The following is a 57,671-nucleotide window of genomic DNA, read 5'->3' on the forward strand; positions in this document are numbered from 1 at the left end:
GGCCCAGGCGGGACCGGAGTTGGTCGACGAGCGGGGACAAGTACGAGCGGCCCCGATCGCCCGACTGGCCAGGGAGAGCGCCCTGCTCGACAGAACGGAGAACGTCCAGCGCCTGGACGCCCTCGACGTCTCCTACCGTCAACTCGGCGGCAGATACGCGGAGTTCGCCGACCTCCTGGCGGCCCGCCGTGAGCGCCTGCTCGACGAGGCGCGCGGCGACATCGAGGACTTCGCGCTGCTGGCCGAGTCCTGGGAGGCGCTCGTGGAGGCCGCCCGGCACACCCCGGTGCAGACGGAGCGGCCGGCGTGAGCGCGACGCAGGTTCAGGAATCCGCCGCCCTCCGTGCCGCGCTCGTGGCGGCCACCGAGGACCGGATCGTCTTCGACCTCGGCGGAATCGCGGAGCGCTACGAGACGCTCCGCCGTGAACTGCCCGATGTGCTCGTCCGGTTCGCGCTCAAGGCCTGTCCGGTCGACGAGGTGATCGCGTGCCTGGCGCGGCTGGGCGCCGGCGCCGACGGGGCGAGCCCGCGCGAACTGGAACAGGCGCTGCGGGCGGGCGTGCCGGTCGAGCGCGTGCACTACGGCAACACCGTCAAGTCCGACCGTGACATCGCCGAAGCCCACCGCCTCGGCGTCGACACCTTCGCGACCGACAGCGTCGAGGACGTGGCGGCGATCGCCCAGCACGCCCCGGGAGCACGGGTGTTCTGCCGTCTGGCGACCACCGGGGAGGGCGCGCTGTGGGGCCTGACCGGCAAGTTCGGCTGCTCGCCCGACGACGCGGTGCGCGTGCTGGAGACGGCACGCGAGGCGGGGCTCACACCGGCGGGCCTGTCCGTCCACGTGGGCTCGCAGCAGATGACGGCGGACGCCTGGCACAACGCCCTCGAAGACCTGGCCGACGTCGTCGCCGTCCTGGGCCGAGGCGGGATCATCCTGGACCACATCAACCTCGGCGGCGGCCTCCCGGCGCTCGGCTACCAGGACCGGTACGGCACACCGCTCGACCCGCCGATCGACAAGATCTTCGCCGTGATCCGCGAGGGCATGCGCCACCTCAGGGAAGTCCACGGCGAGCACCTCCGGTTCGTCATGGAACCGGGACGCCATCTCGTCGCCGACCACGGAGCCATCCGGGCCCGGGTGACCCGGCTGGCCGAGCGGCGCGGACCGGACGGCGCACCCCAGTACTGGCTCTACCTCAGCTGCGGGAAGTTCAACGGCCTGTACGAGATGGACGCCGTGCAGTACCGGCTGCACTTCCCGACACACCCCGACCCTGACTACGTGCCCGCCGTCGTCGCGGGCCCCACCTGCGACAGCGACGACGCCTACCCGAGCGACCAGGGACTCGTCCGCGTACCCAAGGACCTGGCGTCGGGCGACCCGGTCTGGGTGCTGTCCAGCGGTGCCTACGCCATGAGTTACATGACCCAGGGCTTCAACGGGTTCGACCCGCTGCCGTACTCCGTGACGAACGAGAGGCGCCCATGAGCGACCTCGTACGCATCCGTCCCATCGCCGAGACCGACTGGGAAGCCCTCGTCGAGATGGAGGCCCGCGCCTACGACCAACTCGGGCTGACGGAAGGGCGCGAGGTGCTGCGCTCCCGGGCCGACGCCTCGCCCGACCTGTGCTTCGTGCTGGACGTCGGCGCCCGGCCCGCCGGTTACCTGCTGGCGCTGCCCTACCCGGCCTTCCACTACCCCTCCCTGGAACACACCCAACCGGCGACGGCGGCCTCTGCCTCTTCGCCGGACAACGTCCACCTGCACGACATCGTTATCACCGAGGGACTTCGGGGCAGGGGGCTGGCCCAGCGCCTCCTGCACCACCTCGCCTCGACGGTCCGCTCGCGCGGCTACGAGCGGATCTCGTTGGTCGCCGTCGGCCGCAGCCGTACGTTCTGGTCGGCGCGCGGATTCACGGCGCACCCCCGGGTCCGGCCCACCGGCTACGGCACGGGCGCCGTCTACATGTCCAAGGCGGTGCCGGCCGACCGCGCCGCGACGCCCGAGCCGGCCGACGTCCCGCCGAGCGGTCCGTTCGCCCCGACGAAGCGAGCTGATGCGCGTGTTCCGTGTCCATGACCCCTTCGTGCGCAGCCAGTTGGCCATCGCCGCACTGTTCTGCGCCCTCGGCTTCCAGTACGCCACCTGGGCCTCGCGGATCCCCGCGATCAAGGCGGACCTCGGGCTGACCCCGGCCGAGGTGGGCGTGCTGCTGATGGCGGCCGGAGTCGGCGCGGTGGCGTCCTTCCCGCTGGTCCCGGTGCTCATGAAGCGGCTCGGGTCGGCGCAGTTGGCGCTGCTGTCCACCGTCTGTCTGACCCTCGTACTCCTCGGGCTGGCCGCGGCGCCCAACTACCCGCTCGCGCTGCTGGTCATGGGTGTCGACGGCGTCTTCGTGGGATGTCTGAACGTCGCCATGAACGCGCAGGGCGCTGCCCTGGAGGCGCGGCACGAGCGCAACACCATGGCCCGACTGCACGCGACGTTCAGCGGCGGCTCCCTGCTGGCGGCGCTGGTCGCCTCCGTCATGACCGCCGTGACCTCGTCGGTCGGGGCGCACTTCGGTGTCGCGGCCGTGCTCCTCGTCCTGCTCGGGGTCGCCGCTCGCCCCGGCCTGCTCACCGACGACGCGCCGGCCGCCGAGGAGAAGGAGAAGAAGAGCCGCGGCAAATGGACCCTGCCGCCCCGGGTGGTGGTGTGGATGTGCGTCGCCATGGCGTTCGGCACCGTCACCGAGGGCGCTATGAACGACTGGTCCGCCCTCTACCTGAAGGAAGTGGCCAAGGCGTCCGCGGAGTTGGCGCCTCTGGGCATCGCCGTGGTCTCCGGGATGATGGTGCTCGCCCGTCTCTTCGCGGACGGCTGGCGCAGCCGCTGGGGGGACGGCCGGATCGTCCTGTCCGGCAGCGCGCTGGCCGCCGCCGGCCTGGCCTTCGCCCTGGTGAGCGGGGGAGTGGCGCCCGCCCTCATCGGCTTCGCCTGCGTCGGCCTGGGGGTCGCGGCGGTGACCCCGTGCATCTATGTGGCCGCGGCGAAACAGGGCTCGGAGGCCCTGGCCCTGGTCGCCGCGATGGGTACGACGGGCTTGCTCGCCGGTCCGCCGTTCATCGGCTTCGTGGCGAACGCCAGCAGTCTGGTCGGGGGCCTGGCGGTCGTCGCGGCGGCTGCCGTCGTGGTGGCCCTGTGCAGTACGCAGATCCGCTGGACACCCGTGGTCGCCGAGCGGACCCTGGCCGGCCAGTGACGCACCGGCCGACCTGAGCGCCGACACCGGCCCCGCACCGAAGCCGACGGTGCGGGGCCGGTCGCGTCGAGGCCGGTGACGTAGAAGAGGCGCGTACGACGGTCAGTTCCAGCCGACGACCTTGAAGTCCTTGTTCACGAAGACGTGGTGCGGCCAGTTGACGCTGATGTTGTGGACCTCGTACTCACCGTCACTCAGCTCCACCACACGGTCGTTGACGCCACCGGGGACGACGGCCTGCGCGGCCTTCACCGCCTTGTCCGCGGCCGTTCCGCTGATGATCGTCCCTTCACCCTCGGTGTAGTCCGGGATCCGGCCGACCGACTTGTCGGGCGACGGGGTGCCCTGCTGGAAGGGGATGACCCCGGCCGCTTCGGCCGCCGCCGCCCCACCGTCGCCGTGCGGCTGCACGGTGACCTGTGTCGCCTGGATGGTCGCGCTGTCGACCGTGCCCAGCACGAGGACGCTCTCGTCCACCTTCACGGCCTTCGCGGTGGCGGGCTTGGTGCCCTTCTCGTACTTGGTCGTGGACGTCTCGTCGACCGTCACTTTCACACCGGTCGCGGTCGTCAGCGTGAAGCCCGACGTGGAGGTGGACGCGACGATGCCGGTAGCGCCACCTGCGGCCGGTCCTGCCGCGGGGCCGCCGGACGGCGCCGCACTCGAAGTGTCCGCGGCCGGGAGGGCCGACGAGGTCGACGCGGCGGACGTACCGGCGAATGCGGTCACCGCCAACGCGACCCCGGTGAGCGCCAATGCGATCGCGGCGGCGATCGGCACGCCCCTCTTCTTCGACAGAGACCGCCTGGACGCGTTGGTGGGGTCGTAGTCGTTCATCGTTGAACTCCTCGCGTTGGGACGACGCGACGATCCTGTGGTCCGTACCTACGAGGACGCTGTGCCCGCGATGAAGAACTCCTGACAAAGGCATGTGTTCACGTGGGAGGCGAGGTCGGGGCAGGTGTCTCGATGGTCAGGGACGCCGCGCGGAGGGCGGCCGCCACGCGGTTGATCTGCTCGGACGGTGGGTGGGGGAGGCGGGCCAGGAGGAGGCGGCGCTGTTCCTGCGGGCCGCCATGGACGGGGAGGACACGTACGCCTTGTGGTGCGGCGGCGGCCAGGACCGCGGGGATCGTGGTCAGGCCGCAGCCGGCGGCGACGAGGTGCAGCTTGGCCAGCCAGTCGCGGGCGGTGTGGGCGATCTCGGGGCGCTCGTCCAGGCCGGGCCAGACGCCCATCAGGCGGTCCTCGCCGGAGGACGTGCTGGTGATCCAGCGCTGCCCGCGCAGGTCGGCCACGTCGACGAAGTCGCCACGGGCGAGCGGGTGGGTGGCGGGGACCGCGAGCCGCAGGGCACGCTCGTTGAGGGTCTGGAGCACGAGCGGCGGCGACTCCGTGTCCGGCGGACGGAAGGGCGGGGCCGATCCCAGCAGGGCCAGGTCGAGGCTGCCGGCGCGCAGGGCGCGTACCAGTGCCGGAGTGCTGCCCTCCCGGCTGACGACGTGCAGGCCGGGATCCGTGCGGCGTAGGGCGGCCAGCGCGGTCGGCAGCAGGACGGCACCCGCGCTGGGGAACCAGCCGAGCCGGACCGTCCCCGCCTGACCGGGCAGGCCCGACAGCTCGCGCGCCGTCGCGTCGATCTCGTCGAGCACGACCGTCGCGCGGCGCATGACCACGCGCCCGGCCGCGGTCAGCCGTACCCCGTCCCGGCGCCGTTCCAGCAGCTCGGCCCCCGCCGCCCGTTCGATCGAGGCGATCTGCCGGGACACCGCCGACTGCGTGTAGCCCAGCGAGGCGGCGGCCGCGGTGAAGGTTCCCTGCTCGGCGACGGCGCGGAAGACCCGCAGCGCGGTCAGTGACACATCCGTGAAGTCCATGATGATTACGCATACTAGCCTTGCGTAAGTTTCGTTGGACGCATGGCCGCGCGGTTCCTAGCGTGGACGTATGACCACTTCACGCATCGCCCTTGTCACGGGCGCCAACCAAGGACTGGGCCGGGCCCTCGCCGAAGGACTGGCCGCCCGGATGGGACCGGACGACCTCGTGCTGCTCACCGGCCGCAGCCAGGAGCGCGTAGCTCAGGCCGCCGGGGAGGTGGCCGCGCTGCCCGACAGCCGCAGCCGCGTCGAGGGCCGGGTCCTCGACGTCACCGACACGGAGGCCATCGCCGGCCTCGCCGACGACCTCCGGGCGCGGTACGGCGGGGTCGACATCGTGATCTCCAACGCCGTCGCGCGGCTGCTGCCCGAGGACTCGCAGTCCGCGCGGGCCGACGAGTTCATCGACGTCTCCAACACCGCCACCCACGCGATCCTGCGGTCCTTCGCCCCGATCCTGCGCCCGGGCGGCCGCCTCCTCGTGGTCGCCAGCAGCCTCGGCACCCTCGGCCACCTCGACCCGCGGCTGCACCACCTCTTCGACGGCGCGAGCCTCGAACAGGTCGAGTACGCCGTCGAGTCGTGGCGCAGCGCCATCCACCACAAGACGGCCGAAGAGGCGGGCTGGCCGCGCTGGTTGAACGTGCCCTCCAAGGTCGCCCAGGTCGCCGCCGTCCGCGCGGTGGCCGCTGAGCGCCGCGAGCACGACCTCGCCACCGGGACCCTGATCGCCTCCGTGTGCCCCGGCATGATCGACACCGCCACCTCGCGCCCCTGGTTCAGCGACTTCAGCGGCGCCCAGTCCCCGGCCCAGGCCGCCCGCGCCGTACTCGACCTGGTCTTCGCCGACGGTGTCGATCCCGCGCTCTACGGCGAGTTGGTGCGCTTCGGCAAGGCGTTGCCGTGGCACGACGGCGCGCCGCTGACCGAGCAGGACCGGCTGCTCACGCCGTGAACCCAGGCGAGTCGGCACCCGCACGCCTCGGCACACGGCCCACGGCAAAGAACACACAGCACGGCCATGAACACACAGCACGGCACTGAGCACACAGCTTTGAGCACACAGTTTTGAGTACACAGCAAGGAGTTCGTCCATGAATGCCATCACCACTCCGTTCGGCTTCGCCAGCACGGCCGCCGAGGTCGCCGCGGCAGTCGACCTCACCGGCCGCCGTGCCGTGGTCACCGGTGCCTCGTCGGGGCTTGGTGCGGAGACCGCCCGCGTCCTGGCCACGACCGGTGCGGAAGTCACCCTGGCCGTGCGGGACATCGAGGCCGGCGAGCGCGTAGCCAAGGACATCACCGCCGCGACCGGCAACCAGGACGTGCTCGTCGCGCCGCTGGACCTCACCGATCCGGCGTCCGTGGCCGCCTTCACCGCCGCCTGGCAGGGCCCGCTGCACATCCTGGTGAACAACGCCGGCGTCATGGCCTCCCCCGAGCAGTACACCGAGCAGGGCTGGGAACTGCAGTTCGCCACCAACCACTTGGGACACTTCGCCCTCGCCACCGGCCTGCACGACGCACTGGCCGCCGACGGCTCCGCCCGCGTCGTCGTGGTCAGCTCCACCGGCCACCAGCAGTCGCCGGTCGTGTGGGACGACATCAACTTCGCCTTCCGGCCCTACGACCCGTGGCTCGCCTACGGCCAGTCCAAGACGGCCAATGTGCTCTTCGCGGTGGAGGCGACCCGCCGCTGGGCCGAGGACAACATCACCGCCAACGCCCTGATGCCCGGCGCCATTTACACCAACCTCCAGCGCCACACCGGCGGTCGCGGCAGCGGAAAGGTCCCGGCCGAGCTGATCAAGACCGTCGAACAGGGCGCCGCCACCTCCGTGCTGCTCGCCACCTCGCCCCTGCTCGACGGCGTCGGCGGCCGCTACTTCACCGACTGCAACGAGACCGAGATCGTCGACCGCCGCTCCGGCACCCTGCACGGAGTCGCCCGCTACGCCGTGGACCCGGACAACGCACGGCGCCTGTGGACCCTTTCGCAGGAACTGCTGACCCAGGCCGGGTGAACCTGGCGCAGGTCGTCGGGTGAGCCTGGTCCAGGTCGTCGGGTGAACCTGGCCCAGGTCGAGTGAACCTGGCTCAGGCAGCTGAGCCGTCGCCGAGGGCCAAGTCAATCGCGTGTACGTGGTGTTCGATCGGCCCGTAGGAGACAAGACCGCTGCCGGCCCCGGCCAACTCGCCTGCAGCCGAGGCGAGTTCGTCCCTCGCCCTGCGCAGGATCCGCTCGTGCCCTACCGTGCCGGCCGCCCGGGCGAGGAGGCACCACATCGCCTCCTGCAGCAGGTCGTGCGGTGGCCGGGGAGCCTCGTCGAGCGCCTGGCGTGCCTGTTCGGTGGCGCCGGCTCCCGCCAACAGGAGCGGGCGAAGCCATGGTTGGTAGGGACCGGCGTCGAGTTCGGGGAAGTCGACGCCGGGGCTGGGCAGGCCGTTCCCGCGCATGAACGGGACGAGGGCGACCAGCGCCGGGGCTCCCTGGGCGAGACCGGGCATGCCGCTGTCCGCGGTCTCCGCCAGAACCCGCGTGTACAACGGGCGGGCCGCCGCCCACCCGTCGGTCTCGCAGGTGCGCAGCGCGCGGAACCAGGACGTGAACACCCCGGCCAGCGGCCGTTCATGACGGTGCGCCAGCCGGTCGATCTCCTCGGCCTCCGCGTCCGCCGCGGTGAGTTCACCCAGCGCGGCGAGCGCCTGGAGTCGTACGAGACGCCCGAGCACCTCATGGTTGGGCAGGCCGTGGCCGACGGCCAGGTCGGTCAGTTCACGGCCCAGCGCCTCGCGATCGGTGGCCCCGCCGCAGTGACCGAAGGACTGCATGAAGGCGCCGTTGAGAGCGAACGCGAGCAGCCCGGGGTCGCCGAGCCGGCGGGCCAGACGGACCGCTTCCTCGGCTGCACGCCCGGCCCGCAGCCGCCATGGCTCAGCCAAGTGAGGCTCGCCGTCGGCAGGTTCGATCGCTCGCGGGATCGGCCCGTCGGCGGCGGCATCCCCGCGCGACTCGACCGCGACGACGGACAGCAGTCGGGCCCGGAGCGCCGGGGAGTCGCCGGGATCGAGCGCGGCTGCGGCGCGGGCGGCGCCCCGGGACAGCTCGCCCGCGTCCTCGGGATCGTCGGCGCGCGTCCATACGGCCGGTACGTCGTAGGAGCCGATGATCCGGGCCGCCAACTCCGCGTCGCCGGTTGCCTCGGCCGCCGCGACGACCTCCCGCCGGTGCTCGCGCGCCTCCTCCAGACCGTCGGCGCCGGTCACCGCGAGGTCGCGCAACAGGGCCGCCGTGGCATGCAACCGTGCCCGCGACCGGACCGGCACCGCACGCTCCCACGCGGCGGCCGCGCGCCCCCAGACCCCGTCGACGGCACCGGAGGCCTCCGCCGGGCCGCCTTTGAGGAGCTGCGCCTCGGCCCGAGCCAGTGCGGGGCCCGGTTCGATGTCGAATCTCTCGGCGAGAGTGTGCCGGGCCCGACGCAGCGCCTCCAACGCGTCGCCGCGCCGCCCGGAGCGCTCCAGAGCGGTGGCCAGCAGCACCCAGCCGTCCTCCCGCCAGGGGTGCGCGACGACATGGGCCTCCAGGTCGACGGCCGCCTCGCGGGCGCCGCCGGTCGCCAGCAAGGCGTCCGCCCGCCGCTCGACCGCGTGCAGCCGCAGCGCCTCCAACCGGGCCTGCTCGGCGGCGGCCCACCGGACGCCGGGGAAGTCGGCCAGCACCGGACCCCGCCACAGCCCGAGCGCCTGGTCCCACAACGCGACCGACGCGTGCGGCGCCGCGGCGGCGGCCCGGGCCACCGTGTCCTCGAACCGCCACGCGTCCACCACGTCCCGACCCGCGTGCAGCACATAGCCGGGCCCCTGCGTCACCAGCAGCCGGGACGCCTGCCTCGGGGCGCGTTCCGGTTCCAGGGCGCGGCGGAGTGCGGCGACGAAGGTGCGCACCGCGCCGACGGCACCGACCGGAGCGTTCCCGTCCCTATCCCGGTGCCCGTCCCTGCCCCCGCCCGTATCCGTGTCCGCGTTCTCCCACAGGTCCGCCACCAGCCGGCCGACCGGCACGACACGGTTGCGCGCGATCAGCAGCCGGCCCAGGACCTCCCGGTGCCGTGGCGCGCCGAGCGCGACCGGAACGCCGTCCGCGTCCCAGGCGGCCACCGGCCCCAGCAGTCCGAACCGAACACCGTCCACCGCACGGCCCTCCTGCGGGCCCCGCCGTCCCGGCGTGCCGCTCGTCCACTCATCGATCGCTGATCCGGGGCCCGCACTCTGGACCGCGTCCCCGGTCGTGCCGGACCACCCGGCCGTCACGACCACCCTGCCACGAGCACCAGGAGCCGCTGTGACACCCCTGAGCATCCCCGGTTTCGACGTCCACCGCGTCCCGGTCGACGACGGCGTCGCCCTGCACGCCGCCGTCGGCGGCACCGGCAGCCCGGTCGTGCTGCTGCACGGCTTCCCGCAGACCCACCTCATGTGGCGGCACGTCGCCGGCGACCTGGCGGCGGACCACACGGTCATCTGCCCCGACCTGCGCGGATACGGCGCCAGCGACAAACCCGCCGAGTCCGGACCCGACGTCTACTCCAAGCGCACCATGGCACTGGACGTCGTACGGCTCGCTGCGCGGCTCGGGCACGACCGGTTCGCGCTGGCGGGCCACGACCGCGGCGCCCTCGTCGCCTTCCGGGCCGCGCTGGACCACCCGCGAACCGTGTCCCGAGCGATCTTCCTGGACGTCCTGCCGACGCTCGACATGTGGGACGCCCTGCACGGCGCCTCCGCCGCCGTCGGCTTCCACCTCTACCTGATGGCCCAGGCCCCCGGCCTGCCCGAGCAGATGATCCAGGCCTCCGCCGACGCCTTCTTCGGCCACTTCCTGGACACCTGGGTGAGCGACCCGGCCGCCGTGCCCGCCGACGTCCGCCGCCACTACCTCGACGCGTGCGCCGCGGCCGTACCGTCGATCGTCGCCGACTACCGCGCCTCCGCGGGCATCGACGTGGAGCACGACACCGCCGATCGTGCGGCCGGCAGCCAACTCACCATGCCCGTCACGGTCCTTCAGCAGGACTGGGGCGCCGCCCTGGGCTACGACGCGGCGGGACTGTGGCGAGCCTGGGCACCGGACCTGCACCACCGCACCGTCTCCTGCGGGCACTTCATGGCGGAGGAGGACCCGAAGCTGATCGCGGCGGAGATCAGGGCGTTGGCCGACCGCTGACGGCGAGCGGAGACCTGGGTGTCGGTCGGCGGTGCGGAGCAGCTCCGGCGGGCCGCTCTTCTCTCCATCCCTGTCTATCCCTGATTCCCTGAAGCTCCGATGCCGTGGGCGAAGGCCGTCGTCCAGGCCGCCACGGCTCGGCGGCTCGCCCGCGCCGTGGGGGCCAGGACGTCGAACATGTGCGGTAGGCCGGGTACGAGGTGGAGTTCGACGGAGTTGCCGGCCGCGCTGAGCCGGGAGGCGAACTCCAGCGCCTCGTCCCGTGCCGGGTCGACGGCGGTGACCATGATGTAGGTCGGTGGCAGGTTCCGCAGATCCTTCGCGCGGGCCGGCACGGCGTAGCCGGCTTCCGGATCGTTCTCCTGGAGATAGAACTCCCAACCGGCCGCCGCTCCCTGCCGGTTGAAGAGCTTGGGGTTGGTGATGGTGCGGGCCGACTCGGTCTCCAGGCGGTCGTCGAGGACGGGGTAGCCCAGGTAGACGTACCTGATGTGCGGACCCTCGCGGTCACGCGCGGCGAGCGCCACGGCCGCCGCGAGAGCGGCACCGGCGGAATGCCCGCCCAGCGCCACGCGCGATACGTCGAAGCCCAGGGCCTTCGCTTCGTCGACCACCCAGCGCAGTGTCGCGTAGCAGTCGTCGAACGCGGCGGGGTACGGATTCTCCGGGGCGAGCCGGTAGTCCGGGGCGACGAGGGCGATGCCCAACTCGGCGGACAGCCGTCGGCACGTGGCGTCCTCGGCGTTGGGCCCGCCGATCACGAACCCGCCTCCGTGGATCCAGACCGCCACCGGCAGGGGAGAGGTGCTCTCGGCCGCCGGAGTGTAGATCCGCAGGCTCAGCGAGTGTCCGTCCACCGGGATCGCGCGGTCCTCGACGTTCACCTCGTCATCGGACTTGCCGTCGCCGCTGGCCGCGCTCAGCGCGATGCGGGTCCCCTCCACATCGGCGAACACGTTGTTTTCCGGCAGCGACTCGTACACGGGAAGAAACTCGGCATCCAGGAACACGACCGACTCCTATCTCTCTTGTTCCACTGATCTCCCTTGTCCACTGAACAATACGGATCTCTTGTCCAATGGACAAGCAATGTGAGTCAGGCCTGCTCGGGGGCGGTACGGAGGCGGTAGAGAGGCGCTACGGAGACGGGGCGGCGGCGCTATATTGGCCGCTGGACAAGAGGTCCGGGAGGGAAGCCGGACATCGCAGTCGTGAGGGAAGGCGTGCATGGGCATCAGTCGCGCAGCGGTCGTCGACGCGGCACTCGACGTGCTCGACGAGCAGGGCCTGGACAAGGTCACCATGCGCGCCGTCGCGGACAAGTTGGGCGTGCAGCACAACACCGTCCGCTGGCACGCGGACAACAAGCAGCGGCTGCTCGTCCTCATGTCGGACGCCGTCCTGGGGGGACTGGACGTGGCCGCCCTCCCCACTCAGTGGGAGGACCGCTTCCGCGCCCTCGCCCGCTGGTACCGCAGGGCCCTCCTGGCCCATCGCGACGGCGCGCGCCTGGTCTCGGGGCTCGCGACGACGGAGACCAACACGTACCGGTTGGCCGACACGGTGATCCAGACGCTCCTGGACGCGGGATTCCCACCGCGGACGGCGTCCTGGGCGACCTGGACCGTGTCCTATCTGATCCTGGGCATCACACAGGAGCAGCAGGCGCAGTCCGCCGACGCGACCACGGCCGACCCCGTGCTCGACTTCGATGCCGAGGCGTTTCCGGCACTGCGGAAGGCTTCCGGCCATGTCACGTCCGGCACCTTCGACGAACGCTTCGAGTTCGCACTGGACATGCAAGTGACGGCTCTGCAGGTGGAGTTGACCAAGTCGGACCGTGCCGGCTCCTAGGGCGCGCCCGCGAAGTCCCGTTGGAGAGGGGCACTGTCAGTGGTGCTCCCTAGGCTGTTCACATGACTCCGATGGTGCGTACGCCGCTCGACGGTGAGGTCCACGTTCACTACGGGCAGCTCTACGTCGAGAGCGATCCCGACAGTTTCGGGCCCGGCCTCGCCGAGGCGTTCGCGGGGCAGAGCGTCGGACTGTGCGGCGCGGCGATTCCCGGTGCGCTGTGGCTGTCGACGGGTCTGCACACAGGGCAGGTCGGGTTCACTGTCGAAGTGCACGACGAGGAACCTCCGTTGAGCGAGGTGTGGGAGGACGTAGTGGAGGTCTCCTTCCACCCTGCGTCGGATGAGACCGCCCTCTCCGAGTGGGGTGGAGGGGCTTCCTGGAACCTTGATCTGGAGGAGACCGACTATCGCGTTCGCTACTCCGCCCTCGGCATGGACCAGGCCGGCGACGTGGACACGCGGATGGACGGCGAACCCCAAGTCGACCGCTATCTGCTGCAGTTCTGGCCGTCCGTGCCCGCACCGGACCGAGTGATCCGGCAGACTTCGCAGAGCGCAGCCCACTGGCACGACTACGCCCGACGCCAACCGCCGCCGCCCACCCCTGCCGAACGGGAAGAGGCCGAGCGCGCTGCCCGTCTCACCGAGGAACAGGCCGAACGCGAGCGCCAACTCGCCTACGAACGGTGGGAATGGGGCGGCCGACTCCCCAGCCCCGCTCTGCGCGCCGTCCGCGGCAACGTCAGCGCGTTGCGGGACTTCGACCCCGCCCTCGTGCACGCCATCGACGCAGCAGGACCCGAAACGCAGCGCACGATCGCCCTGTTGGCCGCCCGGCGGGCCTGCACTGCGGCCGGTCTCGCGGACCTCGACTGGGTCGCGTCGGCCCTGACGGCGGTGGCCAGGCAGGAGCCGCTTCCGCCGCCCTTCGACGACACCTCCCGCATGTGGGAGACGCTGAGGAACGACCCCCATGCCCCGTCCCGGACGGTCACCAGGGCCGTCCCACCTGAGCGGCCGTCCTTCCGCCCGCCGGTCGCTCCCGGAGCCTCGCCCGCCCCTGAGCCACAAGTGGCGTCCCGGCATCGCCCGGCGACGGGACCTCTGGCAGCGAGAGCGCAGATGCCTCAACCTCAACCGACGGGGCACACGGAGTTCGCCGTACAGATCACCCTCGGCCCGCCGGATCCTTCGTCGCGGGTGTCGCAACCGCACATGGCGCTCCCCGCCGTGACCGGCGCCGCCGAAGCGGATCCGCTGCAGGCCGCCCTCGACGCCGTATGCGCGGCGGTGGCCGCTTACGGCGCGGAGTACCCGACGCTTCTTGAGGAGGTGTGGTCCCTCTGCGGGGGACGTTCATAGACGTCACGGCGATACGCGCGTGCGGGGGACGGACGTAGCCGCGCCGGTCACGTCGATAGTCTCCGGACATGCGCGCACCCCTCCCGGATCCCCCACAGCCCCCACCTCCTGCCCCGCGCAGAGCCCGAGAACTCGGCCTCGTCATCGGGGACGGTCCCACGGGCGAGCACAACGCCCTCACGGACGTGCCGGGTATCCGCGTCGGGCACACCACGCTGATCCGTCCGCCCCGGGTGCACAGCGGTGTGACGGCGATCGTGCCGGACGGGGTGGGACCGGACCGTCCGCTGCCGGCCGGGGTGTTCGCGGGCAACGGCTACGGGAAGCTGATCGGCGCTACGCAGATCGCCGAACTCGGCGCGCTGGAGACCCCCGTACTGCTCACCTCGACCCTGTCCGCGTTCCGGGTGGCGGACGCGCTGGTGGGCTGGATCCTGGAGCGCCCCGAGGGAGCGGGCGTACGGAGTGTGAATCCGGTGGTGGGGGAGTGCAACGACGGGCTGCTGTCCGACATCCGGTCGCGTCCGGTCCGTGAGGAGCATGTCCGTGCCGCGCTGGAGTCCGCGTCGGGCGGGCCCGTGGCCGAGGGATGTGTCGGCGGGGGCACCGGGTTGACGGCCCTGGGATTCAAGGCCGGTATCGGTACGTCGTCGCGGCGCGTGCCGCTGGCGGACGTGGACGTGACGCTCGGGGTACTGGTGCAGGCCAACTTCGGCGGCACATTGCGGGTGCGGGGCCGTACGGTCACCCCCGCCGATGTCGGCGTTCCGGCAGTGGAGGCCGGTCCGGAGACGGGGTCGTGCATGGTCGTGGTCGCCACCGACGCGCCGCTGGACGCACGGCAGTTGACCCGACTGGCGCGCCGGGCCGTCTACGCGCTGGCCAGGGTCGGCGCCGGGTACGGCCATGGCAGCGGCGACTACGGACTCGCCCTGGGGACCAGCCCCCTGGGCTCGCCCGCCGGGCCCGCCGTGGTGCCCGACGACCGTCTCGACCCGCTCTTCGCCGCCGTCCTCGACGCGGTGGAGGAGTCGGTGCTCAACTCGCTGCTGATGGCCACCACGACCACGGGCCCGGACGGACACACGCGTCACCCGCTGCCCGCGGCACGGCTCTTGGCCCTGCTCGGTTGATCAACGGCCTTAGTTCCATTGGCGATTGCCCCTTCATGAGGGGTCTCTTCCTGCAGTCACCTGAGGCCGCAGTCCTTGCCCGCGGAGTTGCCGGTACCCCTCCTGTCGGGGCAACTCCCCCTGTCTGAGGGGCATGATCCCTGTCCTGCGGGGCGGCGCGGCCGGAAGTGGGTTGCCCGACTCCGGTGCGCACGATCGAGTGTGGCCTGCGCGGCGCGACAGACCGGGCCACCAGCCCTGCCGCAACTCCCCTCACCCGGGGGCCACTTGCCCATGCCCATGGCACAGGAATCGCGTACCAGATGACCAGCACTCGACAGTCAGCCGACGGTTTCGAAGCACCGCCGTTATCCGAGGCCCGATCGACCGTGGGCGGCGGTAGGCACGCGTGAAATCCAGACTTGATCCGCTGACCGTGGCGGCGATGGCGGTCACCGTCGTCTCGATCTCGGCCACCGCGCCCCTGACCGCCGCGGCCACCGCTTCACCGCTCGCCATGGCCTTCTGGCGCAACTGCCTCGGCTTCGCCGTACTGGGACCGTTCCTGCTGCTCCTGCGCCGCCGCGAGGTGGTCCGGGTCGTGCGCGGCGAACGAGGTGTCCTGCGTCGCGAGCAGTGGCGGCCCCTCGTCTTCGGCTTCCTCGCGGCCACCGCGCTGGCGCTGCACTTCGCGGCCTTCATGACGAGCACCCGACTGACCTCGGTCGCCATGTCCACCGCACTGGTCGCCACCCAGCCCGTCTGGCAGGCGCTCATCGCCGCCGGTCAGGGTGTACGGGCGTCCCGCAGGACGTGGACGGGGCTCACGCTCGCGGTGGTCGGAGCGGCCGCGGCCGCCGGCCTCGACATCCGGTCCGGCGGCACCGCACTGGTGGGGGACCTGCTCGCCCTGGCCGGAGCCCTGGCCCAGGCCGGGTACACCGCCCTCAGCGAACGGTCGCGCGCGGATGTGAGCACCCCGCTCTACTCGACGTTCACCTCGCTGGTCTGCGGTCTGGAGCTGCTCCTCGTCTGCTGGTTCGCCGACATCTCGCTGACCGGCTTCGACAGAGCGACCCATCTGTCCCTGTTCGGGCTGCTGATCCTCCCGCAGATCCTGGGGCTGGGCTCGCTGAACTTCGTCCTCGGCAGGGCGTCGGCGACGACGATGAGCGTCCTCCTCCTGCTGGAGACCCCCGTGGCCGCACTCGCCGCATGGTGGCTGATGGGCCAGGACATCAACCCCGCGACCGTGCCCGGACTTCTGCTGATCATCGTCGGTGTCACCGTCGTGGTGACGAGCGGCAGCGGGGAGCATGCCGAGGCTCCGCTGGACGAACTCGACATGGGGATACCGCCGTACCCGGCGCATGCCCCGTACATGCCCCAACTGCCCTCGAACACTGACCGCGTGACGGTCCGTCACAGATCCAGACGAGATCCGCGAGTGGCTTGGGCAAGTCACAGCGGGGGCGAGAGCCCGACGGTCACGCTCACTTATCACGGTGCGGGAGCCTTCGACACCCTGCACATGCGCCGGCCGATACCACCGGACGAGAGACCGAGTATCGACGGTCCGACTCTGATGCTGACGAACCGCGGTCGGCGGAAGTGACGTTGGAGGAGGGGCGGTGGTGGGCGAGATTCGTAGTCGGCTTTACGGGCTCGTCCGCTCTCCCTCGTGCGGTACGGACTCGCGCGATACGGCTCCCTGGGATACGGCGTATCCAGGCACGGAAGGCCAACGCACGGTGAGTACCACCGACTCCTCCTCCGCGACCCAGGAATGGTCCACTCCCCGGCCCCAGACGACATAGTCGCCCTGCTCCTCCAACAGCACGCTACGGCCAGGGAATTCCATACGGAAGCGACCTGAGATGAGAACGAGGAGCGCGGTACGTACCTCGCCCTTCACCCACTGCGCGCGCCGGTCGCCGCGCGGGTGGACGCCCCATTTGATCTCCAGGGCGTGGCTGTGGCGCGGATCGCCGTGGTCCTTGAAGTGCCCGAGCAGCCACCCCTGGTCCAGCGCGGCGTCCTTGCCCGCGTTGCCCACATACACGCCGTCTTCCATGCGCCCGAACGCTAGCAGTCCGCCCCTGTGTCGATCACAGAGTGATCAGCTCTTCCTGGCCAAGGCATCGTGCAGCCGGCTCGCGGCCGCCGTCGCTCCGTCGGTACGGAGCTTGCCGCTCAGCTCCTTCGCACGCGCCCGGGTCTCGGGTGCGAGGGCCGTCTTGACCGCGACGTTCAGGGACTCGTCGGTCAGCGTCGGACCGTCGAGTGCCGCGCCGATGTCCAGGGCTGCCACCTGGCCGGCCCAGTACGGGTTGTCCGCCAGTTGGAGAGGTACCACCACTTGCGGCGCTCCCGCCCGGGCTGCCGTCAGCGTCGTACCCGCGCCGCCGTGATGCACCACGGCGGCCACCCTGCCGAACAGGCTCTGATGGCTGACCTCACCGATGGTGAAGATGTCGTCCCGGTCGTCGGCCAGGTCAAGGTCCGCCCAGCCGCGGGAGACGAGCACGCGGCGCCCTTGTGCGCGGATCGCCTCGACGGCTCTGCGGGCGATGTCCGGCGCCGGGCGCATGCTGCCGAAGCCCACGTAGACCGGGGGCGCGCCCGCGTCCAGGAAGGTCTTCAACTCTGCGGGGAGCGGGCGTTCGTCCGGCAGGCTCCACGCACCCGTCTGGATCACATCGAGGCCCGGGGTCTCCCGCCATGGTCCCAGGACCGGGTCCGCCGCCAGCCAGGGTTGGTCGCTGTAGACGTGGTCGCGGACGTTGTCCACCGGTGGCAGACCGAGCGCCGCCCGGTGGCCGTTGAGCGGCTCGGCGAACTGCGCGTCCACGTTCTGGGCGTCCAGCTCCCACAGCGTCCGGTTGTCCGTCGCCTCGGGCTCCGGCCAACCCGGCCGCGGTGGCGGCGCGTGGTACGGCGAGGGGAGGTTGACCGCCGAGTAGCTCGCGTACACGTAGTGGATGCCCGCGGCCTCGGCCACGGACCGCGCGGCGATCTGCGCCAGGCCGGCCGCCACCAGCGCGTCGCATCCCTCGGCCGCGCTGGGGAAGACGTCGAACTGGGTGCCGACCATCTCGGTGCGGTACCGGGCGAGTTCGGCCGCCGACGGAAGAGTCGTCCCGCGCATCACTTCCCGTACCGGCGGCCCGACCGGCACCAGTTCCATGCCGAGACCTGCCAGGCGTTGAGCGAACTCCTCGTCGGGCGGGGCGCACATCCGCACCTCCACGCCGAGCTCCTTGAGCCGCACCGCGAGTGCCACCAGCGGTTCGACATCGCCACGCGTCCCATATGTGGACAACAACACCCGCATTCGGCATCCTCTTTCGTTCTGTCTTCCCAATCGGGCAGCATACGACGCGTTGTCCAGGGGCACGCTCAAGTGGGCGTCGTCAGAACGGAGTTGGAGGCAGGACGAGCGGACAACGCCGGTTACCGATCGTCGACACAAGCTGAGGGCCACGCAATGCGGAGTTCGTCTGTGCCCGTCCCTGATGTTTCGATCATATTGCCCTGCGCCGGATTCGGAACGCGTTTCAGGGCGCCCTACTCGAAGGAACTGCACTGCCTGGCTCCTGGAGTCACCGTGCTGGACCGCAGTCTGGAAGCCGTTGTCGAACTGGCCAAAAGTGGACTCGACGTACGCGTGGTCGTCGTATTCGGCACACACAAACTGGACACGGTGAACTATCTCGTGCGCTATGCCGAGATATTTCAAATGGTCTTTGTCTACCAGGACCAGTCGTTTGAGCCGGATCTCGACGGTGCCATCCGGATTGCCCTGCCGATGACGCAGGGGCCGGTGGCCCTTGTCCTGCCCGACATCGTTGTCTCCGGCGCGGGCAGTGCGGGCAGCCTACTCGCCGCGGTGCGACACACGGAGGTCTCGGGTTGGAGCGTGGTGGCCGCCGAAGAGCGGGATCCCGAGACGCTTCGGCAGATGGGCGCGCTGGCCGTGGTCGAGGAGGACGGTGTCGCGAGAGTCGGAGCGGCTACTGACAAGCCCGCGGATCCTTCGTCTTTCAACGCGTTCTGGGGCATGGTGGCGGTCACCGAGGAGCAGGCGCACCGGCTGCCCGACGTGGTGAGCAAAGGGGCGGACAGCCCCCTGCCCGGTGCGGTCGCGCTCATGGTGGAGCGAATCGTGAACTACAACACAGTGGCGGGCTGACTCCCCGTGAGGCTCTTTTCGGAACAACACCTCTGTAGTGATCCCTGGAATGTCAAGTGTTGACATGTCCGGAGTCCGTGATCGATGCTTACGGCTGTGTCACGGGGGTTGGAAAGAAATCCGAGTGAGCAAGAAAACGGTGTGACCAAGTAATTGGCCGGAGGTTTCGGGAATCGAATTGTCGAATCACCGGGCCGCTTTCCGTCAGGCGCACCTTTTCCGGACCGTCGACAGACCGGTGATCCCGGTCCGTCGCGCCCGCTGTCACCCAGTCCCGCACCCAGGGAAGGCCAGGTACTGCCGGTGCAGAGCACCCCCCACCCTGTCCCCGCTGTTCCTACTCCACGTACGTCCGCCGGCACGGCCGCGGACGGTGTCGAACGGGCGACCCGTGTCCGACCCGCCTCCTTCGCCCAGCAGCGCCTGTGGTTCCTGGCCCAACTGCCGGGCGCGAACGCCGCGTACAACGAGACGATCGCCTTCTCGCTGACCGGCCCGCTCGACCGTGACCTGCTGGCGCGCTCCTTCGACGCGCTGACCGACCGTCATGAGGTGCTTAGGACACGGCTGGTGGACGGAGAGGGCGAGGTACGTCAGCACATCGACCCGCCGGGTGCGGGATTCGCCCTGACCTTCGAGGACCTCGCCGACACCGCCGACCCCGACGCGGGCGTGGCGGCACGCCAACTCGACGAGGAACAGCGGCCGTTCGATCTGAAGTCCGGCCCGCTCGGGCGAGGCCGCCTCCTCGCCGTGGGCGCCGATTGCCACGTACTCCTGCTGACGTTCCATCACAGCATCTACGACGGCGTCTCGATGAACGTGATGATGGACGAACTCGGCCAGCTCTACCAGGCGTTCTCGACGGACGCCCCGAACCCCCTGCCCCCGCTTGAGGTGCAGTTCGCCGACCACGCGGGCGCCCAGCACCGAGCCGTCCTCGACGGCGCGCTCGCCGCCCAGGAGGACTACTGGCGGCGCACGCTCCAGGACGCGTCACCCGTCCTGGAACTGCCCACCGACCGTCCACGACCTCCGGAACAGCAATACGAGGGCGGACGGGCCGAGTTCGGACTGGACACCGAGGTCACCGCCGGGCTCCGCGGCCTGGCCAGACGGCACGGTGCCACCTCCTTCGTCGCCGTCCTGACCGGCTGGGCCATTCTGCTGTCACGCCTGTCCGGGCAGGAAGACATCGTTGTCGGCAGCCCGTTCGCGAACCGGCGCGGACCGGGAGCGGCCGGCATCATCGGCTTCCTCGTCAACTCCCTGCCCTTGCGCATCGATCTGTCCGGCTCCCTCACCGTCTCCGAGGCGCTCGCCCGCACCCGCGCCGTCGTACGCGAGGCGCTCGCCCACCAGGACCTGCCCTTCGAGCGGATCGTCGAACTGGTCAACCCGCCGCGCAGCGCCTCCCGCACACCGCTGTTCCAGACCATGCTGGCCTGGGTCCCCGAACGGCGGGACCTGCTGCACCTGCCCGGAGTCGAGGCAGAACCATTGCCGATCGCGCACGCCCCGGCCAAGTTCGACCTCGCCGTATCGGCGACCGAGTCCGACGGCCGCATCACCGGATACCTGGACTACGCGACGGCGCTTCTCGACCACGCAACCGCCCGGCGCTGGGCCGGCCATCTGCGGCACCTGCTCACAGACATGGCCCAGCATCCCGAACGGGACATCCGCGCCCTGGAGTTGATGGATCCGCAGGAGCGGCGACAGGTGCTGCTGGACGGCGACGCCACCCAGGTTGTCGACGCCGAGACCGAGCCCGCTCCCCAGCCCGACCCGACGATGGACGCCCTGCGCACGGCGTCGGGACTCGTCGAACTCTTCGAGACCCAGGCCCGCGAGCGCCCCACGCACACCGCGGTCGTCGACCGGGACCGCTCGCTGGACTACGCGGCACTCGACCGCCGAGCCAACCACCTCGCGCACGCCCTCGTCGCCCGGTCCGTCCGCCCCGGTGACGTCGTGGGCCTCCACGCGAAGCGCTCCTGCGACCTGGCCGTCGGCATCCTGGGCATCCTCAAGGCGGGCGCCGCCTATCTCCCGCTCGACCCGGGCCAGCCCCTGGAACGCCTCGCGGGCATGGTCGAGGACGCTGCCTGCCCCCTCGTGCTGAGCGACCACGACAGCGCGGAGCGCGGCTCGGGATGGCTCGACCTGAGCGCCGTAGAAGCCGAGGGAGCAAGCCAGTTGGGCCCGCCGGCAGGCGTCGGCCACGCGCCCGACCGGCTGGCCTACGTGATCTTCACCTCCGGATCGACGGGACGGCCCAAGGGCGTCGCGGTGGAGCACCGCAGTGTCCTCAACCTCTTCGCCACCTGGCACGCCCGGATGGACACGGCCCCCGGCGAGGTCGGCTCAGCCTGGTCCAGCATCGGATTCGACGCCTCGATCCATGAACTGCTGCTGCCCCTGATCACCGGCGGCGAACTGCACATCGTCCCCGAGGAGTTGCGCGGCGACCCTGAGGCCTTGCTGTCGTGGATGCGCGAACACGCGGTGACACAGGCGTTCCTGCCGCCCGCCTACGTCAAGTGGATCGACGAGGACCCGGCGGGACGACTGCGCGGGCTTCAACTGCGCAAGCTGCTCACGGGAGTCGAGTCGCTCACCGAAGCGGCGCTGCACCGTATGACGCAGCAACTCCCGGGCCTGCGGCTCTGCTTCGGCTACGGACCCACCGAAGCGACGCTCTACAGCACCGCCTACTACGACCCCCGCCCGCTGGAGGGGCCCTGCCCCATCGGCCGCCCGCTGCCCGGCACCCGTATGTATCTGCTCGACAGCCGCATGGAGCCCGTTCCGCCCGGTGTGGTGGGGGAGGTGTACCTCGGCGGAGCGTCCCTGGCCCGCGGCTATCTGGGCCGGCCCGATCTCACCAAGGAGCGCTTTCTGTCCGATCCGTTCGTGCCCGGCGAGCGGATCTACCGCACCGGAGACCTCGCCCGACGGCTGCCGGACGGTGAGGCCCACTACCTGGGGCGCGCCGACGACCAGGTCAAACTCCGCGGCTTCCGGATCGAGCCGGCGGAGGTCGAGGCGGCGCTCATGGCCCTGCCCGGCGTCCGCGAAGCGGCGGTCGTCGTCGACCGCGACGCGGCCGGTCAGCCCCGCCTGATCGCCGGCATCGGGCGTGGCACGGCGCCGGCCCGCACCGCCCACGACTGGCGTGCAGCCCTGGCCCGCCGACTGCCCGACTACATGATCCCCGCCGTCTTCCTCGACCTCGACGTCCTCCCGCTCAACCGCAGCGGCAAGCTGGACCGGCCCGAACTGCTGCGCCTGGCGCAGGAGTCGACGTCCAACCAGGTCAACACGGCCAGTCCGCGCGACCATGTCGAACACAGTCTGTACCGGATCTGGCAGCGGATCCTGCTCCACCCGGACATCGGCGTCAGCGACAACTTCTTCGAGATCGGCGGCACTTCACTGTCGGCCATCAAGATGGCCCACGCCGTCACCGAGACGTTCGGCCGCAGGCTCCCCGTGGCCGAGGTGATGACGCGGCCCACCATCGAGGCGCTGGCCGAGCTGCTGCGCGAGGACGGCACCTCCCGCGCACCGGGCAGCCTCATCGAGTTCCGCTCCGGCACGGGCCCGCGCGTGGTCTGCGTCCACCCTGCCGGAGGCACCGCCTTCTGCTACCTGCCCCTGGCCGAACTCCTGCCGGAGCAGGTCGGGTTGTACGGCATCCAGTCCCCGGGAGTGAACCCTGGCGAGGACCTCCTGCCCACGGTGGAGGCCATGGCCGAGGAGTACCTGCGCCTGCTCGGACTCCCGATCGAGGGACCGCCGGAGGCGACACCCCACGACGAGACGCCGCTGGTCCTGACCGGCCTGTCCTACGGCGGTCTCGTCGCCCATGAGATGGGACGCATCCTGGCCCGCGCCGGCCACCGAGCCGTCAGCGTCGTGCTCCTCGACACCCAGGCCACCGACGACGCGTCCGCCCGTGAGGAGATCGGCGCCGTCGACGAGGCCGAGTTCCGCGACAAACTCGTGCGGTTCAACGGGATGTACCCCGGCATCGACGACGCCCAGGTCGACCGCTATTTCCACCTCTACAACCACAACCGCCTCACCGCACGCGAACACCTCCCGGCGGCCTCGCCGGCGCGCCTGGTTCTCGCTCAGGGGGTACCGGGCGGTGTCGACACCCCCTTCCATGCGGAGGTCCGCGAGTTCTGGCGGCGCCGCGCGGAGGGCGACTACCGCGTCGAGACGATGGAGTGCGACCACTGGGAGATCCTGGAGGGCGTCGGCGTGTCCCAGGTCGGTGCACTGCTGAGTGCGGAACTGGCTTACCACGCAGACCAGTTGGCGCTGCCGATACGGGAGGCGTGATGGGCCTCCTACCGACTGGCGGTGACACCCCGGCGGAGCGCCGCCCTGCCGACCCGGCCGCCGTGAGGTCCGCCTCCCTCGCCGACTCCGTACTGGACCAGGCCCGCCGCACCCCCTCCGCCGTCGCCGTCGAGGACGGCAGTCGCCTCCTCGACTACGCGGAACTCGAACGAATCAGCGGCCGAGTGGCCGCGCGGCTCCGGGCTCAGGGAGTGCTCCCCGGGCACGCGGTCGCCGTGTGCCTGCCCCGCTCGTGGCAACTGGTCTGCGTCATGCTCGGCATCCGCCGTGCCGGAGCCACCGTCGTACCCCTCGACCGGCTCAGCCCGCCCGACCGGCAGCGACACATCCTCGACGACTCGGGCGCCGTGGCCGTCGTCTACGGCAGCGAGTTGGGGACCCAACTGCCCGCGCGCATGGCGGTGTTGGATGCCGACCTGCTCTTGAGCGTCGATGCCGAGCCGGCCGACGGGTCCGGCCTGCCCGCCCTGTCACCTGGGCACTTCGGCGACACGGCCACGGGCTTCGTCTTCTACACCTCCGGCAGCACGGGACGGCCCAAGGGCGTCGAGGTCACCGACGAAGGAGTGGTGCGGCTGGCCCGGCCCGGCTACATCGACCTACGGCCCGGCGCCCGCTACGCCTGCTTGTCCAACCCCGCCTTCGACGCCCTCAGTTTCGAGGTGTGGGTACCGCTCCTCACCGGTGGCGTCTGCGTCGTACTCGACGACGCCCAGGTGCACAGCCCGCACCGGCTGGCCGAAGCGCTCCGCGAGCGCCGGGTCGACACGCTCTTCATCACGGTGGCCCTGTTCAACGCCGTCGTCGAGCAGGTGCCGGACTGCTTCGCAGCGGCCGAACAGGTACTCGTCGGCGGTGAACAGCTCAACGCACGGATCATCCGCCGCTGGTACGCGGCCAACCCCACGTCCCGCACGGTCCTGCACAACGTGTACGGGCCGACGGAAGCCACGACCTTCGCCCTGTGCCACCCCATTCCACGGGACTTCGACGGCGACACGATCCCCATCGGCACCCCGCTGGCGGGCACCGGCGTGCTGCTGCGCACCGAGGACGGCCTTACCGCCGAGCCGGGCGAGGTGGCCGAACTGCTGCTGTCCGGACCGGCGTTGGCGCGCGGCTACCGCAACCTCCCGGAACAGACCGCCCGCAGCTTCGTGAGCCTTCCGAACACGGAGGACCGGCAACGGCGTTGGTATCGGACCGGCGACCTCGTACGCCAGGACACCGCGGGCCGGATCAGCTACGTCGGCCGGGCGGACCGTCAGGTCAAGGTGCGCGGCTTCCGGATCGAACCGGGCGAGGTCGAGCGGCAGATCCTCGCCCACCCCGCCGTCCGCCAGGCCCACGTGTGCACCCGCCGCGACGACGCGGGCCGGGGCGAGCTGCTCGCCTTCGTCGTGCTCGGTGACGACGCGCTGGGCCATGACCTCTCCTACGAGGCCTACGACCGTCACCTCGCCGCCGCCCTGCCCTCGTACATGCGCCCCCACCACACCCACCTCGTCACCGAACTGCCGCTGAACGCCAACGGGAAGGTCGACCAGGCCGCACTGCTGCGCGACGCCCGGACCCCGTGGCGCGGCACGCAGACGGACGACGTCACCATCAGCGCCGAGCAGCGGCGGGTGTTGGAGATCGCCGCGGACATCCTCGCCGTCGACGGCCTGCGTCCCGGCGACCGTTGGGCGGCCAGTGGCGGCGACTCGCTGAAGGCCCTGCGCTTCCGCTTCGAGATCCTCGGCCGTTTCGCCGTCGATCTGCCCCAAGACCTGGTTCTGGGCGCCGACTTCGCAGCCATCGCGGACGCCGTCCACACACCGGGCGCGGCCACGAGCGAGCACCCACCCGTGCCGGACCCCGTCGGCGAATCGAGCGCTCCGGCCACCAGCGAGCAGGAGCGCCTCTGGCTGCTGCACCAGCGGGACCCCGAGGACCGTTCCTACGACGTGCCGCTCGCCTTCCGCGTCCAGGGGCGCGTCGATACCGAGGTACTGCAGCGCGCGGGGCGTGCCCTGGTGGAACGGCACGTGGCCCTGCGCACCCGGCTGGTCCCCACCCCGCACGGACTGATCCAGCAGGTCGGCGATCCCTACGACCCCTGGGAACACCTCGAAGCGCGCCCCGGGGAGGAGTGGCAGCACACCGCCGACCGGTTCTTCGGCCACCGCTTCGACCTCGCCGACGCCCGTATGCTGCGGGCGACCTGGGTGGCGCGGGCCGACGGCGGGCTGCTCCTGCTGCACCTGCATCACGTCGCCGTGGACGGCTGGTCCCTCAACCTCCTGCTCCGCGATCTCACCGACGCGTGCACCGCCGAGGGCTCCGCCCGTACGCCCCTGGACTTCGCCCGCTGGCAGCACGCCTGGCACACGAGTCCCGCCTATCAGGACCGTCGCGCGCGGCTGCGCTCCCACTACGGCCGGGACGGCGAACCGTCGCCCGCCCTGGCGGCTCCCGACGTGTCCGGTGCACCGCGGGCGCGGCTGCTGCGTACGTCGCTCGACCTCGTCCGCCGTACCGCGCTGGACCGCAGGGCCGCTGAACTCGGCCTGACCCGCTTCCAGTTGCTGGTGTCCGCGTTCGCCGCGAGCCTGTACGGAGTGACCGGGCAGGACCGTCCGCTGATCGCCACCCCCGTGGCGAACCGGCCCCGGCCCGAGTTCGCGGACACGGTCGGGATGTTCGCCAACACCGTGCTCCTGGACCTGCCGATGGAGCCGCAGGGCTCCCTGGACGCGCAGCTGTCGGTCCATTCCGACGCCGTTCGCACGGTGTTGCAGGACCAGGAGGTGGCCCTCGCCGACATCCTCGCGGACCGCGCCTTCCGCGAGCGGACTCCGCTGTTCGACTATCTCTTCGTGCTGGAGAACACCGATTTCTCGGCACTCCGCCTGGAGGGCTGTGAGGTCCGGCCGGTGTGGCCGGATCCGCTGGGCGCCAAATGCGCTCTCACGCTGTCGGTCGTGGAGCACGAGGGCGGGTTCGACTGCCTCTGGGAGTATCGCGACGACATCGGCGCCGAGCGCGCCGAGGCCGCGGCGCTCCTCTTCCGTCAGGCCCTCGATCACCTGACCGGAGACACCGCCGTCGCTCTGCGCGAACTGGTCGCGAACCACCGCCGTTCCCTGCCCGACCACGGCCAGGGCCCCGCACGGGAACCGGAATTCACCACCGTCGCCGAGGGCTTCGCCCGACAGGCGGCCGACACCCCGCACGCCCCGGCCGTCACGACCGGCGAACTGACCCTCACCTACGCCGAACTCGACGCGCAGGCCTCCGAGTTGGCGGCCGTGCTGAGCGCGCGCCTCCCTGCCGATCCCGCCACCCCGGCTGCCGTGGCGCTCTACCTCCACCCCTCCGCCGAACACATCGTGGCGCTCCTGGCGGCCGCCCGCCTCAACCTCACCGTCGTCCCCCTCGACCCCGCCTACCCGCCGTCCCTCCTGCGGCACGTGCTCGACCAGTCCGATCCGCTGTGCGTGCTGCTGGCACCCGAGGACGAAGACGTCCTCGCCACCATCGCGCCCCCGTCCCTGCCTCGGCACACCCTCACGCTCGCCGCCGCCCCCACGACCGCGCCGTGCGAACCGCCCGCCCACCAGGGCCTGCGCCCGCTCTACACCCTGTTCACGTCCGGCTCCACCGGTACCCCCAAGGGTGTCCAGGTCCCCGACCGGACCCTGTGCAACCTGCTGACCTGGCAGCGCACCGACGGCGGCCTGCGCGGGCCCGCCGTCACACAGCAGTTCTCCATGCTGTCCTTCGACGTCTCCTTCCAGGAGATCTTCACCACCCTCTGCTCCGGTGGCCTGCTGCGCTTGGTGCGACCCGCATGGCGGCACGATGTCCCGGCCCTGCTGCGGGAGTTGGAGACCGGGGGAGCGGAGCGGATCTTCCTGCCGTACGTCGCCCTACAGCTGCTCGCCGAACACGGCGTACGCACCGGGCGGTTCCCGTCCCGGCTGCGCGAAGTCGTCACGGCGGGGGAGCAGTTGGTGTGCACCGACGCGATCCGCCGCTGGTTCGCCGGGCTGCCGAACGCCCGCCTGTTCAACCACTACGGCCCCACCGAGACCCACGTCGCCAGCGGGCTGTGCCTCGACGGCGACCCCGCGGCCTGGCCGCTGCGCCCGGCGATCGGACGCCCGGTGGCGAACGCCGTTCTGCGCGTGGTGGACGAGGGCGGCCACCCCGTGCCGCCTGGCGTCACCGGTAAGTTGCTCATCGGCGGTCTCATGGCCAACCGCTGCTACCTCGGCCCCGAGGCGCCGCACCGCGACCGCTTCACCGACGATCCCGACCTCGGCATCCTCTACCGCACCGGCGACCTGGCCCGCTTCGACGCCGACGGCCTGCTGCACTACGCGGGCCGGGAGGACGCTCAGGTCAAACTCGGCGGACACCGGCTGGAGTTGGAGCAGGTCGAGGCCGCGCTGCTCCAGTTCCCCGGCGTGACCAACGCGGTCGCGGCCGTGACGGACGGTCGTTTGGTGGCGTGCCTTCAGTGCCAGGGCGACGACCCCGATATCGCGGAGCTCGCAGACCATCTGGCCGGTCAGTTGCCGGCGTACATACGCGTCGGTCGTTTCCGTCGTCTGGTGGAACTGCCGCGCACACCCAGCGGCAAGCTGGATCGGCAGGCCGCACTCACCGCCCCTGGCCGCGAGTTGAGCCTGGCCCCTGCGGCCGCGTCGGACCTGTCGCCGCTCGAAGGACGGCTGGCCGCGCTGTTCGAGACGGTGACCGGCAAGGCGATCGCTGTGGAGCAGCGGTACTTCGACGCGGGCGCGACGAGTCTGGACCTGATGCGTTTCCAGCTTCGGTGTGCCGGCGAGGGTGATCTCGCCTTCACTGTGCCGGAGTTGTTCGAGCACGTCAGTCTTCGTGCCTTGGCGCGGCTCTTGGACCGGAGGGGAGCGGCCACCTCCGAGTCGGCGTCGGCGGGTAGCGGCCCGGTGGGGGAGCGGGGCGAGGAACTCATCGCCGTCATCGGCATGGCCGTGCGGCTGCCGGGCGCCCCCGACCTGGCCGCCTTCTGGGACCTGGTGGTCTCCGGTCGCCGAGGCATCGAGCACTTCCCGGCGCCCGATGGCCGGGTCGGCGCCCGCAGCCAGATGCCGGGGCTGCTCGACTTCGACCCGGGCCGCTTCACGATCAGCCCGCACGAGGCCCGGCTGATGGACCCCCAGCAGCGGCAGCTCCTGATGAACTGCGTCGAGGCGCTCGCCCACGCGGGCATCGGCACCCCGGCGGCCCACCGCGTCGGACTCGTGGCCTCCTGCGGGGAGAACACCTACTTCCAACGCATGCTGCGCGAGGCCGACCCGGCCGAACTGCCCGACACCTTCCGCCTGGCGCTGCACCACGAGAAGGACTTCCTGGCCACCAAGGCCGCCTACCACCTCGGCCTGACAGGCCCCGCCTTCACCGTGCAGTCGGCATGCTCCAGTTCGCTGGTCGGCGTGCACATCGCCGCCGGGATGCTCCGGCAGGGCGACGCGGACGTGATGCTCGTCGGCGGTGTCCTCGTCGACCCCGACCTGACCGACGGCTACACCTACCGGCCGCAGCACATCTTCTCCCCGGACGGTCACTGCCGGCCCTTCAGCGCGGACGCCGCCGGGACCGTCGGAGCCAGCGGCACCGGCGTGGTCGTCCTCAAGCCTCTCGCCGCCGCCCGCCGGGACGGGGACACCGTCTACGCCGTGATCACCGGATCCGGCGTCAACAACGACGGTTCGGACAAGCTCAGTTACAGCGCGCCCGCTCTCGCCGGGCAACGCGCCGCGATCCGCGCCGCCCTGCACCGCAGCGGGCGTACCGGTGCCGAACTCGGCTACGTGGAGGCACACGGCACCGGCACCCGCCTCGGGGATCCCGTGGAGGCGGCCGCGCTGCGGCAGGCGTACGGCCTGACGGACGACGCGCGCGTTGCGCTCTCCTCCGTGAAGAGCCAGATCGGGCACCTCGGCGCCGCCGCGGGCGTCGTCGGCATGGTGCGGGCCGTGCTGGCCGTGCATCACGGGATCGTCCCGCCCACGGCGGACTTCGACCGCCTCAACCCGGAGATCGACAACGGGCCGTTCCGGGTGCCGGTGGCAGCGGAACCCTGGCCGGAGGGCGCGCCCCGGGTGGCCGCGGTCAGCAGTTTCGGCATCGGGGGGACCAACGCCCACCTGCTGCTTGAGCAACTCGACGGCGGGTCAACGGAATTCACTGCGCCGACGCATCCGAGCTCGCCGACTGCTCTCACCGCGGCGACCGGGCGCCCGGCGACCGAACCCGTGCCGTGCCTGCTCCTGTCCGGCGGTTCCGAGGCAGCCGTACGCGCGGACGGCCGCCGTATCGCCGACTACCTGAGCGCACACCCCGACGCCTATCCGCAGGTACTGCGCCACCTCCAGACCGGACGGCCCGCGCTCGCCCATCGGGCGGCGGCGGTCTGTCCCGATGCGGCGTCGGCCGTGGCGTGGCTGCGCTCGCTCACCTCGACGGCGGCGCCCTCCTCGTCAACTCGACCCGCAGAAGCGGGACATGACCCGCTGGCGATCGCCGAGGGCTGGACGGCGGGACACACCTTCGTCTGGCCCGAAGGTCCCGCGAACCCGCCATGGGACTTCCCGCCGCCCGCCTTCGACACGGCCGAGTACGACTTCGCCCGCGCTGCCCCTGCCGACGCGCCCGCGTTGCCGGAACGGCTACCCGCCTCCGAGTGGTTGCACCAGCCGCACTGGACCCGCCTACGCCGAGCCCGCACCCAGGCGTCTTCTCAAGTACCGGGCCGCACCGCCGTGTTGGTCGCGGCACTGGACACGACCCCTGACGCATGGCGATTCCTGGAGCGGCACTACGCCCGCGTGGTCCGACTTCACGTACGGGCCACCAGCACCCCCGACACCCTCACCCGCCTCGACGACGACCACTATGAGATCGACCCCACCAACTCCGCACAGCTTTCAGCACTGTTGACCCGTCTGACCGATCGCGGCGAACCCGGCGTCGACTGGCTGCACGCCCTGCCGTTGGCCCTGGACGGCAGCGTCGACGAGCGCTCGCTGGAGACCGCCCAGTGGGCGTGCCTCGACACGGTTGCCGCCCTCAGCAGGACCCTGGCCGACCTTCCGGACGCGGAACGGCCACGCGTATGGCTGCTGTCCCACCAGGCGCAGCCGGTCACCGGCGCGGTCCGGAGGCCGGAGGCGGGACTGCTCGCCGCGGCCACCGAGACCCCGCGCCAGGAACTCGGCGTAACCATGCGCTGGTTGGACCTCCCCGGACCCGCCCCGGCCGACTGGGCGGACCACCTGTCCGACCTGCTCCTCGACGACACCCTTGCCGAACCGGCGACGGTGGCCCTGTGCTCCGGCTTCTGGTGGCACCGCACCCTCCACCCGGTCCCTGCGCCTGAACCCGCGCCCACAACCTCGCCGTTCACCCCCGGAACCCACCTCATCCTCGGCGGCACCGGCGGCATCGGCACCACCCTGGCCGCACGCCTCCTCGACCACCCCGGCACCCGAGTGGTCCTGCTCGCCCGCGGAGACAGCACACCGCCCACCCTGCGGGCGCACGCGGACCGCGTCACCGTCGTCCCGGCCGACCTCGCCACGGAAGCCCCGCACACCATCGCCGCGCGCCTCGCCCCACACCTCGACGACCTCACCGGCATAGTGCACGCGGCAGGAACGGCCGCCGGCGGACTGCTCGCCCGACGCGACCCCACCACCGCCCGCCGTGCCACGGCAGCCAAGCTGCATGGTGCCCTGCTCGTCGAGCGGTTGATCGCCGAGCACCACCCCCACTACGCGGCCTACTGCTCCTCAATGGCCGCTCAGTTCGGCGGTGTTGGCCAGTTCGACTACGCGGCGGCCAACGCCTGTCTGGATGCCTTCGCCCAGTACGCGCCTCCGGGCACGGACGCGACCGTCCGCATGAGCATCGGTTGGGACGCCTGGCGGGAGGTCGGCATGGCGCAACACGCCCTCGGCACCGACACCCGCCACCAGCAGCACCTGGCCGTCGCACTCACCCCCGACGACGGCGCGGCGGTCTTCGAACAGGCCCTGCACCTGCAACTGCCCCACCTGACGGTCAACACCACACCCCTGCCCCAGGCCCGCTTCTTCTACGAACCGGCGGACGCACCGGAACAGGTAAGCGGTCAGGCGCCGGTATCCGTACAGGCACCCGCCCCGAACACGACCCCAACCCACAGCGCCCCCGCGCCCCCACCCGGCGACCCCGCCACCGACCTCGCCGAGGTTCTGCGCGACCTGCTCGGCGTCGACGCCATCGACCCCGCCGCACCGCTGTACGACCTCGGTGCCGACTCGCTGACGCTGCTGGAAGTCATCGAGGGGGCCAAACGCCGGTACGGCGTCGACATCGAGCTGTCCCGGCTCAGCCACCGTGTCACCCTCGCCGAGATCCTCGACCACCTTGCCGCCGCCACCTATCCGGCCTCTGCAGCGGGCGCCGAGGTGGACGTCGAGATCTGGCAGCGCGGCACCGGCCGGGACGTCCTCTGCCTGGTCCATCCGGTCGGCGGCGACATCCAGGCCTACCGCCCGCTGGTGTCGGCCCTCCCGGACGACCTGACCGTCTGCCTCATCGCCGACCCCGCCCTGCGCGAGCCCCAGCTCCCCGCCCGGTCGATCACCGACCGCGCCGGGCACTACCTGGCGGCCGTACGGAGCGCGTTCCCCGACACCGAGCACCAACTCCGGCTGGCCGGTTGGTCGTTCGGGGCGTGGACGGCCCTGTCGATGGCGGCGCTCGCGGAGACGGACGGGCGGCCCGTCCACGCCCTGTACCTCCTCGACCCGCCGCCGCCCGGCGCCGGCGAACGGCTCGCGGCCTACGACGAGCAGCAGGTGGAGGCCGTCTTCGCCCGCGAGTTGAGCGGCAACGGCGGCACCGGCACCGACCGCCTGACCGAGTCGGGCCGCGCCTACGCCGAACGCCTCGCGCGCTGCTGTCGTACGAACCTCGCGGCCATGGCCGAGCACCGGTTGCCGCGGCTCACCCGGACGCCCACCACCGTGTGGCTCGCCGAGCGCCCCGTCGAGGACGTGACCCCGCTCGCTCCCGAGCCGACCCCGTCCGACGCGTGGGACGCCCATCTGGCCGGGCCCGTCGGCGTTCACCGCGTCGACGCCACGCACTACGAACTCGTAGCCCCACCGCATGTCCATGAGATCGCCGCCGCTTTCAAGGACGACCTCGCCGACACCACCCCCGCCCCACCGAACCACGGAGGACCCTCATGGAGGACTACGCACTGCAGGCCGTCGAGCGGCTGACCACCCGGCCCGCCGAGCCGTACGACACCCTCTCCGTCGCGCCCATCTCCCCGCTCCTGGGCGCGGAGGTCTCCGGGCTCGACCTGTCGCGGGAACTGACACCCCAACAGGAGAAGGAACTCAAGCACGCGTTCCAGACCCACCATGTCCTGGTCTTCCGCGACCAGGACATCGACCCCGAGCAGCACAAGAGGTTCGCGGCCGTCTTCGGCGAACTGCACCCCGTCGCGCTCCCGGTCGAGGGATCCGACCCGTACATCCTGGAGATCAAGGCGACCAAGGAGTCGAAGGCGGTCGCCGGGAACGGCTGGCACGCCGACGGCACCGCGGACGTCGAGCCGTCGCTCGGGTCGATGCTGTATCTGACCACGGTCCCCGGGAGCGGTGGCGGGGACACCTTGTTCGCCAACATGCATCTCGCCTACGAGCTGCTCTCGCCGTCGATGAGGGAGTTCCTGGACGGACTGACCGCGCTCCACGACGGGGCCCTGCCCTGGGTCGCCGCCGGACAGACACCGCCGCCCGAGTACGACGTGCCGCGCACCGAACACCCCGTCGTCGTCCGGCACCCGGAGACGGACCGCAAGCTGCTCTTCGTCAACGCCCCCTACACCTCGCACATCACGCAGCTCTCCCGCGCCGAGAGCGACGCGTTGCTCGGCATGTTGTACGAGCACATCGCCGGTACGCCGCTGCTGCACTGCCGGGTCCACTGGCAGCCGCGCACCCTGGTGTGCTGGGACAACCGCAGCGTGCAGCATCATGCGGTGTGGGACTACTTCCCGCACACCCGCCACGGCCGTCGCGTGGCCGTCAACGGGAGCCGTCTGTACGCCTGAGCCGCCGTCCACTCCGTCCCGGGAGGAGCACCATGAGCGCCACGACGCCGACCGGGAGCCCCGCGCGAACCACCTCTGCCTGGGCGCCACTTGCCCAACCGGTCTTCCGGGCCCTGTGGATCGCGCAGTTCGTGTCGAACATCGGCACGTGGATGCAGACGGTGGGCGCGCAGTGGCTGCTGGTCGGGCACGGGGCGACCCTGGTCACGCTGGTGCAGACGGCGTCCAGTCTGCCCATCGTGCTGCTGGCGCTGCCCTCGGGTGTGCTCGCCGACCGGTTCGACCGGCGTGGGCTGCTGCTGGTGGCGCAGTTCGCGATGTTCGCCGTGTCGGTCGTGCTGACGGTGCTGGCCTTCGCCGACGCGCTGTCGCCCGCGCCCCTGCTCGCCCTGACCTTCCTGCTCGGCTGCGGGACCGCGTTGATGGGGCCGTCGTGGCAGGCCATCCAACCGGAGTTGGTGGACCGGGAGCAGCTCGGGCAGGCGTCCGCGCTGGGCGCGGTGAACATGAACCTCGCCCGTGCCGTGGGCCCGGCGCTCGGCGGTGTGGTGGTCGCCGCGGCCGGTGCGGGCTGGGTGTTCGGCTTCAACGCGGTGTCGTTCCTCGGCATCGCCGCCGTACTGCTGGTGTGGCGGCGGCCGAAGACGAGCGTCCCCACCGCCGAGCGGGAACGGCTTCTGACCGCGCTGTACGCGGGCCGGCGCTATGTGTGGAACGCGCCCGGCGTCCGGCGCGTGCTGCTGCGGACGGCCCTGTTCATCCCCGGTGCCGCCGCCCTGTGGTCGCTGCTGCCGCTCATCGCGGCCGACTCTCTGGGCATGGGGTCCGGCGGGTACGGAATGCTGCTCGGCGCGGTCGGGGTCGGTGCGGTGGCGGGAGCGTTCGCGCTGCCGTGGCTTCGTCAACGCCTCGGTATCAACGGCGTGTTGGCCGCCGGTGCCGTCATGTTCGCCCTCGTCCTGGCGGTCCTCGCCACCGTTCATGTCACCTGGCTCGCGGTCCTGGTACTGCTGCCCGCGGGGCTCGCCTGGATCGGCGTCCTGTCCACGCTCAACGCGGCGATCCAGACGCGGCTGCCCGGCTGGGTACGGGCGCGCGGACTCGCCGTCTATCTGCTGGTCTTCCAGGGCGGTCAGGCGCTCGCCGCTCCGCTGTGGGGTGCGCTCGTGCAGTGGGTGGGGCTGACCGCGGCCCTGCTCACCGGCACCGTGGTGATGCTGCTGAGCGCGCTCACCCTGCTGCGCTGGAAGCTGTACGGCATGGAGGGCATCGACCCCACGCTCTCCGACCACTGGCCCACCCCGCCCCTTGTCTTCGTGCCCGGTCCCTTGGACGGCCCGGTGCTGGTCTCCGTCGTCTACCGGGTCGCGCCGGACGACTGCGCCGCGTTTCTCGACGCGATGGACGACGTCGCCCGCTCCAGGCGCCGGACCGGCGCCCTCACCTGGGGCCTGTTCCAGGACGGCAACGAACCCGGCCGCTTCATCGAGAACTACCTCGTCGGTTCCTGGGGCGAGCACCTGGCCCAGCACCACAGCCGCCTGACCGAGACCGACCGCCGCTTCGAGGACCGCGCCCGCGCCCTGCTCCTGCCCGGCACGACCCCTGAAGTGACCCATGCCTTCGACGCGTCCGTCGGACCGACCGTGCCCAAGCCGGCGGCCGCGTCCTCCTGACCTGGCGGTGCCGGTGCGGTGGGGGGGCTGTCACTCGGGTGAGGCTGGTGGGCAGACCGCGCTCGGGTCGAGCCGGTGTCAGACCCGCCCCCTAGAGTTCCCTGGCATGACCTCGAACAACGATGCCGTCGCCGCCCAACTCGACGAACTGCGCAGCCTGTTGGACACCGCCTCACCCGCACGGGCCCGCAAGGCCGTCCGCGAACTGGTGGTGATCCCCGACGACGGCGCGGCCTTGGAACTGGCCGAGCGTTTCGGCAGGATCGCGGAATTCTCGTCGGAGTTGCTGCTGCGGCTCTGGCCCCAGGCCGCCGACCCCGACGGCTTCTGCGCGGCGCTGCTGGCGCCGGCCCTCACCCGTGAGGGTCGCGACGAACTGCGGCTGCGGCGCATCTCCTCGCTGGCGGGCTTACGTCACCTGACCATGCTCCGCAAGCTGCACATCGACAAGTGCAAGGAGATCACCGACCTCACCGAGGTGGGCGCGCTCACCGGCCTGACCGACCTCGACCTGAACGGCTGCGCCGGAGTCGAGGACATCACGCCGCTCGGCGGTCTGACCGAGCTGACCCGGCTCAACCTGCACCGGTGCAGGGCCGTCGCGGACACCACCGCCCTGCTCACCCTGGGGCGGCTGCACGAGCTGGACCTGAGCATGACCAAGGTGCACTCCACCGCCGGTTTCGGCGCGGCCTTCCCCCTGCTGGAGCGTCTGACGCTGCGCGGCTGCCGGGCCTTCAAGGACGCGGGACACCTGGCCGGACTGGCCCGGCTCACCAGCCTCGACCTCGGCTGGACCGGCATCCGCGATCTGCGGGGCCTGCGCGGGGTGCCCGCGCTCACCGAGCTGGACCTGCGCAGCTGCGGACAGCTGCGCAACCTGACCGGCATCGACTCCGTGCCGAACCTGACCGAGCTGACCCTCGCCGACTGCCCGCGGCTAGAGACCGTCGACGGGCTCGGCGCACACCCCCGGCTGACGAGACTCCTGGTCACCGGCAGCCCTGCCCTGCGCGATCTGCGTGGGGTGTCGGCGTTGACGAACCTGACCCGGCTGATCGTGGCCGACAGCGAGAAGCTCACGTCACTGGCGGGAGTCGGACCCCTGCGAACCCTGGAGTTCGTCTACGTCTCCGCCTGCCCGGCCCTGGCGAACTACTCCGAACTCGCGCGCCTTCCGTCCCTGGGGCGCCTCAACGTCCGTGGTACCCCGCTGCTCCGTGACCTCTCGCCCTTCGCGGCGCTGTCCGGCCTGCGGGAGCTCACCCTCATGGAGTGCGACGGCCTGATCGACCTCACCGGCCTCGGCGTCCACCCCCGGCTGACCCAGCTGACGGTCCGGTCCTGCGCCAACCTGCGCACCATCGGACACCTCGACGGACTGCCGGATCTGCGCGAGCTGGAGATCTCGGGCTGCGACTCCCTCGCCGACCTCGACCACCTCGGCGACCTGCCCTCCCTCACCGAGCTGACGGTGCTGGACTGTTCCGCGCTCACCGACGTCAGCAGCCTGGCCGGAGCCGCCCACCTCCACAAGCTGGCCCTCTACCGCGTGGCCGCCCTGACGTCGCTGCGCCCGCTGGAGGCATGCCCCGCGCTGAACGAGCTCCGCATAGTCAGCTGCCCACTGGTCGACGACATCCCCGTCGGCTCACTCGGCACGCTCTCCGTGCAGGGCGTGGACTGGACGGACCTGTCCCGCCTGGCCGGCCACAAGCCGCTGCGCGTCCTGGACATCCCGTCCATGCCGGAACTGGTGGACATCAGCGCCCTGTCCGGCCTCACCGAGCTCACCGAGATCCGCTTCGGCCTCAGCCACCAGCTCAAGGACGCCCGCCCCCTGCTCGACCTGCCGTCCCTCCAGCGCGTCACCATGACCTCCCGCATGCGCATGGACGAGTACTACGGCAATCCCGACCCGGTCATGGTCGAACTGGAGGCACGCGGAGTGACCGTCGCCCGCAGCTAGGTGCGCTCACGGCTCGTCCGGCGACGGCTTCCGCCCCGGCGCTCGCACACCAGGCACCAACTAGGTACCATCGCCGTATGCCCTCACTGAACGTGTCCTTCACCGACGAGGAACTCGAAGGCGTGCGCGCGGCCGCGGCGGCCGAAGGCAAGAGCCTCAAGCAGTACCTCCACGACCTCGGCGTCCGCGAGATGCAGCGCAGGCAGTTCGTCGCGGGCGCGGGGGCATGGGCCGACCGGCTGCGCGAGGAGTTCGACGACGCCTTCCCGGACGAGGTGCCGCCCGCCGAGCGCGCCGACGGAGCCGCTGCCGCCTGATGCACCTGAACATCGACGTCTCCTGGCTCCTCGACGTCCAGGAGTCCGCCCTCGGTCACGAGGACATGTCCGTCACCGACTACTCCGCCCTGGTGGCGGCCATCGCCAGGCACCGGACCAAGCTCCCCACCCTCGAAGCCGCCGACCCGGACGCGGCCTGGCGCGCCGCCGCCCTCATGCACACGATCGTCCGCCTGGAGCCGCTCCCGCACCGCAACAGCCTGTACGCCGCGTTCGTCGCGGCCCAGTACATGGCCCAGTCCGGCGAAGGCATCGACCCGCCCTACGGCGCGCTGTCCGAACTCGTACGGAAGATCCGCGACACCCGGGTGCGCGTTCCCGCGGTCGCCGACCAACTGCGTTCCTGGAAGGTCTGACGGCATATTCCCCCGGCTCTTTCCCCTCTCCGTTCCGGTCACCGGAACGGGCCGTGACAGCCGGGTTCGCGCGGAGCAGCCTGGTGGGCCAACAGGGCGCGCAGCGGGCGAACGCAGGTCCACCGCCGGACGGGCGCCGGTACTCATCGGGGGATGCAGCCGTATGGACCGTATGGATGGTGGGGACGTCGCGGTGAACAGAGGGGCGCCAGGGGGACAGGGGATCCGGGTGGTGGTGATCTCCCCGGTCCGGATCTATCTCCAGGGACTGGCTCAACTGCTGGACGGCGAGGACGGATTACAGCTCGTGGGGACGGCGGCCGACGTGGTCGCCGCGCAGTCGCTGCTGGCCGGGGCGGACGTCGACGTCGTCCTGCTCGACACGACGGGGGACATGGCCGGCGAGGCGGGCCTCGACGCGCTGTACCGGCTGGGCGAGAACACCACGGTGCCGTGCGTGGTGCTCGGCATCTCCGACCGGGCCGCGGACGTGGTGGCGTACGCGGAGGCCGGCATCGCCGGATACGTCACCAACGAGAACTCCTTCACGGATCTGGTCGACACGCTCCGGTCCGCGACCCGGGGCGAGTTCAGCTGCCAGGCCGGAGTCGCCGCCGGGCTCGTCGGGAGGTTGGCCGCGCTGGCCAGGGTCCACCGGGGCGTGCGGGCGCCCAAGCTCACCTCCCGCGAACTGCAGATCGTCGCGCTGATCGAGTCCGGGCACGCCAACAAGGAGATCGCACGGCTGCTCCACATCCAGCTGACCACCGTGAAGAACCACGTGCACAACGTCCTGGAGAAGCTGGGCGTGGGCAGCCGGAGCGAGGTCGCCGCCGCGGTGCGCGGGTTCCGAATGACCTTGCCCGCACCGGCCGTTGCGACAACGGGCATGGGTGCGGGGACCGGATCCCGCACCGGTCCCTATCCGGATCCCGTGGATTCATTCGCGCGCGAAAGGGTGCCCGCACAATCGCCCTGATGCCCCCTCTGGGTGGAGGTGCCAGGTGCTCGAGCGTTCCGCGAAAGGCGCACAGGGACAGGACCGGTCTCCGCCGGGCGGCGCTTCGACCGCGGCCTCGCGGACGCGGGCGGCCTCCCCGCCGGGGCACATCCTGCGGAGTCTCGGAAACAGGGCTCTCGCGGAAGGCGTGAACCCGCCCGGGGCCGTCGAGGTACCGGCCCACCAGGTCGCCGCCGCCTTCCACCGGCACGGTCCGGCGGCGGCCGCGGCCACCGTCCGCGGGGCCCGCGCCGCCGGCAGCCCGCTGCCCGCCGAGATCGCGTGCCGGGCGAGCGCGCACTTCGGTCTGTCCCTCGGTCAGGTACGGCTGCACGACGACGCCTTCGCGCATGAGGCGGCGGCGGGAGTGCGGGCCAACGCGTTCACGGTGGGCGACCATGTCTTCTTCGGCGCGGGCAAGTTGGAGACCGGGACGTCCGCCGGTCGGTTCCGGATCCTGCACGAGATCGCCCACACCTTGCAGCAACGCCGGCCGGGCGGGGCCGCCGCGGACATCGAGGCCCTGGAACGGGACGCGGACCGAGTCACGGTGGCCGGAGCGGCTGCGGTGCCGGGCATGCTCGGTACGGGCCAGGTGCTGCTGCGCGAGCCGACGTATCCCCGGCGGGCCACCTCGACCCAGATGCTGCGGGAGGCCGACCGGGTCCTCGGGCAGGCCAGGAACGAGGAAGCCGCCGACCCGACGCTGCGGATGTGGTCGCGCGTCACGTCGAACTTCGAACCGGACGTGACCTGCGGTGTGCTCGCCCGCCGGGTGTGGACCTCCGTCTTCCTGCGGCACTTCACCGAGCCCGAGCAGCGGCCGGGCGTGGAGAGCGCCCACCCGCGCTACCTCTACTCCCGCGACTACGGCTGGATCGACGGACAGCACTTCTTCGCCTTCATCGACTTCGCCGAGGGCCAGGTCAAGGACGCGGGCAGCCGGCAGGGCGGCCTCGACCGGGCGACCGTGCAGGGCTCGCAGATCGAACGCAGTCAGCAGGGCGTGAAGGACAAGGTCCTCCTCGGTGAGCCGCCGGCCACCGGCGTGACCCGGCTGATGCAGGTGCGCGGCCCGAACACCGGGCTGTTCGTCCTGCCACGCGCCGCGGCCGGAACCGCCACCCAACTCGGCGCCAACCTCCTGGCGTGGCAGACCCTCACCGGCGCCCAGTCCGAACTCTTCGACCAGCTCGACCCCGTACAGCGCTCGAAGTTCTGGACCGACAGCGCCAAGTCCGCCTGGAGCTACGAGGACATCGTGTCCAACCAGCTCGGCACCCGGTTCTTCCTGGAGCACGGCGCGGCGATCAACTCCCTGCCCGCCGCCGCCCGGTCGGCCGAGTTCACGGCACGGCTGGCCGCCTTCTTCCAGGCCATCAAGGTCGTCGACGACCAGGCCGTCCTGGACGGCGTCGCGCGCAACCTGCCCGGCCAGGAGCGCTACCGGCCGCCGACCACGGACGAGGCGAAGGCACGGCAGCTGCACCCCGAACTGTTCACCCTGCCCCGGTGATTCGGCGAAGGACCGGACACCGGCGAGGGACCCGGACACGGGCCAGGGATCCGGATACCGGCGAAGGATCCGGATCCCGGGCCGGTCCCTTTGTGGACCCGGGGGATTCATGCCAACGGCCGCGCACTTCAGCAGAGTTGTCCTTACCGGAAGCGGTGCACACCGATGGACCCGATTCGAGTTCTCGTCGCGGACATGGTCGCTCTTGACCGCGACATCGTGGCGCGCATCGCCGCACAACCGCAGGACATTACGATCGTGGGCAGCGCCCGCGGAGCGGCCGAGGCCGCCGCCGCGCTCGACGCCCGCGGGGCCGACGTCCTGGTGACGTCCGCGTCCGGCACCGGATCGCTGGGCGCCTGCCTGGCGTTGATGTGGGCCCACCCGCGCCTGGCCGTCGTGGTCGTGGACCCGGCGGACCCATCAGGTCTCGTCCGGGTCTGCCGGCTCGCCGAACAGGTGCGCGGGGCGGACGCTCCGTGGCCGGAGTACCTGCTGGACGCGATCCGCTCGGCGGCGGACGCGGTGCGAGAGGACTGAGGGGCGCTGTTCGACGGCGGCCCCGGGAGGAGGAGCACATGACCGTACGGATCAGGAGCCTGCTCACGTCGGGCCCGATCATGGTCTCGCTGAACAGCGGACGCACCGTCCGGCTGTCGCCCGGGCGGTGGTCGGCCGAGCTGCGCGACGCCGAGGTGGCGGACAACGCCAAGGTGGACCGGCTGAGCCGGCGCGGCGACATCGAGGTGGAGCAGAGCGGCGAGGAGCCCCAGGGCTCCTCCGCCGCCAAGGAGACCTCCGCCGCGGGAGAGAGTTCCGCAGCCCAGGAGGCCTCCGCCGCCCACGAGGACGCCGGCGCGGGCAAGGGCTCGCGCACCCGGAAACGTACCGACTCCACCGGATGACCGTGCGCAGCCCAGGCTTCGATTCGTAGAGGAGACGATCATGCCGACCCTGAGTTATCCGGGTGTCTACGTCCAGGAGGTGTCCGGCGGAGTGAGGCCGCTGGACACGGCCAGTACGTCCACCGCCGCGTTCGTCGGACTGAGCGAGATGGGTCCGGACACCGGCGCGGGACTGGTCACCAACTGGACCGACTTCCAGCGCGTCTACGGCTCGTTCATCACCGACAGCCATCTCGCCCACGGCGTGTTCCAGTACTTCGGCAACGGCGGCCGCCAGTGCTACATCGTGCGCGTCACCCGCCCCGACGCCACGGTGGCCGATGTCACCGTGCACAACCGCGCGACCCCGCCGGCGGCGGGACTCACCTTCTCGGCGAAGAACAAGGGCGAGTGGGGCAACACACTGCTCCTCCAGATCGAGGACGGCACACTCGACCCCGGCAACCTGTTCAAGCTCACGGTCCGTCGGCAGACCGATCCCGCCGCTCTGCCGGACAGCCCGCAGGACCTGCCGGCCCTTGAGGTCTTCGACAACCTCAGCATCGACCCCGCCTCGCCCGCCTACGTCGTGAATGTCGTCGGACAGACCTCCGGACTGATCGACGTCGAGGTGCCGGCGGACAACGACGGCACCCAACAGGGCCTCCACCGGGGCGGGTTGGGCCCGACCCTGCCGCTGGACACCGACATCTCCTTCCAGATCTCCCTCGACGGCGACGGCTTCCAGCCGGTCACCCTGGCCACGACGGCCGGCTCGGCCACCGCGCTCGCCGAGGTGGCCACCGCCATCGAGAGCGCGGTCCACGGCCTGCACAAGAGGAAGGCGTCCACCGACCCCGTGGCCTTCACCGGCTTCACCTGCACCACGGAGACGGTGGGATCGAAGTCCCGGCTCGTGCTGAAGTCCGGTACGAACGCGGCCACTTCGTCCGTACGGATCCAGCCCGCGGCGGCGCACGACGCCACCGCGCTGCTCCGGATCGGGGCCGCCGCGGGCGGACGCTCCGAGGACGGCATCGCGCTACGACGCCCGGCCGCCGTCCAGTTGCTGCAGATCGGCGACTCGGGCATCGCCGCGCCCGTCACGGCGGCCACCCGCGGCTCCGACGGCGACGCGGACATCACCGAGACCTCCTTCAGCGACGCGTTCTCCCGGCTGGACCACGTCACCGACTTCAGCCTGCTGGCCGTACCGGGGGAGAGCAGCCCCGCGATGGCCGACCTCGGGATGGCCTACTGCGCCAACCGGCCGCTCCAGGACGTCTTCTACATCGCGGAGACCGGTCGGGACGACGACACCGTCGCCGACGCGACGACCTTCCGCAACAAGCTGACCACGTCCAACTCCTACGGGGCGCTGTACTTCCCGTGGGTCAAGTCCCTCGACCCGGCGGGCGGTTCGGCGGATCCGATCCTGCTGCCCCCTTCCGGCGCTGTCGCCGGGCTCTACGCCCGTATCGACGCCTCGCGCGGTGTGTGGAAGGCACCGGCCGGCACCGAGGCCGGGCTGAACGGGGTCGTCGGTCTCGGCGCCGAGCTGAGCGACGTCGACCACGGCAACCTCAACCCCCGTGGCGTGGACGTCATCCGGCGCTTCCCGGGAGTCGGCGTGGTGGCGTTCGGCGCCCGCACGATCTCCGCGGACCCGCAGTGGCGGTACGTCCCGGTGCGCCGGACCGCGATCATGCTGCGGGTCAGCATCTACAACGGCATCCAGTGGGCCGTGTTCGAACCCAACGACGAGCCCTTGTGGTCCCAACTGCGGCTGTCCATCGGCTCCTTCATGACGACCCTGTTCCGGCAGGGCGCGTTCCAGGGCGCCACCCCCTCGCAGGCCTTCTTCGTCAAGTGCGACGCGGAGACGACCACGCAGGCCGACATCGACGCCGGGGTGGTCAACGTCCTCGTGGGCTTCGCACCCCTGAAGCCGGCCGAGTTCGTCGTCGTGAAGATCAGCCAGCAGGCGGGCCTGGCGTCCGGGTAACGGCGGACGAACTACAAAAGGAGCAGGGCCGATGCCCAAGTTCACTGTCAACAGCACCCGGTTCGACCCCTACCTGGGATTCAGGTTCAAGATCAAGATCGACGGCCAGTACGTGGCCGGACTCAACAAGTGCAGCCCGCTGAAGCGGACCACGGAGGTCACCTCCTGGTACGAGGGCGGCGACGCCAGCGGACCCCACCAGATACCGGGGAAGACCCAGCACGCCCAGATCACCCTGGAGGCCGGTGTCACCCACGACACCACCTTCGAGGACTGGGCGAACAAGGTGAACAACTTCCAGGGCGACGCGGCGATGTCCCTGGCCACCTTCCGCAAGGACATTGCCATCGAGGTCTACAACCTCGGCGGCCAGAAGGTCCTCGCCTACAACGTCTACCGCTGCTGGGTCTCCGAGTACCAGGCGCTGCCCGAGCTCGACGCGGGCGGCAACGCGGTGATGATCAGCTCGATCAAGCTGGAGAACGAGGGCTGGGCCCGGGACATCTCGGTGACCGAGCTCAAGGAGACCTGAGAGGTTCCCCATGGGCGTGCTTCCGGGCGGCTACTGGGACTCCGCCGGACGACTGCACCGAGAGTTCGAACTCGCGACCCTCACCGGCCGCGAGGAGGAGCTGCTGGCCGGCGCCCGCGCACCGCACACCGCGGCGTTCGTCACCGAGGTGCTCAGCCGGTGTGTGGCCCGGCTGGGCGACATCAGTCCGGTACCGCCGGAGGTGACCCGCCAACTGCTGGTTGCCGACCGCCAGTTCCTGCTGCTGCACCTGCGCAGGGCCACCTTCGGCGACCGGGTCGGGGCGAGCCTGATCTGCCCTTGGCCGGAGTGCGGTCAACGGGTCTCGATCGAGTTCTCCGTCGACAGCGTGCCGGTCGAGGAGGCCCGGGACCGGGCGCCGACCCACACGATGACCACCTCCGACGGCACGGAGGTCACCTTCCGCCTGCCCACGGGCGCCGACCAGGAGGAACTCTCGGCCCACCTGGCGGTCAACGAGGCCGAGACGCTCACCGGACTGCTGGCCCGCTGCGTCCTGCGGATGGGCCCGCAGGACGAGCCACCGGACCGTGAGTCGGTGGCGGCGCTCCCGGCGGCCACCAGGGCCGAGATCGAGGAAGCCATGCGGGAACGGGCCCCCTCGGTCGAGCAGACCCTGGAGGCCGAGTGCGCCGAGTGCGGCCGGACCTTCCTCGCGCCCTTCGACGTCCACCGCTTCTTCTTCGGCGAACTGCGCACCGACGCGACCGCGCTGTACCAGGAAGTCCACTACCTGGCCTATCACTACCACTGGAGCGAGACCGAGATCATGGCCATGACCCGCGACAGACGGCACACGTACATCGACGTGCTCGCCGACGCGATCGAGGTGCTCAACAGTGGCTCGTGACGGTTACGCGTACGCGGTACTGGCCGACGGCGCCCGCCCCTACCGCCACCGCGCCGGCGTCCGCGCGCTGCTGGGCGCGGCCGAGGAGACGGGCGTACGGGTCAGCTTCACGGCGGCGGTGCGGGGGCGCTCCTTCCGCTACGTCCGTGAATACCAGGGCGATACGGCGGTGCCGTCGGGGTGGGACGACGTGTTGGCCGAGGTGAGTGGGGGAGAGGGGCGGCTGCCGGGCCGTCGGATGCGTCAACTGGCGTCAGAGCCTGGTGCCTTCGATGAACGCGTGCTTGAAGGGCGGGCGTCCGAGGTGCGGGTGCTTCCCGGACGGGCGCTTGAGGGGCGGAGGCCTGAGGCGCGGGTGCTGGAAGGGCCGGTGACTGAGTCGCGGGCGCATGAGTCGCGGGCGCATGAGGGGCGAGTGCATGAGGGGCGAGTGCATGAGGGGCAGGCGTCCGAGGCGACGGTCCTGGACGAGCAGGCCTCTGAAGCGCGGGTGCTTGAGGGGCGTGCGGCTGAAGCGCGTGCGTCGCATGTCGCGTCCCATGGTGTGCGCCCTCGCGGGCCGGTCTCCCGTGTCTCCGATGCGGCGGCGGTCGAGGTCCCTGATGGCGCTGGGTCAAGAGCCGCTGCCGATGGCTACGCGCGCGCGGTGCTGGTCGACGGGGCTCAGCCCTACCTCCATCGTGCCGGTGCGCGCGCTCTGCTCGGGGTGGCCGAGGACACGGGTGTCCGGACGAGCTTCACGTCGGCTGGACAGGCGCGGGCTCTCCGCTACGTCCGTGAACACGAGGACAGTTCGACGGCGCCCTCGGGCTGGGACGACGTCCTGGCGCAGACGGAAGCCGTCAGGACGACCGAAGCCGTGCCCCGCGAGCCGGAACCGACCGCGACAGTAACGGCCGGTTCAACAACGGCCGATTCAGTAACGGCCGGGACGCCGGTCATCGTCGACATGGTCGTCCCCGGCGGTCGGACGAGGGCGGCGACTTCTCATCGGGCGCAAGAGCCGACCGGGAGCCGCCCGGCGATGGCGCCGGCTCCCGCAACTCGGTCGGCGACTCAAATCCCCGTATCAGAAGGGAAGTTGGCCAAGGGCACCCCGGGGAGCGAACCGACGAATGCTGTGCGGAACGCCTCGGCACGCCCTCTTCACAACGAGCCACCGACCGTTTCCCAGCCCACGCCCGAGCACATGCCGGTGCTCATACCCGAGCTCGCGCTTGAGCCCAACCCCACACCCGCACCCGTGCCCAAGCTCGCACCCACGCTCACGTCTGCCCCCACACCCAGTCCCGACCTCAGGCCCAGTCCGACGCCCCACCACGCTCCCCACACCACCCCCCGCTCGACCACCCGCCCCGCCCCCGCAGCGTCCGCCCACTCCCCTTCCGTCGCCCTGCCCACCCCCCGACCGATCGCGCACCCAGAATCGATCAACACCCCACCCGAACCGGACCCCGCCGACCCGTTCGCCCCCTCACCCGCCACACCCACCTCCCCCCGCCGACACATCACCCCGCCCTACCGCAGGACCTCGCCCCCACCGACCGCTGCCCCCACACCCCCGCAGCAGTCGGCCGAACCCACCCCCACCTCCACCACCCCCCAGAACCCGACCCCCGCCCGAACTCCCGCCCTGCCGCAGGTCGTTGTGGTCCGGGCTCCCGCCGAGTCGCCCGGCGAGGCCGCCTTCTGGGAGCGGCGGCATCTTGGGCGGCTCCTGAACGGGGTCGTGCGATGAGTGCCTCCACCGCGCTCGGGATGGTCAGCGCGTCGCTGCGGAACCTCCTGGTCGGCGAGATGCGGCTCAGCCCCGCGCCCGACGTCACGATCCTCGCGCCGGACGAGCAGAGCAGCACACGCCGGATCAACCTGTTCCTCTACAAGCTGGCCGAGAACCCGTTCCTGAAGAACCAGGACTTCACCGTCCAGCCGGGCAGCCCCAACCAACTCGTGCCGGCGCCCCTGTCGTTGACCATGTCCTACCTGCTGACCCCGTACGCGCCCAACGATCCGCAGGAGGGCAACGCGGCGGCCCACCAGCTGCTCGGCGAGGCCATGCGGGTGTTCTACGAGAACGCCGTCGTCCCGTCGGTCTACCTGGACCCGGGTCTCGCCGACGCCCGCGAGCGGCTGCAGATCGCCGGCAACGCCCTCGACCCGGAGGAGCTCAGCCGGATCTGGAGCACCTTCTCGCAGCCGTTCCGCCTGTCCGTGCTGTACCAGGTGTCCACCGTGCAACTCGACCGACTCCCCGCCGCCCGGCGGCCGTTGGCCAACCGGGTGCGTCAAGTGGGCGTCGACGTCGGGGCGCCGCTCGATCCGCCCGCCGTCACCACCATGACCCCGGCAGCGGGCCCCGCCGGCACCACGCTCACCTTCACCGGCGTCCATCTCGCCCGCTGGCGTGGCCGCGTGCGGATCGGCGACCGAGTGGTGCTGCAGGGACAGCAGTTGACCGGTGACACCTTCACCGCCGTAGTGCCCGACGATCTGCTGCCCGGTTTCTACGAGGTGCGGGTGGACGTCGCCAGCCTGTACCGGCGCACCTTCCTCTACGAGGTGACCCCATGACGGCCTACCAGGACACCTTCGAGCACCTCACGGACGAACTGCGCCGTCTCGACCTGCTGATCGCGCTGCGGCTGGAGACGGCCGCGCTGCAGAACGAGGCGTTCCCGCACTCCCAGGTGGACCGGACCGTGTACATCACCCGGCAGGAGGTCGACCGGCTGCTCGCCGACGACTCCGACACCGGCATCAGCTCCGGCACGGCGGCAGACCTGGTCGCCCTCAAGGTGCTCACCGCCGAGATCGAGGACCGGGTCCGGGACAGCGCAGCAGAGGGTGCGGAGCCGCCGTTGGCCGCTCTCGGCCGGCTCTTCGGACTCTCGCCGACGGAGCTGGGCGCCGTACTCATCTGTCTCGCGCCCGAACTCCGCCGCAAGTACGACCGGTTGTACGCCTACCTCCAGGACGACATCACCCGCCGCAGGCCCAGTGTCGACCTGGTCCTGGAACTGCTGTGCACGAGCGAGCGGGAGCGCTGGATCGCGAGCAGCGTCTTTCTGGCCGACGCGCCCCTGATGCGGTACGGGATTCTGCGCACGGTCGACGACCCGCTGAGTCCCTCGGGCTCCTCCGGGCTGGCCCGGTTCCTGGTGCTGGATCCGCGGATCCGTCAGTACCTGCTGGGTTCCGGCGAGCCCGATGCCCGGCTCGTCGGTCACCTCGGCGTGTACGAACCCTCCGATCCGATCGCGCACGAGGCCGACCCGGAACTCGCCGACCGACTGCTGCGGTTGGCCGTACATCATCTGGCCCCCGTGCGGCCGCCCCTGGTCTGTCATCTGCACGGCCCGGACAGCGACGGCCAGTTCGACCTGGTCCGGCTCACCTGCCGGCGTCTGGACTTTCCGCTGGTCGGCATCGATGCCAGGGCACTGGTCGGCCACGACGGCCCCGAACTCCTGCGACTGGCCTTCCGCGAGGGCCTGTTGTGGGGTGCGGCCGTGCATCTCGCCCACGTCGAGATCCTGTTGGCCGAGGAGAACAGGGCCTTGCTCTCGGCGTTCGCCGACACTGTCGCCGACTACGGGCTGCCCGTCTTCCTCACCGGTACCTCGCCGTGGGCGGCGGAGGCGACGGAGCTGCCTGTGCACTCCATGGACGTACCGCTGCCGGACCTGCCCCGCAGCACCGCGCTCTGGCAGGACATCCTCGGCACCCGCACCGAGCAAGGTGCCGACTGGGCGGGCGAGTTGGCCGGGCGGTACCGGCTGCCGGTCGCGCGGATCCGTGCCGCTGTGCGGCTGGCCGACAACCGGCGGCTGATGGAGCCCGTGCCGCGGGAGTTGACCCTGGCCGACCTGACCGCGGCCTGCCGCAGCGAGTCCCAGCACTCACTCGGCGCAGCGGCCACCAAGGTGCGGACCCGCTGCGGTTGGGACGACTTGGTGCTGCCGGCCGACCGTGTCACGCAGCTCCGGGAGATCTGCGATCAGTTCCGCTACCGCCAACTGGTGTTGCACGAGTGGGGGTTCGGCGCCCGGCTCGGCTACGGCACCGGGCTCAGCGTGCTCTTCAGCGGGCCGCCCGGCACCGGCAAGACGATGGCCGCCGAGGTGCTCGCGCACGAACTCGACGTCGACCTCTACAAGATCGACCTGTCCGGGGTGGTCAGCAAGTACATCGGCGAGACGGAGAAGAACCTCGCGCGGATCTTCGCCGAGGCGAGCTCCGGCAACGCGATCCTCTTCTTCGACGAGGCCGACGCGCTGTTCGGCAAGCGCACCGAGGTGTCGGACGCGCACGACCGGTACGCCAACATCGAGACGAGCTATCTGCTCCAGCGGATCGAGGAGTACGAGGGCGTCGTCGTCCTCGCCACCAACCTGCGGCAGAACATCGACGACGCCTTCACCCGGCGGATCCGCTTCGTCGTGGAGTTCCCCTTTCCCGAGGCGGACGACCGGCGACGGATCTGGCAGACGCTGTTCCCGCCCGGGGCGCCGCTGGCGGCGGACGTCGATCCGGCCCGGCTCGCCCGGGAGTTCGCGGTGACCGGCGCGAACATCAAGAACATCGTGCTGCAGGCGGCATTCCTGGCCGCGGCCGAGGGGACCGCCATCGGGCGGCCGCACATCCTGCGGGGGACCCGCAGGGAGTTCGAGAAGATCGGCAAGCTCTGGGCCGAGGTGGGGGAGTCATGACCGACGGTTTTCCGAACAAGCCCAGGATCCTGCGGGGCGCCTTCGTGGAGTTCGGGCTGAGCGTGCCGCCACTGGTGGTGGTGTTCCAGTTCAATCCCGTACAGCTGACCCGCAATCACGCGCTGACGTTCTCGTTCCCCGGAGTGCCCGGCCCGGCTCCGGCAGGTGAGGCGCCGGCCGCCGCGCCCCAACGCACCCTGCGGCAGTGCCGTGGGGAGTTCTCCGATCTGCTGGAACTGCAGCGGCAGCAACTGGTGAACGTGCAGGACCAGACGATCGCGTTCGATCTGCGGCTGGACGCCACCGACAAGCTGGACGACCGCGACACCGTGGCCGAGCAGTTCGGCATCGCCCCGCAGATCTCCACGCTCGAACAGATGGTGTACCCGAAGGACGAGAGCCTGCTCGGCCGGGCCGGCGACGCGCTGCTCGGGAAGTCCGCGGGCTTCAGCTTCACCAGGAGCCCCAACCCGCCGATGATCCTGTTCATCTTCGGCCGCAAGCGGGTGCTCCCGGTGAACATCAACGCGATGAACATCACCGAGACGGAGTTCAGCGCCGATCTCAACCCGGTGCGGGCCACGGTGTCGGTGAACCTGACCGTCATCGAGGGCAACAGCGTGCCCTATCTGTACTCCAAGGCCATGGTCGAGGCGATGTCGGCGCTCAACGTCGCCAACAGCACCGCCGCCGCCAACGTCGTGGTCCCGGGGTGACGCGGCATGTTCGACAAGCTCTCCCGCTATCTGGACGTGCCGGACATCGCGGTGACCGACGCCCGCGGCAGGGTCGTGGCGGCCAAGGACGTCCGGCCGTTGCCCGAGGTGACCGGCACCTTCGCCCACACCGTCGACAGCGGCGACCGGCTGGACCAACTGGCCTTCGCCTACTACCGCCAGCCGCTGCAGTACTGGCACATCTGCGACGCCAACCCGGCGTTCCTCTCACCCCTCGACCTGCTGGACGGCGGCCCCCTGGCGACCCACCGCTTCCCCCTCTCCGTACGCCAGGGCACACCGCCCTGGGCCGCCCTGATCCGCGAGTTGTCCCGGACGGTGGGCGTGGACGAGGTGACCGTGGTCGACGACGTGACGGCCGTATCGCAGCCGGGCGGCGGGGTGGTGGAGCAGGTCGACCGGGCGGTCCTGGTGACCCACGCGCGGGCGAGTGTCGACGCCCAGGCCCTGTCCGAGGTGATCAGGTCGACCGGATTCCGGGTCGGCCTCCCGGTGGAGCGAGGGCGGCTCGGGCGGCCGGTCGTCGTTCCTCCGCAGGTGAGTTGAGGGGGCGGGCCATGCAGAACGACCACCTGCTCATCGAGATCGACGGCGCCGAGGCCTCCGACCTCAAGTGCGACCTGATCGGCCTCGACATCGAACTCGACGAGGAACTGGCCGGCATGTTCCGGATGACCCTGGCGCTGCGGCTGCGGGCCGACGGCTCCTGGACCCACCTGGACGACGGGCGCTTCGCCCTGTGGCGGAAGGTCGCCGTGACCGCGGGGCTCAAGGACGACGCCCGCAAGCTGCTGACCGCCTACATCACGCACGTACGACCGGAGTTCGGACCCGGCATGGAGCAGTGCCGGCTGGAGGTGTGGGGGATGGACGGCAGCGTGCTGATGGACCGGACGGACGTGCTCAAGGCCTGGCCGAACATGAAGGACAGCGACATCGCCGCCCTGGTCTTCCAGAAGGCCGAACTCACCCCGCGGGTGGCCGACACCACGATCGTGCACAACGAGGAGATCTCCACGATCGTCCAGCGCGAGACCGACATCCGGTTCCTCAAGCGGCTGGCCCTGCGCAACGGATACGAGTGCTTCGTGGAGGGCGGCACCGGCTACTTCCGCCCGCCCGACCTCGGCCCTTCCGCGCAGGCTCCGCTCAACGTCCACGCCGGTGCCCGGACGAACGTCAACAGGTTCAGCCTGGAGGTCAACGCGCTCGCCCCGGCGGACGTGACCATGAACGGGCTCGACCACGCCACCGGCGGCCCGCTGGAAGCCGTATCGCGCCCGGGGCACGAACCGGCACTCGGCGCCCGCCGCCCGGCGGACGCGCTGCCTCCACGAGTGAAACCCGGCCAGGTGCGCGTCGCCCGGACCGTGGCCACCGGCGCCCATGAGATGGAGTCGATCTGCCAGGCCCTGCACGACCGGGGCGAGTGGTTCGTCAGCGGTGAGGGCGAGGTCGCCGCCAACCAGTACGGCGCCGTGCTCCTGCCGCGCCGGACCGTCGTCATCAACGGCGTCGGAGCCACCCACAGCGGCACCTACTACGTCACCCATGTCACCCACCGCTTCCGGGAGAACAGCTACAACCAGCACTTCCGGGTCAAGCGCAACGCCCTGACGGCGACAGGCGCCGGCCTCGGCATCCCGGCAGGTGTGCGATGACACTGGAACTCGAACGGGTCGTCGCCGACCTCGCGGACCAGGTCGAGCGCCGCTTCTACGGCAAGTACCGGGGCATCGTCCGCGACAACGAGGACCCCTCCCGGCTCGGCCGGCTCAAGGTCAGCGTGCCCAGCGTGCTGGGCCCGGACGTCGTCACCGGCTGGGCCACCCCGTGCGCACCCTTCGGCGGCGCGCCCGGCCAGGGATTCCTCTTCGTGCCGGAGCGGGACGCCGGAGTGTGGGTGGAGTTCGAGGAGGGCGACCCGGAGTTCCCGATCTGGGTCGGCACCTACTGGACGGCACCGGACGCGGCCAGCCAGCTGCCCAAGCCGCAGAACGACGACGGCACCGAGCAGTCGGAGGTTCAGAAACCGCCCACGCGGAAGATCATCAAGACCCGCAAGGGCCACACCCTCCAGTTCGAGGACCGCGACGGAGCGGAGTCCGTGCTCCTCCGGGAGGGCGCCAAGGGCCACCTGATCACCCTGACCCAGGACGGCATCCGGATCACCGACGCCACCGGCAACGCGATCGAGATGACGGACAGCGCGATGACACTGCACGCCGCCGTGCCGTTCACCATCGACGCTCCGGGCCAGCCCGTGCAGATCGTCTGCGACAGCATCGACTTCAAGAAGGGCTGAGCCATGGGACAACTCCTCGTCGTCAAGGGCGATCCGGTCAAGGGCACGGACAAGCACAAGGTCGAAGGCCTCGGGCCCGTCCCCGGCCCCCCGCCCTCCACCGCCAAGTACGTCGGCATCGGCGACTTCGCCTACCGCGGATCGGTCACGGAAGCGCTCAGCACATTCGTCACGATCGCCGGCACACCGGTCGCGCTGGTGACCAGCCGCAGCGGACTCGACCCCGGCGAGGACGCGCCGGGCGGCGGCCACGTCGGCTCGTCGGGCAGCGGCTTCGTGCCCGGCCCGGGCACCATCGCCCTCGTTCCGACGGTGGACGAGACCCTGCAGATCACCGACAAGCCCCTGGGCACCGGCGTGCCCAACAGCGCGGCGGGCAACGCCCTGCTCACGGTCGGCGGGGTCCGGGTGCTGCTGGACGGCGACGCGATCGACACGTGCAGCGGCCTCGGCGAGCCCGCCGACTCGACGGTCACCGCGCGCGGCCAGGACTTCGTGACGTGTTCCGGGTGAGGGAGGAAGCACATGGCGACGGGATTCGGATTCCCGCTCGGCGTCGACGCCTCGGGGGCGATCCGGCCCGACGGGGAGGACGCCGAACTGCGCGGCAAGGTCGTCCAGGTGCTGTTCACGGCACCGGGGGAGCGGGTGAACCAACCCGACTTCGGCTGCGGGCTGTTCAACCTCGTCTTCGATCCCACGAACACGATCATGGCCGCCGCCGTCGAGTTCTCCGTCAGCTCGGCGCTCACCCGCTGGCTGGGGGACCTCCTGGTGGTCGGCGGAGTGGACGTCCGCTCCGACGACGAGGCACTGACCGTGGAAGTGGCCTACGTACGACGCAAGGACCTGGCTCCCCAGGCACTCCGCGTCCACTTCAGGTAAAGGCGACGTGATGGTGGAAATAGCGCAGGTGAACGGCCAGCCGGTCATCGACTACATGGCCCGCGACTACGAGAGCCTGCTCCAGGCCATGCGCGACCAGATCCCGCACAAGCTCTCGCAGTGGACGGACTTCACCAACGAGGCCGACTTCGGGAACGTGCTGCTCCAACTGTTCGCGCACATCGGCGACATCCTCAGCTACTACCAGGACCGGGTGGCCAACGAGAGCTTCCTGGGCACCGCCCAGACCCGTCGCAGCGTCATCGACCACCTGCGGCTGATCGGTTACGAACTGGGCACCGCGGCGCCCGCCGCCACCTCCCTGACGGTGTCCGTGCCGGGCTCGGTCGGCGAGGTGGTCACGATCGCCAAGGGCGACGCGTTCGCCACCAGGAGCCAGAAGGACCGGCCCAGCACGCGGTTCGAGTATGCCGGCGACTCGCCCCTGACCATCGACTTCGGCGCCCTGACGGCCGACGCGACCACCGGCCGCAAGACCTTCACCGGACTGCCCGTACAGGAGGGCCGGTTGATCGAGGACGAGGTGCTCGGCACCTCCGACGGGACCCCGAACCAGCGGTTCCCGCTGGCCCACCCGGGCGCCCTTCTCGACCGGCTGTCAGCACCCCAACTCACCGGCCAGGACGTCGTGTTGCTGACCACCCTGTCCGGAACCGTGGACGCGTGGACCCGGCGCGAGACCCTCGCCTTCAGCCAGTCGGGTCAGGACGACTACGTCATCGAGGTCGACGAGAACGACCGGGCCACCGTGGTCTTCGGCGACGGCACCTTCGGGGCCAAGCCCCGCCAGGGCGCACAGATCACCGCGACCTACCGCGTCGGCGGCGGCTCGGCCGGCAACGTGCCCGCCGGAGCGATCACCACGATCGCCGACGCGCCCCAACTAGCCCTGCTGGGCGCCCAGATCACCAACCCGCTGCCCGCCACCGGCGGCGCCGAACGCGAGGACATCACCCACGCCGTACGCCAGGCGCCGGCGGTCTTCCGCTCCCTGCGACGCGCGGTGACGGCACCCGACTTCGAGGCACTGGCCCTCAGCCACAAGGGAGTCGGCAAGGTGCGCGCCGCCGCCACGGGGTGGAACGAGGTGACCCTCTACGTCGCACCCGAGGGCGGCGGCAAGGTCAGTGACGTCCTGGCGGCGAGCCTCACCGCCTACTTCGAGGACAAACGGATGCTCAGCCAGATCGTCGAGATCGCCGACGTGGACTACGTCCCGATCTTCGTCACGGCCGAGATCTCGGTGGAGAGCTTCTACGTGCCCGCCGACGTGGTGGCCGCGGTGCAGCGGGCGGCGGCCGGCCTGCTGGCCTTCGACCGGGTCGACTTCAACCAGAGCGTGTACCTGAGCCGCTTCTACGACGTCAGCCAGAGCGTGCCGGGCGTGGTCTTCGTCAACATCACCGAGTTCCGCCGCGGCGACCGGCCGATCCCCGCCGTCGAACCGCACGGCACGATCACCCTCGGACCCAACGAGGTGCCGGTCGTGCCGACCGAGACCGACTACGCGTCCGGCCTAAAGATCGTCCTCATCGGCCAGGCGGGGAGCTGAGCATGCGACTCCTCGACATCACCGCCACCGGCCACTCCGACGGCCACCGCATCGACCTGACCTGGGCCTACCCGAAGGACGTGACCCCGCCACACATCCGCGTGGTGCGCCGCGAAGGCACCCACCCGCAGCATCCCGACGACGGCATCACCGTCGACCAGGGCGACGGCCTGGTCAGCGCCACCGACACCGGCCTGCACGGCGAACACGTCTACTACTACGCCCTGTTCCCCTTCACCGGGGACCCACCCGTCTACGACCCCGACCCGCACAACGTGGCCGCAGCGACGGCCATCACCCCCTACGGCTTCGCCGAACGGCTCTACGGCATGCTGCCCGCGCTCTACCGGCGCTACGACGCCGATCTGCCCCCGGCGGGCCGAGGAGACGGGCCGCCCCTGGCCATCGACCCCGGCCAACTGCGCGGATTCCTGGACCTGCCCGGCGCCGAACTGGACCGGCTCTACAGCCTGGGCCGCGCCGCACTGTCGCTGACCGACCTCGAACGGGTCGACGGCGGGCTGCTGCCGCTGCTCGCCCAGTGGATCGGCTGGCGCACCGACCACAGTCTGCCGGTCGCCTCGCAGCGCAACGAGATCCGCTACGCGCCACGCCTGTACCGGGGCACGGGAAGCGTCCCCACGCTGGACGCGACGGTGGCCAGGGTCTCCGGCTGGCCCAACCGCACCAAGGAGTTCGTCCACAACGTGGCCCGCAGCAACCGGCCCGAGCGGCTCAACCTGTGGTCCACGCTGCGGGATTCGGCGGGCGACTGGAGCACACCGACCCTCGCGTCGGTCGACTTCGCCCACGACGGCCGGCCCGCCGCGGTCGGGGAGGCCGACGGTTCGACGCTGTTCGTCTACCACACGCGCCGTCAGCACGGCTGGGACATCTGGTCCAAGCGGTACGCCGACGGGGACTGGGAGCCGAGCCGACCGCTCTCGGACGGGCCGACGGTCGACAAGCACCCGGCCGCGGCCCGCCAGGGCGACAAGCTCTGGCTGTTCTGGCAGACCTACGACCCCGCGCAGCCGCCGGAGGACCGCCACTGGCGGATCTCCTTCGCCGTCCGCACCCCCACCGCCGACGGCCCGAAGTGGACCGCGCCCGCCGTGTTCGGCGACCCGTCCACCGAGCGCCGACTGCCGTCCGCGGTGGCCGACGACGCCGGCGGGGTGTGGCTGTTCTGGCTGGAACGGGTGTCCGGGGTCTGGCAGTTGCGCTACAACCGGCACGACGGCACCGACTGGCAACTCACCACCCCGGCGGCCTTTCCACTGGCCGACGGGAAGGATCCCCGGGTCGAGGACGACCTGTGCGTGGTCTTCCACCCCACCGAAACCGCCCAGCGCCTGTGGCTGTTCTGGGCCCGGCGCGAACCGGCCGGTCCGGTCGGCCAGAGCCGCTGGAGCGTCTTCTACCGCGTCAAGCAGGGACTCGCCCCGGCCGCCGCGGACTGGTCGCAGGTCCGCCAACTGCCCAGGACGACCGACGACTTCCACGACCGGCAGCCCGCACCCCTGGTCACGCCGTCCGGCACCGTCGAGGTGTTCTGGTCGTCGACCCGAGGCGGCGGCTGGTCGATCGAACGCGCGGGCCTCACCCCCGCCACCCACACGTGGGACGCACCCGAGCAGGTGGTCGGCGCCCCGTACGCGCGCCGCGGCCCACTCGCCGTGCCCACCGCCCAGGGCACCCTGCTCACGTACCGCTCCAACGAGGGAATCCCTTACGCAGGCGAGGAGTTCGGCGCCACCAGCACCCTCGACAACCGGTACGCGGGAACCACCACGTTCGACACGAGGGACATCGCGAAGCGAGAGCGACGCGACACCTTCGAGGACTTCCAGACCTATACGTACGACACCGGGTCCGGCGGCAGGCGTACCGACGACGACCGGATCTCACGCGACACCGTCGGCCTGTTCCTCACGCCCGACACCACCGATCCCGCACGGGTCGACGCCGTGGTCACCCGACTCGCGGGCGCGCTCGCGGACTTCATGCCGGTGACCACCCGACCGGTCTTCATCACGCAACCGCCCAGCGGCACCGTCCGCACGTCCCGGGGAGGGGGTCACCGTGGGTGACTTTTCCCGCAGCACCTTCGACCGCGTCAAGCACTACGTGGGCATACGGCTCCAACAGGGCGTCCCCCTGGTGGACGCCGACTGGAACGAACTGGAGGACATCCGGCGGTTCGAGGTCGAAGCCTTCCTCAAGTGGTTCGTCGGCGACGGCGTACCCGCCGGCAACGACGGCTTCCGGATCGTGGCCGCCGCGGGCGGCGGAGTCGGCACGATCCGGCTCACCCCGGCGGCGACCGGCACGATCGGCTCCTCGGTGAGCGTGAACGTGACCGCCTCGACGGCCGCCGCTGCCCTGGGCTTCACCCAGGTCAACCGGCAGGCGGCCCGCGGCCTGGCCCCCGCGCGGCTGACCGGTGACGCGGCCCAGCCGTTCGCGCTGACCGCCGGCATGACCCTGGTGGTCTCGGCGAACGGGGCGCCGCCGCAGACCGTGACGTTCACGGCGAGCGGCTTCGCCGACCTCGGCGCCGCCACCGCCGCCGAGGTGGTCGCGGTGATCAACGCCGCCGCCAACCGCGTGGTCGCCTCGGTCGGCACGGGCAACGACTTCTTCGTCGCGGGCGGCGACGGCACCCCGGAAGGCGCGGGACGCTGCCTCGCCGACGGCCGCGACGCCGTCCACGAGGGCCGGCTCGCCTACAGCTCCCAACCGCTGTACGCCAACACCGCGTTGGCCACGGCCTGGGGCGTGCCCGTCGTCCAGGAACTCGCCGCGCCCACGTCGGGCACCCGCTCGGACCTGGTCTACCTCGACGTGTGGGACCGGGAGGTCACCTCGGCCGAGGACGACTCCCTGCTCGACCCGCTGGTCGGCGTC

43 protein-coding genes (1 of these 43 running past the window's edge) are annotated in these 57,671 nt (G+C 71.1%); 37 read left to right on the top strand and 6 right to left on the bottom strand.

Annotation, left to right across the window (positions count from 1 at the left end):
• The 4 genes from ACWDR3_RS20805 to ACWDR3_RS20820 form a co-directional block, all read left to right on the top strand.
• Positions 1-310: DUF6271 family protein (locus ACWDR3_RS20805; protein WP_450353979.1), on the top strand; the 310-nt coding region annotated here is incomplete at its 5' end.
• Positions 307-1,497 (top strand): type III PLP-dependent enzyme, encoded by a 1,191-nt coding sequence (locus tag ACWDR3_RS20810; RefSeq protein ID WP_450353980.1) that lies wholly within the window; start codon positions 307-309, stop codon positions 1,495-1,497. The genes ACWDR3_RS20805 and ACWDR3_RS20810, both read left to right, overlap by 4 nt.
• Positions 1,494-2,093, top strand: a complete 600-nt coding sequence (locus ACWDR3_RS20815; RefSeq protein ID WP_450353981.1) for a GNAT family N-acetyltransferase — start codon at positions 1,494-1,496, stop codon at positions 2,091-2,093. Before ACWDR3_RS20810 ends, ACWDR3_RS20815 begins: the two co-directional genes overlap by 4 nt.
• The gene (locus tag ACWDR3_RS20820) at positions 2,071-3,258 is read left to right on the top strand and encodes an MFS transporter (protein ID WP_450353982.1); all 1,188 of its coding nucleotides are present in this window, start codon (positions 2,071-2,073) and stop codon (positions 3,256-3,258) included. Before ACWDR3_RS20815 ends, ACWDR3_RS20820 begins: the two co-directional genes overlap by 23 nt.
• Positions 3,259-3,360: 102 nt before the next feature.
• Here ACWDR3_RS20820 and ACWDR3_RS20825 read toward each other — a convergent pair whose 3' ends face one another.
• Together ACWDR3_RS20825 and ACWDR3_RS20830 are read right to left on the bottom strand one after the other, a co-directional pair.
• A complete protein-coding gene (locus ACWDR3_RS20825; RefSeq protein WP_450353983.1) occupies positions 3,361-4,095 on the bottom strand; it encodes a hypothetical protein in 735 nt (244 codons plus the stop codon).
• 98 nt (positions 4,096-4,193) lie between these two features.
• Complete coding sequence (locus ACWDR3_RS20830) at positions 4,194-5,135, bottom strand: LysR family transcriptional regulator (RefSeq protein WP_450353984.1); 942 nt, start codon at positions 5,133-5,135, stop codon at positions 4,194-4,196.
• 70 nt (positions 5,136-5,205) lie between these two features.
• Here ACWDR3_RS20830 and ACWDR3_RS20835 point away from each other — a divergent pair, with 70 nt between their 5' ends.
• Complete coding sequence (locus ACWDR3_RS20835) at positions 5,206-6,093, top strand: SDR family NAD(P)-dependent oxidoreductase (protein WP_450353985.1); 888 nt, start codon at positions 5,206-5,208, stop codon at positions 6,091-6,093.
• Between the two features lie 139 nt (positions 6,094-6,232).
• The gene (locus ACWDR3_RS20840; protein WP_450353986.1) at positions 6,233-7,162 is read left to right on the top strand and encodes an SDR family NAD(P)-dependent oxidoreductase; all 930 of its coding nucleotides are present in this window, start codon (positions 6,233-6,235) and stop codon (positions 7,160-7,162) included.
• A gap of 73 nt (positions 7,163-7,235) precedes the next feature.
• Here the strand turns inward: ACWDR3_RS20840 and ACWDR3_RS20845 are convergent, their stop codons facing one another.
• Complete coding sequence (locus ACWDR3_RS20845; protein ID WP_450353987.1) at positions 7,236-9,332, bottom strand: BTAD domain-containing putative transcriptional regulator; 2,097 nt, start codon at positions 9,330-9,332, stop codon at positions 7,236-7,238.
• Between the two features lie 151 nt (positions 9,333-9,483).
• Between ACWDR3_RS20845 and ACWDR3_RS20850 the strand changes: the two genes are divergently transcribed.
• Positions 9,484-10,365, top strand: a complete 882-nt coding sequence (locus ACWDR3_RS20850; protein ID WP_450353988.1) for an alpha/beta fold hydrolase — start codon at positions 9,484-9,486, stop codon at positions 10,363-10,365.
• 74 nt (positions 10,366-10,439) lie between these two features.
• Here the strand turns inward: ACWDR3_RS20850 and ACWDR3_RS20855 are convergent, their stop codons facing one another.
• A complete protein-coding gene (locus ACWDR3_RS20855) occupies positions 10,440-11,375 on the bottom strand; it encodes an alpha/beta hydrolase (RefSeq protein ID WP_450353989.1) in 936 nt (311 codons plus the stop codon).
• 217 nt (positions 11,376-11,592) lie between these two features.
• Here ACWDR3_RS20855 and ACWDR3_RS20860 point away from each other — a divergent pair, with 217 nt between their 5' ends.
• The 4 genes from ACWDR3_RS20860 (at position 11,593) to ACWDR3_RS20875 (ending at position 16,310) form a co-directional block, all read left to right on the top strand.
• Entirely contained in the window at positions 11,593-12,219 is a 627-nt protein-coding gene (locus ACWDR3_RS20860) for a TetR/AcrR family transcriptional regulator C-terminal domain-containing protein (RefSeq protein WP_450353990.1), read from the top strand.
• A 62-nt stretch (positions 12,220-12,281) separates the two neighbouring features.
• Positions 12,282-13,583 (top strand): hypothetical protein, encoded by a 1,302-nt coding sequence (locus tag ACWDR3_RS20865; protein ID WP_450353991.1) that lies wholly within the window; start codon positions 12,282-12,284, stop codon positions 13,581-13,583.
• 68 nt (positions 13,584-13,651) lie between these two features.
• Positions 13,652-14,716 (top strand): P1 family peptidase, encoded by a 1,065-nt coding sequence (locus tag ACWDR3_RS20870; RefSeq protein ID WP_450353992.1) that lies wholly within the window; start codon positions 13,652-13,654, stop codon positions 14,714-14,716.
• A gap of 388 nt (positions 14,717-15,104) precedes the next feature.
• Entirely contained in the window at positions 15,105-16,310 is a 1,206-nt protein-coding gene (locus ACWDR3_RS20875) for a DMT family transporter (protein ID WP_450353993.1), read from the top strand.
• Positions 16,311-16,352: 42 nt separating this feature from the next.
• On the opposite strand, the gene ACWDR3_RS20880 is transcribed toward ACWDR3_RS20875, so the two are convergent.
• Positions 16,353-16,769 (bottom strand): signal peptidase I, encoded by a 417-nt coding sequence (locus ACWDR3_RS20880; protein WP_450353994.1) that lies wholly within the window; start codon positions 16,767-16,769, stop codon positions 16,353-16,355.
• A gap of 45 nt (positions 16,770-16,814) precedes the next feature.
• Positions 16,815-18,029: a glycosyltransferase gene (locus tag ACWDR3_RS20885; RefSeq protein ID WP_450353995.1), complete on the bottom strand. Its 1,215-nt coding sequence runs from the start codon at positions 18,027-18,029 to the stop codon at positions 16,815-16,817.
• Positions 18,030-18,302: 273 nt separating this feature from the next.
• Between ACWDR3_RS20885 and ACWDR3_RS20890 the strand changes: the two genes are divergently transcribed.
• The 26 genes from ACWDR3_RS20890 to ACWDR3_RS21015 all read left to right on the top strand — a co-directional run.
• Positions 18,303-18,887, top strand: a complete 585-nt coding sequence (locus ACWDR3_RS20890) for a hypothetical protein (protein WP_450353996.1) — start codon at positions 18,303-18,305, stop codon at positions 18,885-18,887.
• Between the two features lie 303 nt (positions 18,888-19,190).
• Complete coding sequence (locus ACWDR3_RS20895; RefSeq protein WP_450353997.1) at positions 19,191-23,240, top strand: non-ribosomal peptide synthetase; 4,050 nt, start codon at positions 19,191-19,193, stop codon at positions 23,238-23,240.
• The gene (locus ACWDR3_RS20900) at positions 23,240-32,566 is read left to right on the top strand and encodes an amino acid adenylation domain-containing protein (RefSeq protein ID WP_450353998.1); all 9,327 of its coding nucleotides are present in this window, start codon (positions 23,240-23,242) and stop codon (positions 32,564-32,566) included. The genes ACWDR3_RS20895 and ACWDR3_RS20900 overlap by 1 nt, the downstream gene beginning before the upstream one ends.
• On the top strand, positions 32,530-33,405 hold the full coding sequence (locus tag ACWDR3_RS20905) for a TauD/TfdA dioxygenase family protein (RefSeq protein WP_450353999.1): 876 nt from the start codon (positions 32,530-32,532) through the stop codon (positions 33,403-33,405). Before ACWDR3_RS20900 ends, ACWDR3_RS20905 begins: the two co-directional genes overlap by 37 nt.
• 32 nt (positions 33,406-33,437) lie before the next feature.
• On the top strand, positions 33,438-35,081 hold the full coding sequence (locus ACWDR3_RS20910; protein WP_450354000.1) for an MFS transporter: 1,644 nt from the start codon (positions 33,438-33,440) through the stop codon (positions 35,079-35,081).
• A 106-nt stretch (positions 35,082-35,187) separates the two neighbouring features.
• On the top strand, positions 35,188-37,050 hold the full coding sequence (locus ACWDR3_RS20915) for a leucine-rich repeat domain-containing protein (protein ID WP_450354001.1): 1,863 nt from the start codon (positions 35,188-35,190) through the stop codon (positions 37,048-37,050).
• A 77-nt stretch (positions 37,051-37,127) separates the two neighbouring features.
• Complete coding sequence (locus ACWDR3_RS20920) at positions 37,128-37,367, top strand: hypothetical protein (protein WP_185146375.1); 240 nt, start codon at positions 37,128-37,130, stop codon at positions 37,365-37,367.
• Entirely contained in the window at positions 37,367-37,744 is a 378-nt protein-coding gene (locus ACWDR3_RS20925) for a toxin Doc (RefSeq protein ID WP_124003089.1), read from the top strand. Before ACWDR3_RS20920 ends, ACWDR3_RS20925 begins: the two co-directional genes overlap by 1 nt.
• Positions 37,745-37,973: 229 nt before the next feature.
• The gene (locus ACWDR3_RS20930) at positions 37,974-38,723 is read left to right on the top strand and encodes a LuxR C-terminal-related transcriptional regulator (RefSeq protein ID WP_450354002.1); all 750 of its coding nucleotides are present in this window, start codon (positions 37,974-37,976) and stop codon (positions 38,721-38,723) included.
• Positions 38,724-38,892: 169 nt separating this feature from the next.
• Complete coding sequence (locus ACWDR3_RS20935; protein ID WP_450354003.1) at positions 38,893-40,260, top strand: eCIS core domain-containing protein; 1,368 nt, start codon at positions 38,893-38,895, stop codon at positions 40,258-40,260.
• Positions 40,261-40,425: 165 nt separating this feature from the next.
• Positions 40,426-40,800 carry a hypothetical protein gene (locus tag ACWDR3_RS20940; protein ID WP_450354004.1) on the top strand — a complete coding sequence of 125 codons (375 nt, stop codon included), beginning with the start codon at positions 40,426-40,428 and terminating at the stop codon, positions 40,798-40,800.
• Between the two features lie 38 nt (positions 40,801-40,838).
• Positions 40,839-41,165, top strand: a complete 327-nt coding sequence (locus ACWDR3_RS20945; RefSeq protein ID WP_450354005.1) for a hypothetical protein — start codon at positions 40,839-40,841, stop codon at positions 41,163-41,165.
• Between the two features lie 40 nt (positions 41,166-41,205).
• The gene (locus ACWDR3_RS20950) at positions 41,206-43,149 is read left to right on the top strand and encodes a phage tail sheath family protein (RefSeq protein WP_450354006.1); all 1,944 of its coding nucleotides are present in this window, start codon (positions 41,206-41,208) and stop codon (positions 43,147-43,149) included.
• A 31-nt stretch (positions 43,150-43,180) separates the two neighbouring features.
• Positions 43,181-43,681, top strand: coding sequence for a phage tail protein (locus tag ACWDR3_RS20955; RefSeq protein WP_450354007.1), 501 nt, complete (start codon positions 43,181-43,183; stop codon positions 43,679-43,681).
• A 10-nt stretch (positions 43,682-43,691) separates the two neighbouring features.
• Positions 43,692-44,552, top strand: coding sequence for a T4 family baseplate hub assembly chaperone (locus ACWDR3_RS20960; protein WP_450354008.1), 861 nt, complete (start codon positions 43,692-43,694; stop codon positions 44,550-44,552).
• Between the two features lie 1,734 nt (positions 44,553-46,286).
• Positions 46,287-47,123, top strand: a complete 837-nt coding sequence (locus ACWDR3_RS20965) for a Pvc16 family protein (RefSeq protein ID WP_450354009.1) — start codon at positions 46,287-46,289, stop codon at positions 47,121-47,123.
• Positions 47,120-49,261, top strand: a complete 2,142-nt coding sequence (locus ACWDR3_RS20970; protein ID WP_450354010.1) for an ATP-binding protein — start codon at positions 47,120-47,122, stop codon at positions 49,259-49,261. The genes ACWDR3_RS20965 and ACWDR3_RS20970 overlap by 4 nt, the downstream gene beginning before the upstream one ends.
• On the top strand, positions 49,258-49,977 hold the full coding sequence (locus ACWDR3_RS20975; protein ID WP_450354011.1) for a hypothetical protein: 720 nt from the start codon (positions 49,258-49,260) through the stop codon (positions 49,975-49,977). The genes ACWDR3_RS20970 and ACWDR3_RS20975 overlap by 4 nt, the downstream gene beginning before the upstream one ends.
• 6 nt (positions 49,978-49,983) lie before the next feature.
• Positions 49,984-50,544, top strand: a complete 561-nt coding sequence (locus tag ACWDR3_RS20980; RefSeq protein ID WP_450354012.1) for a hypothetical protein — start codon at positions 49,984-49,986, stop codon at positions 50,542-50,544.
• 11 nt (positions 50,545-50,555) lie between these two features.
• Complete coding sequence (locus ACWDR3_RS20985; RefSeq protein ID WP_450354013.1) at positions 50,556-51,659, top strand: phage late control D family protein; 1,104 nt, start codon at positions 50,556-50,558, stop codon at positions 51,657-51,659.
• On the top strand, positions 51,656-52,303 hold the full coding sequence (locus tag ACWDR3_RS20990) for a phage baseplate assembly protein V (protein WP_450354014.1): 648 nt from the start codon (positions 51,656-51,658) through the stop codon (positions 52,301-52,303). Before ACWDR3_RS20985 ends, ACWDR3_RS20990 begins: the two co-directional genes overlap by 4 nt.
• A gap of 3 nt (positions 52,304-52,306) precedes the next feature.
• Complete coding sequence (locus tag ACWDR3_RS20995; protein ID WP_450354015.1) at positions 52,307-52,816, top strand: hypothetical protein; 510 nt, start codon at positions 52,307-52,309, stop codon at positions 52,814-52,816.
• Between the two features lie 12 nt (positions 52,817-52,828).
• Positions 52,829-53,188: a GPW/gp25 family protein gene (locus ACWDR3_RS21000; RefSeq protein ID WP_450354016.1), complete on the top strand. Its 360-nt coding sequence runs from the start codon at positions 52,829-52,831 to the stop codon at positions 53,186-53,188.
• 10 nt (positions 53,189-53,198) lie between these two features.
• Positions 53,199-54,761: a baseplate J/gp47 family protein gene (locus ACWDR3_RS21005; RefSeq protein ID WP_450354017.1), complete on the top strand. Its 1,563-nt coding sequence runs from the start codon at positions 53,199-53,201 to the stop codon at positions 54,759-54,761.
• A gap of 2 nt (positions 54,762-54,763) precedes the next feature.
• Complete coding sequence (locus tag ACWDR3_RS21010; RefSeq protein WP_450354018.1) at positions 54,764-56,854, top strand: hypothetical protein; 2,091 nt, start codon at positions 54,764-54,766, stop codon at positions 56,852-56,854.
• A protein-coding gene (locus ACWDR3_RS21015; RefSeq protein ID WP_450354019.1) for a DUF6519 domain-containing protein crosses the window boundary here: on the top strand, positions 56,847-57,671 show its beginning. 1,437 nt of this gene lie beyond the right edge of the window; only the first 825 of its 2,262 coding nucleotides appear in the window; its start codon is at positions 56,847-56,849; its stop codon lies beyond the right edge, outside the window. The genes ACWDR3_RS21010 and ACWDR3_RS21015 overlap by 8 nt, the downstream gene beginning before the upstream one ends.

The organism is Streptomyces sp. NPDC001002 (assembly GCF_053599215.1).

What these genes read in the sequence shown, in the direction of transcription:
- ACWDR3_RS20905 (WP_450353999.1), top strand. Translation starts at nt 32,530, where the DNA reads ATGGAGGACTACGCACTGCAGGCCGTCGAGCGGCTGACCACCCGGCCC.
- ACWDR3_RS21000 (WP_450354016.1), top strand. Translation starts at nt 52,829, where the DNA reads ATGGCGACGGGATTCGGATTCCCGCTCGGCGTCGACGCCTCGGGGGCG.
- ACWDR3_RS20880 (WP_450353994.1), bottom strand. Translation starts at nt 16,769, where the DNA reads ATGGAAGACGGCGTGTATGTGGGCAACGCGGGCAAGGACGCCGCGCTG.
- ACWDR3_RS20825 (WP_450353983.1), bottom strand. Translation starts at nt 4,095, where the DNA reads ATGAACGACTACGACCCCACCAACGCGTCCAGGCGGTCTCTGTCGAAG.
- ACWDR3_RS20885 (WP_450353995.1), bottom strand. Translation starts at nt 18,029, where the DNA reads ATGCGGGTGTTGTTGTCCACATATGGGACGCGTGGCGATGTCGAACCG.
- ACWDR3_RS20915 (WP_450354001.1), top strand. Translation starts at nt 35,188, where the DNA reads ATGACCTCGAACAACGATGCCGTCGCCGCCCAACTCGACGAACTGCGC.
- ACWDR3_RS20980 (WP_450354012.1), top strand. Translation starts at nt 49,984, where the DNA reads ATGTTCGACAAGCTCTCCCGCTATCTGGACGTGCCGGACATCGCGGTG.
- ACWDR3_RS20950 (WP_450354006.1), top strand. Translation starts at nt 41,206, where the DNA reads ATGCCGACCCTGAGTTATCCGGGTGTCTACGTCCAGGAGGTGTCCGGC.
- ACWDR3_RS20925 (WP_124003089.1), top strand. Translation starts at nt 37,367, where the DNA reads ATGCACCTGAACATCGACGTCTCCTGGCTCCTCGACGTCCAGGAGTCC.
- ACWDR3_RS20985 (WP_450354013.1), top strand. Translation starts at nt 50,556, where the DNA reads ATGCAGAACGACCACCTGCTCATCGAGATCGACGGCGCCGAGGCCTCC.
- ACWDR3_RS20990 (WP_450354014.1), top strand. Translation starts at nt 51,656, where the DNA reads ATGACACTGGAACTCGAACGGGTCGTCGCCGACCTCGCGGACCAGGTC.
- ACWDR3_RS20840 (WP_450353986.1), top strand. Translation starts at nt 6,233, where the DNA reads ATGAATGCCATCACCACTCCGTTCGGCTTCGCCAGCACGGCCGCCGAG.
- ACWDR3_RS20955 (WP_450354007.1), top strand. Translation starts at nt 43,181, where the DNA reads ATGCCCAAGTTCACTGTCAACAGCACCCGGTTCGACCCCTACCTGGGA.
- ACWDR3_RS20860 (WP_450353990.1), top strand. Translation starts at nt 11,593, where the DNA reads ATGGGCATCAGTCGCGCAGCGGTCGTCGACGCGGCACTCGACGTGCTC.
- ACWDR3_RS20910 (WP_450354000.1), top strand. Translation starts at nt 33,438, where the DNA reads ATGAGCGCCACGACGCCGACCGGGAGCCCCGCGCGAACCACCTCTGCC.
- ACWDR3_RS21005 (WP_450354017.1), top strand. Translation starts at nt 53,199, where the DNA reads ATGGTGGAAATAGCGCAGGTGAACGGCCAGCCGGTCATCGACTACATG.
- ACWDR3_RS20975 (WP_450354011.1), top strand. Translation starts at nt 49,258, where the DNA reads ATGACCGACGGTTTTCCGAACAAGCCCAGGATCCTGCGGGGCGCCTTC.
- ACWDR3_RS20965 (WP_450354009.1), top strand. Translation starts at nt 46,287, where the DNA reads ATGAGTGCCTCCACCGCGCTCGGGATGGTCAGCGCGTCGCTGCGGAAC.
- ACWDR3_RS20815 (WP_450353981.1), top strand. Translation starts at nt 1,494, where the DNA reads ATGAGCGACCTCGTACGCATCCGTCCCATCGCCGAGACCGACTGGGAA.
- ACWDR3_RS20830 (WP_450353984.1), bottom strand. Translation starts at nt 5,135, where the DNA reads ATGGACTTCACGGATGTGTCACTGACCGCGCTGCGGGTCTTCCGCGCC.
- ACWDR3_RS20970 (WP_450354010.1), top strand. Translation starts at nt 47,120, where the DNA reads ATGACGGCCTACCAGGACACCTTCGAGCACCTCACGGACGAACTGCGC.
- ACWDR3_RS20995 (WP_450354015.1), top strand. Translation starts at nt 52,307, where the DNA reads ATGGGACAACTCCTCGTCGTCAAGGGCGATCCGGTCAAGGGCACGGAC.
- ACWDR3_RS20920 (WP_185146375.1), top strand. Translation starts at nt 37,128, where the DNA reads ATGCCCTCACTGAACGTGTCCTTCACCGACGAGGAACTCGAAGGCGTG.
- ACWDR3_RS20945 (WP_450354005.1), top strand. Translation starts at nt 40,839, where the DNA reads ATGACCGTACGGATCAGGAGCCTGCTCACGTCGGGCCCGATCATGGTC.
- ACWDR3_RS20870 (WP_450353992.1), top strand. Translation starts at nt 13,652, where the DNA reads ATGCGCGCACCCCTCCCGGATCCCCCACAGCCCCCACCTCCTGCCCCG.
- ACWDR3_RS20900 (WP_450353998.1), top strand. Translation starts at nt 23,240, where the DNA reads ATGGGCCTCCTACCGACTGGCGGTGACACCCCGGCGGAGCGCCGCCCT.
- ACWDR3_RS20865 (WP_450353991.1), top strand. Translation starts at nt 12,282, where the DNA reads ATGACTCCGATGGTGCGTACGCCGCTCGACGGTGAGGTCCACGTTCAC.
- ACWDR3_RS21010 (WP_450354018.1), top strand. Translation starts at nt 54,764, where the DNA reads ATGCGACTCCTCGACATCACCGCCACCGGCCACTCCGACGGCCACCGC.
- ACWDR3_RS20940 (WP_450354004.1), top strand. Translation starts at nt 40,426, where the DNA reads ATGGACCCGATTCGAGTTCTCGTCGCGGACATGGTCGCTCTTGACCGC.
- ACWDR3_RS20820 (WP_450353982.1), top strand. Translation starts at nt 2,071, where the DNA reads ATGCGCGTGTTCCGTGTCCATGACCCCTTCGTGCGCAGCCAGTTGGCC.
- ACWDR3_RS20960 (WP_450354008.1), top strand. Translation starts at nt 43,692, where the DNA reads ATGGGCGTGCTTCCGGGCGGCTACTGGGACTCCGCCGGACGACTGCAC.
- ACWDR3_RS20835 (WP_450353985.1), top strand. Translation starts at nt 5,206, where the DNA reads ATGACCACTTCACGCATCGCCCTTGTCACGGGCGCCAACCAAGGACTG.